Below are 57,214 nucleotides of genomic sequence, written 5' to 3' on the forward strand. Positions count from 1 at the left end.
TGTTCCACACGAACGGCGCTTTTTCGCGCAGCATCTCCTTGGCGAAATCGACCGCCCGGTGCGCCACCGCGCCTTCGTTGGCGCCATGGCGCAGCCCCAGTTCTTCGCGCGCGTCGTCGATCGACACCACCGGCAGGCGTGCCCGGTTGGCCGCCACCCAGTGGTTCTTGCCCGACGCCGGCAAGCCCGACATGACCGTCACGCGCGAGCCGGCGTTCTGGTGATGCACGAAGCCGGGCGCAATGCCGGCCCCGCGCATGTACGACAGGCGCGTGTGGGCATCGGCGAAGGCCTTGGGCGTGCCGTAGCAGTTTTCGTCGCGCGCCATCTCGCGAAACAGGGCGATGTCGACCAGGCAGTCGTCCTTCTTTTCATACGAGCGCCCTTCCATGTCGGCCTGCGCCATCGCCGACAACAGGCGCAGGTCCAGTTCGTGCGACAGTTTGCGGATCAGGAATTCGGCCGACTGGCCGTTCTTGTTCCCGCCCAGCGCAAAAAACGGCAGCTGGTGCACGGTGATGATGCGGCAAATGTGCTCGCGCAGCGCGAACGGCACGCCCGCGTGCCAGCACAGGATGCGCGCATCGATGGCCCCGCGCCTGGAGTGGCCCGGCTGGCCGATACGCCCGCTGTCCGGGTCGATCACGGTGGTGGCCGGCTTGGCGATATCGTGCAGCAGCGCCGCGTAGAACAGGATGAAGCGCTCCTCGTCGCTGCCGTCGACGTACTCGCCGCCGCGCATCAGCGCGTCGACCACCATGCGCGTGTGGATCCAGACGTCGCCTTCGGCGTGGTAGTACGGGTCCTGCGGCGTCGATGCCAGCAGCACCAGTTCGGGAATCGCATGCAGGAACCAGGCCCAGTCGGGCGCCTGGCCGGGCGCGGGCACGTGCGCGGCCATGGCTTTGTAAGTGAGTTTGTCCATCATGCGGCTCCTTCGGTGACCAGGCCCAGGTCTTCCCATGCGGTTTCCCATGTGGTGCTCAGGCGCGGTGCGTAAATATCGACCCCGGGCGCCAGCTGGTTCGGCACGTAGGGCTGCTGCGAGTGGTGCATGTTCGAGTCCAGGATGGCCTGCACGAAGTCGCTGCGCACCCATTTGTAGCGCGCCGCGACCACGCCGTCTTCCTCGACCTTGATGTACAGGCCTTCGGCCAGGTCGGACTTGTCGGCCTGGGTCCAGCATTTGGCCAGGTCCAGCCCTTCGCGTGCGACCGTCGCTTCGAAGTCCTCGCGCCAGCGCGCGGTCTTGGCCAGCGAAAAGCGGATCAGCGCTTTCAGGTCGGCCAGCCGAGGCGGCGCGACGCCGGCGTACAGCACCGGCACCGGCAGCACCGGCGCCTGGCCCAGCAAGGCGGCGCGCGCGGCCGTCGACAGGAATACCTGCTTGTCGCGGTCGTAGATATCGAACTCGCAGAACAGGTGAGGCAGGTGGTTGTAAAAGACGCTGTGCTTCTTGCCCATCCACTCGCCGTACATGACGTAGCGGTCGCCCAGGCGCTCGACCAGCGCGCTCTCGTGGGCGGCGGCCCAGCGCTTGAAGATGCTGAACTGGCGCTCGCGCCCACCGCCGGCCAGGTAATGGCCGCGGCTTTGCAGCAGCAGTTCGCCGCCTTCGGAAAAACTCAGGCCCGCATTGGCGCCGTCGAGTTTTTCTTCGACCACGATGGTGCGGCCGGCCAGCGAGGCGTACGCCGCGCGCGGGTCGTTGCGTTTGCTTGTTTTTGCGTAACCGTCGTCGCCCTGCTGCAGTTGCGAACCCTCCAGATGGCGGGTGGACGGGTATTTTTGTAATTCCAGGTTGTGGACGAAATTCGTCATGATGCGCTCCATGTTGTAGATGGGAGCCGACGACAAAGGGAGAACTACGCCACCACCGCAAGGGTCGTGGGAAAGCGGCATGCACAGCCTGCCGGGTGCTGGTTTTAGCTATTTTTAGCTACAGCGCGGGCAGGTCAATCCGATATCGTCAGCAGACAGGTTGGCTGTGGTCAGGCACGTCAGGTTCTCGATTCAGTAGTGAGTTTTCTTGCGAAGGCACGCAGTCTAACCCGCCTTTTGCAAAAATGTAAAGAATAATCTGAACACGCGGCGCCGGCCGTCGCGCAGGCGCGCAGCACCGGCGCCGCGCGTGCTCAGTGCTGGTAGGCGCCGATGTCAAAGCCGGTGAACACGTTGCGTGGACGGCCATTGAAGTCGGTGCTGGCGGCATGCTGCGGCGTGGCGCGACCGACCGCCGGCGAGCTGGCGCTCAGGCTAAAGTCCGGCAAGGCCACGCTGGTCTCGCCCACGAACAGCGGCGCCGAACTGACCGTGCCGCTGTGCGTCAGGCCGTTCTTCAGGCGAAAGTCGTAGCTGCTGTTCTTGTAGACCAGGTTGTTCCGGTAGCTGTTGTTGCGGCCCGTGCGGCCCTGCTCCGAAATGCCCATCTTGTTATCGTAGACGATGTTGTTGTACACCGCCGTGCGGTCGTTCGGGCCGGACGTGTGATAAAAGTCGCCGCCGCCGACGACGATGCCGGTGTTCGAACCGGTCACGGTGTTGTTGGCAATGACGACGTCGCGCGCGTCGTGCCACAGGTGAATGCCCGCTTCCGCCACCCGGTACACCACGTTGTTCTTCACGCTGCCGGTGGTGCTCACGTAAATGCCCTGCACGAAGCGGCAACCGGCCGGGCCGATGTCGTGCACCAGGTTGGCGATGACGTGCGAGTCCACGCCGCGGTAGTAGCCGTCCACGCCGATGGCGGCGCCGCCGGCGCTGGTGCAGGCGGCTTGCTGCGCGATGTGGTGCACGTGGTTGCTGCGGATGGTGTCGTGCGAGCCGCCGCTGTAGATGCCGCTGGTCCAGCGCGTGCCTTCCCGATGCGTGGCGCCATCGATGTCGAAGCCGACGATGTCGACGTAGTCGCCGCGGTTGTCCCAGGCGCTCTTGCCGGCCGAGCGGGCCGGCGGCACGATGCGGGCGCCCCAGCGCTCGGTGGAGACGAAGGCGATGCGGGCATCGGCACGGCCGCTGGCGCTGGTCCTGATGCCGCCGCTGTAGGTGCCCGGCGCGACGTACACGGTCACGCCCGGCGCCACCGCGCGCGCGGCCCGTGCCAGGCTGCGGAAAGGCCGCGTGGCGCTGCCGGGATTGTCGTCGTGTCCTTGTGGCGAGACATACAGCGCGGCGCCGGGGCTGGCGGCGGCGCGCGCCTGGTCCTCGGCGCCAGGCGCCGCCGTGTAGCCGGCCATGGCGAACGATTGGGGCGCCACGTCGGGCAGCTGCGCGGGCGCCGGCGCGGCGTCGGCACTGTCGGCGTCATCCGGCCCGCCGGCGCCGCTGGTGACGACGGTGCCGGGATCGGGCGGCCTGGCCTGCTGCGGGACCGTTGCGCCGGCGGCGGTCTGGGCCTGGGCCGGCGCGCGCTGCTCGTCGCCGCCGCCGCCGCAGGCACTTAATAACAAGGCGAAACTGCTGCTGGCAAGTGTCACGGCGCGATGCTCCAAGGTGATCAAGGTAATCTTACTCATTAGAAGTTCCTCTTCCAAAATCGTGAATGGCTAGGTTTGAGGCTGCTCAATAAGCAAGGTTCGGCATTGTTACGAATTTTTTTTCAGCAATAACAAGAGGCAATTTCGCCGGCCAGGCCGCGTGCCGCTTGCCGTTCCGGCATCCTTTTGGATTATCGCAACAACTTGGGGGCCAAACGCGCGTGCAACATTGCCAAAGGAATACTGCACGAGTGCACTGAATAGACAGTGTCCGGACAAGTGCGTATGCTTTCAGGAAAGGCGAGCCCGTCCACGGGGACGCCGCAGCATCCGATTTCACCGACAGGAGCGCGTCCCGACTTGAACGTCCACGACACATCAGGCCGTCTCTATACCCGCGCCTTGCGGCACCGCTGGCTGGCGCCGTTGTTGGCCGCGCTGACCCTGTTCGCCGGGGCCGCACTGGCCGCTGGCACGCCGGACCGCTGGGAAAAGCTGGCCACCCCCTTGTTCGAGCATATTGGCCTGGACCAGGGCTTGCCGCATCCAGTGGCGATGGCGCTGGCGCAGGACGGCGACGGCTTTATCTGGATCGGCACCCAGCGCGGCCTGGCGCGCTGGGACGGCTACCGCATGCTCTCGTTCGTGCACAACGCCGCCGACCCGTATTCGGTTCCCGCCGATTTCATCCAGGCGCTGCACGTGGACCGGCGCGGACGCCTGTGGATCGGCACCGCCACCGGCGGGCTGGCCATGTACGACAAGATGCACGAGCGCTTCATCCGTTTTGCCGCCGGCGCGGCCGGGGCGGCCGGCCTGGCCGATGCCGCCATCAATGCGATCGCCAGCGACGGCGTGGGCGGGGTCTGGGTCGGCACGCCCTCGGGCCTCGATTACGTCGACCCGGCGCGCGCCGCCGTGCGCCACTACCGTCCCGATCCCGGCGTGCCGGGCTCCCTGCCGGACGCGCGCGTGCGCGCACTGCACCTGGACCGCAAGGGCAATCTGTGGATCGGCACCAGCAGCGGCCTGGCGCGGCGCGACGCCGTCAGCGGCCGCTTCGAAGCGGTCGCGCTGGACGAGAATGGCCCTGACGGCGCCTTGCGCGACGCGGTACTCGCGTTCGGCGAAAACAGCCGCGGCCAGATCGCTTTCGGCACCCTGAAAAGCGGGATCGGCGTGGTCGACCCCGGCGCCACGCGGGCGCGCCTGATGACGCTCGACGGCATCAAGGACGCCCACGCCAACATGGTGCTGGCGATTACCGAGATCATGCCGGGCCGCTGGTGGGCCAGCACCTACGGCGGCGGCATCATCGACATCGACGCCGCCAGCGGACGCGCGCGCCGCATCGTGCACCAGGCGGCGGTGCCGGCCAGCCTGGCCAACGACCGCGCCGCCGCCCTGCTGCGCGATCGCAGTGGCCTGATCTGGGTCAGCAACGAACGCAGCGTCGATTTTCACGACCCCAACAACCGCGCGGTGGCCGCCGTGTTCGGCGCCGAGGGCTTGCCGGAAGCGGCCATCAGCGCCCTGATGACCGACTCCGGAGGGCGCGTCTGGCTTGGCCTGGCCGACCAGGGCGTGGATCTGGTCGACGCCGACGGCACCCGCAGCGCCGCCCTGCGCCCCGACCCGGCGCGCCTGGACAGCGCCCTGCCCAACCGCATGCTGCTGGCGCTGGCCGAAGCCAGTCCGCAGGAAGCCTGGATCGGCACCCAGCTCGGCTTGTACCGCACCTCGGACCACGGCCGCAGCGTGGCGCGCGTGGCGCTGCCGCAGGCAAACGCCTATCCGCGCATCGGCAACATCGTTGCGCAGGCCGGCCAGCTGTGGCTCGGCACCTTCGAGGGTTTATTGCGCTACGACCCGGCCGCCCATACGCTCACCACCTACGCCAGCGGGCCGGGCGGCCTGACCGATAACCGCATCCAGGCCCTGATGGCGGACCCCGGCGGCGCGCTCTGGATCGGCACCCGCAACGGCTTGAACCGGCTCGACCCGGTCAGCGGCAAGATCGAACAGATCCTGGCCAACCCGAGCAACGAGAGCGCCCTGTCCGACCCGGTGATCAGCGCCCTGGCCATGGACGGACGCGGGCGCCTGTGGGTGGCCACCCACGGTGGCGGCATCAACGTGCTGGAAATGCGCACGCCGCTCGGCGCGCCCGTGTTCCGGCGCCTGGGCCTGGCCGACGGCCTGCCCAGCAGCGCGGTGTCGGCCCTGCGCCTGGACCGCAGCGCGCGCATGTGGGCCAGCACCGGCAACGGCATCGCCGTCATCGACAGCGGCAGCCTGAAAGCGCGTGCGCTGGCGCGCGCCGAGGGCCTGGGCTTTCCCACCTACTTCATCGGCGCGGCCGCCGCCACGCCCGAAAGCGACCTGCTGTTCGGCGCCACCGGCGGGCTGACCGTGGTGCATCCGGAGCGCCTGGCCAACTGGGAATACCGCCCGCCGCTGGCGATCAGTTCCCTGCGCACCGATGGCCATCCGGTGGCGGGCGCGCAGGTGCTGGCGCAGCGCGACAGCCGCCTGATCCTGCCGCCCGGGATCAAGGGCTTCGAGATCGAAGTGGCGGCCCTCGATTTTTCGGACGCCAAGCGCAACCGCTACGCGTTCCTGCTGGAAGGCTACGACCAGGCCTGGGTCGAGAACGACGCCAACCGCCGCGTGGCGGCCTACAGCAACCTGGCGCCGGGCGACTACCGCCTGCGCGTGCGCGGCGCCAACCGCGACGGCGTGTGGGCCGACGAGGAGCTGTCGATCCGGGTGCGCGTGCTGCCGGCCTGGCACCAGACCTGGTGGGCAAAGCTGGCGTATGTGCTGGCGGCGCTGGCGGCCATGTATGGGCTGTACCGCTGGCGCATCCGACAGCTCGAACGCAGCCGCGCGGCGCTGCAGGCGCTGGTGTATTCGCGCACCCAGCACCTGGAAAAACTCAACGCCATCGTCAAGTCGATCAACGAGCAACTCGACTTCGACGCGCTGCTGCACACCATCCTGCGCGAATCGATGTTCATCAAGGGCATCGACGCCGCCTGGGCACTGGTGCGCGAGAGCGAGACCGACACCCTGGCCATGCGCGCGTACTGGGACCGCGACGGCGCCGTGCCGGTGGAAGACGGGATGGCGTTGCGCGAGGCCGAAGCGCGCTACGTCGACACGGCCGAGATGCTCACCACCGACATTTACCTGACCCGCGCCGGCGCCACCCCACTCCACGCCGGCCACGCGCAGCTGGCGGTGCGCATCTGCATCGAGCACCGCATCGAAGGTTTTCTGGTGTTCGAAAACCGCGCGCCGCAGGTGCCCCTGCAGGATGGCGACCTGGAACTGCTCAAGGCCCTCAAGGAACCGTTCGTATCGGCCTTCCAGAAGGCCAATGCGCTGCGCCTGATCGAACAGGCGCGCGCCCGCGCCGAAGCGGCCACGCGCGCCAAGAGCGAATTCCTGGCCAATATCAGCCACGAAATCCGCACGCCGATGAACGCCATTCTCGGCTTCGCCGGCCTGGGCAGCCACCTGGAGCTGGCGCCCAAGCCGCGCGACTACTTCCGCAAGATCGCCCGCGCCGGCAACAACCTGCTCGACATCATCAACGACATTCTCGATTTTTCAAAGATCGAAGCGGGCAAGCTGGAACTCGAAGTGGTGCCCTTCGACCTGCCCGACACGCTCACCAATATCGTCGACCTGTTCGCCTGGCGCGCCGCCGAAAAGGAACTCGAACTGGTGATCTGGGCCGCGCCCGACGTGCCGCAGATCCTGATGGGCGACCCGCTGCGGCTGGGCCAGGTGCTGATCAACCTGGTCGGCAATGCGCTCAAGTTCACCGCGCACGGCCATATCCAGCTGCGGGTGGAGCGCGATAAAGACTGGGACCGGGAATGGGACCTGGACCGGCAAGGCGCCGCCAGCCAGGTGCGCCTGTGCTTTTCGGTGGAAGACTCCGGGGTCGGCATCAGCCCCGAGCAGCAGGCACGCCTGTTCCAGGCTTTTGCCCAGGCCGACGCCAGCACCACCCGCATCTACGGCGGCACCGGGCTGGGACTGGCGATTTCGCAGCAGCTGGTGCGCAAGATGGGTGGCGAGATCGGCGTCGACAGCGAACTGGGCGCCGGTAGCCGCTTCCATTTCACGCTGACGCTCAACGTGGCCCCGGCGCAGGGCGCGGTGCGCTTGCAGGCCGGCGCCGGCGCGCGCGGCAAGAAGGTGCTGGTGGTGGACGACAGCGCGCCGACCCGCGAGATGCTCGAACTGCAGCTGCGCAGTTTCGGCTTTGACGCCAGCGCGGTCGGCTCGGGCGCGGCCGCCCTGTTCGCGCTGCAGCTCGAGGCCTACGACCTGGTGCTGATGGACTGGAACATGCCCGACATGGACGGCCTGGAAACGGCGCGCCGCATCAAGGACGACCCGACCCTGGCCGCGATCCCGTCGATCATCATGGTCACCGCCTTTGCGCGCGACCATATCAAGGCGGCCGCCGAAGAAGCCGGGATCGGCGCCTTCCTGGTCAAGCCGGTGACCGCCTCGCAACTGCTCGACAGCGTGCTGGCGACCATGGGCTTCGACGCCGCCGTGCCGGCGTGTGACGCGGCGCCGTTTCCGTCGCAGGCGGCCGAACGCATCCTGGGCGCGCGCGTGCTGGTGGTGGACGACAACCTGGTCAACCAGCAGGTGGCCAGCGAAATCCTGCGCCGCGCCGGCGTGCACGTGGACCTGGCCGGCAACGGGGTGGACGCAGTGCGCCTGGTCGACCAGAACGCGTACGACGCGGTGCTGATGGATATCCAGATGCCGGAAATGGACGGCTACCAGGCCAGCGCGCGCATCCGCGCCAACCCGCGCCACGCCGAGCTGCCGATCATCGCCATGACCGCGCACGCGGTGGCCGGCTACCGCGACAGCTGCCTGGCGATGGGCATGAACGACTACCTGTCCAAGCCGATCGAGCCGGCCATCCTGTACACCGTGCTGGCCGAATGGATCCGCCCCGACCCGACCCGGGTGGCGCCGCCGCCGGTGCCCGAGCCGGCCGCAAGCGGCGAGGCGCCATTGCACCTGCCCGGCATCGACGTCGAGGCCGCCATGGCGCGCCTGGGCCACAACGGCCCGCTGCTCACGCGCCTGCTGGCCATGTTCGCCAAGGACTTCGCTGGCAGCCGCATCGCCATCGAACAGGCGATGGGTGGCGGCGAACTGGAACAGGCCGGACTGCTGGTCCACAAGATCAAGGGCGCGGCAGGCAACCTGTCGGCGCAAGGCCTGTACCGCGCCGCCGGCGAGCTGGAAGAACGCCTGATGGCGCGCGATGGCGCCGTCGCCGCCCAATTGTTACCGGGGTTCTTAGACCTGTTTAACGAAGTGATGGATGGCGCCAACAATGACCAAGAAAACACATAGCTATACTCACTAAAGCTTGATACCGGTCAATAATTATCCTACGATGGTTAGGTGCTTCTCTTACGTGACTCGTCATTCTCCTACACGAAAAGGTCCCCCATCATGACTACCCACCTGCATAGCGATCTGGACTCCCTGCTGCAAAAATTGTCCAGCGATGATGTATTCCGCGCGCGCCTGCTGGGAGATCCGGTGGCAGCCCTGGGCAGCCTTGGCATTGCGCTCGCGCCCGGGCAAATTCCATCGCAACGTTGCCTTCCGGGCAAGGATGCGATCGCGCTCGACCGCATGACCTTCATGTCCAAGCTCGACAGCGCAGCCGGCGCGATTCCCTTCTTTTTATCGGGTAGCGCGCCCGGTAACGCGTAAGCGGCGCCGTCCATCTTGCCTCCCCGCCCTTCACTCTTCATAACGTAATTCCAGCGTGGCCTGCCCGGCGGCTGCGACACCGCAGCCGCACACGGCGAGTACCGCATCGGATAAGGGATCGAGCCCGAACACGCGTTCGATCACCTTCTCGTTCACCGCCGCCGTCACAAAGGCCGGCATACCCGCTTCGGTGGCCAGCAGATAAAACGTTTGCGACAGATGGCCGGCGTCGAGCATCAGGGCGCGGTAGGCCTTGGCATGGTTGCGGTACTTCCAGAAATTGCGCGCCACCCGGGCCGCCATCACCACCATCACGGGCGCGTCGACGAACCAGTGCTGGTCGGCCACGAACTGGCGCGCCAGCTCGCCCGCGTCGGCGGGGTCGAGCTGCGCCATCGGTTCGAGCGCGTGCCTGAGCGCGTGGTAGTGGTACAGCCCGGGCGCGATGCCCGGCACGCGCCGCACCAGCACATACGCCTCGGTCGGATGCAGGCCGCCGGCCGAAGGACTGGTTTTCTTGAACACCAGCGCTTCCTGCGCCACCATGCTCTGGAGCTGGGCGCCGAAGGTGCGCTGCAGCAGGCGCGCGAGCACCTCGGGCGGCAGCGGCGCGTCGGGGTCGTAATTGCGGCCGGTATAGCGCCGCAGCAGCTGCGCGTCCAGCGGGCCGGGCTGCGCGGCCGGCAGTGCGATGGCATGCGCGCTGTCGCCGCGTTCGATGGCCGGCTCCGGTGGCGCGCCATAGGACTGGACCAGTTCCTCGAAACTGGGGAAGTGCATGCCCTTGTCGACCAGCATGCCGTCCCAGCGGCTGAACATGTGGGCGGCGGCCGAGAGCGGGCGCCAGTGCTGGGCGCGCAGTACGGCGTCGCGTTCGCGCGCGGGGTTAGCGCTGGCGGCAGCGTCGCTGCCGTCGTCGAGCAGCAGGCCAAGCGCGAGCAGGCTGTCGACCATGGCGGCGCCGAGCTGGCGGTCGGCGTCAAGGCGCTCGGTCCAGGCGGTCTGGCCGATGGCGCCGAGCGCGGCCACCTGGGCGCCGTCAATGGTCGTTTCGCGGTCCAGGTGCGGCGCCAGCGCCACCCAGCGCAGCTGTGCGCTGAGCGCGCCCGCGCCCGAGAATAACGCGGCCCAGTCGATGCCAAGGTCTTCGCGCGGTTCGATGAACAGCACTGCACAACGCCGTATCTTCATAAGGGGTCCGCCCTGGTCTGGGCCGGGGCGCTGCCCGGCTGGATGAGTGCTGGAATGCAGACTGATCATAGCCTGTGGCCAGCATCGACGCACCTCATTTGCGAGCGGAGGTGTTCGCAAACAACGTTGGGAGCACAGTGTCAGGTTGAAGGGCCACAAAGTCCGGGTCGGCTGGCGACCGATCATGGCTGGTCATCAGCTTGTCATTTCCACTATTTAGAATTCCGCGTTTAATTCACGGAGGCTCGGCAATGGCAATCAAACGGAATCTGGCAGTGGTCTGCGCGGCAACAGTCGCGCTCGGCGCATGCAACAGCAACGATCCAGTGGTCCTCAACACCCTCGACGGCAAGGCGCCGCTGGTGGTGGCACACCGCGGCGCCGGCGGCTATCTGCCGGAAGCCACCGTCGAAGCCTACGCCATGGCGATCGAGCAAGGCGCCGATGCGATCGAGCCGGACGTGGTCTCGACCAAGGATGGCGTACTGATCGCGCGCCACGATCCCAACCTGGTCTACAGCACCGATGTCGCCTCGCATCCCGAGTTTGCCAGCCGCAAGCGCAAGATGAGCGTGGATGGACTGCTCGAAGAAGGCTGGTTCGCCGGCGACTTTACCCTGGCCGAAATCAAGACCCTGGGCGGCATTTCCACCGACGCCGAGCGGCCGCAGCAATTCAACGGGCGCTACAAGATCGCGACGATCCAGGAAATCGTCGACATGATCAAGAAGAGCGGCCGCAACATCATTCTCTACCCCGAGACCAAAAACCCGACCTTCCACCGCGACGCCGGCCTGCCGCTCGAAGACAAGCTGCTGACCCTGCTCACAGCGGCCGGCTGGAACAGCCGCACGGCGCCGGTGTTCGTGCAATCGTTCGAGCCGGGCAGCCTGAAATACATGCGCAGCAAGGGCTCGACCTTGCGCATGGTGCAACTGATCGACGCCGACGATGTCGACCTGAAAACCGGCGCCCTCACCTACGCCGCGCCGTTCGACCGCCCGTACGACTGGGCCGTGGCGGGCGACAAGCGCCTGTTCAGCGCCATGGTCACGCCGGCCGGCCTGGCCGAGATCAAGACCTACGCCGACGGCATCGGCCCATGGAAGCGCTATATCGTCAGCTCCAAGGGCACCGTCGGCGCCGACGGCAAGCTGGTCGACGCCAACGGCGACGGCAAGGTCAACGAGGCCGACAGCACCACGACCGCGCCGACCAGCCTGGTGGCGGACGCGCACAAGGCCGGGCTGCTGATCCATCCTTACACCTTCCGCAACGAAAAGCGCCGCCTGCCGCTCGACTACAAGGGCGATCCCAAGCTCGAATACAAGCAGTTCTACGCGCTTGGCGTCGATGGCGTGTTTTCGGACTTCGCCGATACGGCCCTGGCCGCGCGCGCGGATTACCTGAAAGAAATCGGGTACTAGGCCGCCAGGCTGATTCCATGGTCTAACTGGCAATGGGAGCGAGCGGCATGTCCGCCGCCGCTATCCGCATCTGTCAAGAAGCCGATGTACCCTTTTCCAACCGTGCCGGCACCGCTCCGGCCGGAAGCTGTATCCGTCGTCCGAGCGAACCTGATCCCGAGGACCGGACGCCGCCCGCCTTCATCGCCCCGGTCGGCCGTGCGGTCTGCATTGGCGACTTCGTCTACACCCGCGAGAACACATCGCACTGCGGCGCGGCCTGGCGGCGTTCGAGCACGCCCGCAAACAGGCTCTCCCCGACCTCAAAGGCGAGGTCTTGCTGGCCGAGACGCGCGTTGTTGAGCGACCGCTTTTTTTCCTGTGCGGTCCCTGAGAGGCCGTCAGCATCCCGTCCCAGAAGAGGTCTGAACGACAACTAAATGCCGTTGCGATAATATTTTACGCGCAATCACGATGCCTTCACCGTCGCACCGCCAGCCCATACGGCGGCCGTGGCAAAATGGACGGTGGCCCGCTATTTCAGGCGATACACGCCGTCGCGTCAGCGCCGAATACCGTCCGACGCTGGCGATCAACGACAGTTTGTTGCGCTGACGCTACCATTTTTATAACTTTTTTGACAACCGTCATGTTATTACCCACCGCTTCGTTTAAGATGGTCGGATTTTTACTGTCTGGAAACTTAAATGATCGTCGGCAAACGAAGCTTCCGCCTTAGCGCCATTGCGCTGGCGCTTGTGGTCTGGCTTCCCCACGGTGCGGCCAGCGCGGCCGCGCCAGCACTCGCAACGCCCGCGCTAAGCGCTGCCGCCCCGACGCCGACCGGCATCGCGGCCGAGCTGCGCACGCTGGCGATCAGTGCGGCGGCGGTCGGTACGCGCGGTTCGCGCCCGTACGACGAACGCGACTGGCTGGCCCGCTTCTACGCCGCGCGCGCCTATGCGCCGGCATGGCAGGACCGCGGCTACAAGCAAGCCAGCGCCGCCCTCTCGCTGCTGCAAAACGCCGGCGTGCATGGCCTCTCGCCGGCCGAGTACAACGTCGATGGCCTGGCGCGCCAGCTGGCCGATCCGGCCCAGCGCACCGGCGCCCGCTTCGAGGCCGGCATGACGCAAGCCATGCTGCACTACCTGGCCGACCTGCGCGTGGGCCGGGTCAAGTCCGAGTACCACACTACCCTGCCCGATCCGCGCCTGACCAAGACCGACCCGGTCGAGCAGCTGCGCACAGCGCTCTTGAGCCAGCGGCTGGACCAGGCGGTGGCCGCGTCGGAGCCGCGCATTCCGCTGTACCGGCGCGTGATGGCGACCCTGGCGACCTACCGCAAGCTGGCCGAACAGCCCTTCACGGCGCTGCCGGCGCTGCCCGCCGGCGTCAAGAAGCTCGAACCTGGCACGGCATACAGCGGCGTGGCCGTGCTGCGCGCGCGCCTGGTCCAGCTGGGCGACCTGAGCGCCACCGCAGCGGCCGAGCCGCCCGCCCAGGCTGGCATCTATACCGACGCCCTGGCTGAAGGCGTCAAGCGCTTCCAGTTGCGCCACGCGCTCAATGACGATGGCGTGATCGGGGCCGGCACCCTGGCGGCGCTGAACGTGCCATTGACGCGCCGCGTGCGCCAGCTCGAACTGGGCCTGGAGCGCCTGCGCTGGCTGCCCGACTTTCCGGACGGACGCCTGATCGCCGTCAACCTGCCCTCGTTTCGCCTGTGGGCGCTGGAACTCGGTCCGGGCGCGAAGAATCCGCTGATCGAAATGCGCGTGATCGTCGGGGCGTCGGCCAAGACGCCGACGCCGCTGTTCGTCGGCTCGATGCGCTATGTGGAGTTCAATCCATACTGGAACGTGCCGCGCAGTATAGAAAAAGGCGAGATCATTCCCAAGCTGGCGCGCGATCCGGGCTACCTGGGCAAGAACGAGATGGAATTGGTGCCGCTCGGCGGCGGCGCGCCGGTGTCGATGGTCGATGCGGCCACCCTGGACGGCTTGCGCGCCGGCCAGTACCGCGTGCGCCAGCGTCCGGGTCCGCGCAATGCGCTCGGCGCGGTGAAATTCGCCATGCCCAATACCGATAATATCTACCTGCACTCGACCTCGGCGCAGGGCTTGTTCAAGCGCGGCCGGCGCGATCTGAGCCACGGTTGCATCCGGGTCGAAAACCCGCTGGGCCTGGCCAAGTTCGTGTTCGGCGACCAGCCGCAGATGACCCCGGCCGCCATCGACACGCTGATGAAGCCGGCGCCGATGAAAACGGTCGGCATCAAAAAGCCGATTCCGGTGGTGCTGTTCTATTCGACGGCCGTGACCGACCGCGAAGGGCTGGCCTTGTTTCCGGAAGACGTGTACAAACGCGATCCGGGGCTGGAAAAATTGTTAAAGGTGCGCAGCGACGCTATTGCGCTGGCGCACTGACCACGCGTTTGAGGCGCTGCCCGTGGATGCCCCACTGGCAGTCGTCGCCGTCGACGCGGCCGGTGATGACCCAGCCGGTGCCGACTTTTTGCACACCGACCTCGCCGCCAATCTCGGCAGCGAGTTTTTCGGCCCACATGCTGGCCGAACCTTTTCCCTTGAACAGTTCATTTCCTTCAAAGATGACCGTGGCATCGAACACGGGCATCGCAAATACGGTTGTCATTTTTTCTTGATCACTTCAGTTGGTTAAGAGGAACTTGCCGGGCAAGGCCGCTATCCTACCATCTCGCCTCAACCCTCGCGTCCATCGATGCGGGCACGCCACAGGTACGGCGTGTAGACCAGCAGGAACAGCAGGAACGACAGGCTCCAGCACACGCCCGAGGCCAGCAGCGCGCCGTTGCGCCAATCAACGGGCGCGAACTGGGCCAGCACGCGCAGCACGGCGCCGGCCTGGATCAGCAGATACATGAACGGCTCGTAGCGGCCGGTTTTCAGCATGCGTCCGGTGTGGCCGAGCGTGGTGCGGGTCATCATGCCGATGATGAGGCCCGCCATCGACCCGACCGCCAGCGCGTGGAAGCCGGCGCTGGCGGCACCGAAGCCAAGCGCGGCCAGCGACAGCAGCGCAAAGCCGAGCGCAATCCAGGCGTAGCCCACGTGCAAAATCCACAGCAGCGGCACATGCAGGGTGCGTTGCGGTTGCCAGCCGGTCAGGCGCACCAGCATGGCGCAGGCGGCGGCCATCATCAGCGCGGCGGCGATCGCGCCGGGCAGCGGCAGCACGTAAGCGATGCTGGCGGCCACGGTCAGGCCCAGCGCCACCTTGTCGTAGCGCGGCCGCACCACGGGTTTACTGCCCGGCGCGCCGTTGTTGGTGAACATGGGAATCACGCGCCCGCCGATCACCGCTTCAATGATGACGATGACCAGGATCGCGCCATGCACCGGCGCCAGCGGCGATATGGCGACCCAGCCCAGGGTGGCGCCATGGAACAGCGCGTTGGCCAGGGTCAGCAAACCGAGCAGGAACACCAGGAACAGGTTGCGCTTGTTGCCCGACTGCTTGAGCACGCGGTACAGGGGCCAGGCCGCCAGCGGCAGGAACAGCAGGTCGACCACGGCGGCCGCCAGCGGCGGCGCGGCCAGCATGGCGCCGCGCCCGGCCAGCCACACGCCGGCGAGAAACGCCAGATGAGCGCCGCGCGGGGTCGGCAGATTGGTCCAGGCGCGCCCGGCCGTGAACAGGAAGCCGACGATGACGGCGATCGCCATGCCGTACACCATCTCGTGCGCATGCCAGCCCAGGCCGCCGTGCGGCCAGCTCAGCCAGCCGAAGTATTGCGCCAGCCACAGCGGCACGGCGAGCGCGGCGAAGGCAGCCGTGAGGATGTAAAACGGGCGAAAGCCCAGCGCCCACACAGGGTGCTGCGCGCTCCACGGCGCATGGTGGAGCGGCGCGGCCGGTTCGTCGATTGTGAGCAGGCTCATGGCATTCATCCTTTAAAGATATATTCAATATACTACTTAAATGCGCCGCCTGCGGCAATGGTTAACGCGCCCGTTTTGATGAGGCAGCGGCGGCAGCGCGGTTTAAGTCGGGCATTCTTGATGCAGATCGTGTTTTCCGAACAAATCGCACACGCTTCTGGACGATGGGCGAACGGCGCTTTAGGCTGTTCGCATCAACCCACGCCAACCATTGGAGAACGTATGCAAACCGCTTTACTGACCATTCCCGCCATGCAGAACCAGACCGTGGCGCTGGCCGTCGCCCAGGCGCTGGAAGCCGTTACCGGGGTCGAGACCGTGCACCTGACCCTGGCCACCGGGCGCGCCCGGGTCGGCTTCGACGAGGGGCGCGCCTCGGCCGAGCAGTTGCGCGATGCCTTGTTCGCGGCCGGCTTTACGGTGGCGCCGCCGGCCAGCGGTGGCTGCTGCGGCGGCTGCGGCGGCTGAGCGCCCGCCGGCAAGCGCGCCGGCGCAACCTCCACTCATGGACAGCGAAGCCTATTTCATGCGCTGTTCGACGGCGAACACGGCCGCCTGCACGCGGCTGGCCAGCTTGAGCTTTTTCAAGACGTTCTGGACGTGGATCTTGACCGTGCTTTCGGCCAGGTCGAGGTTGCGGGCGATGGCTTTGTTGCTCTCGCCGCGCGCCAGACAGTCGAGGATTTCGCGTTCGCGCGGGGTCAGCTTGTCGAGCTCGGACGCGGGCGCTTCCCCGGCCGTGCCGGCCTGCAGCTGCGCCACCAGCTTGCCGGTCATGGCCTCGGCCACCACGGTCTCGCCGGCGGCGGCGCGGCGGATCGCGCGCAGCAGGAACTCGGTGTCGATATTCTTGATCAGGTAGCCGCTGGCGCCGGCGCGCAATGCCGTGCCGAGGTCTTGCGACTCTTCCGACACGGTCAGCATGACGATCGCCGCGTCCGGGCAATCCTGCTGCATCAGCTGCAAGGTTTCCACGCCGGACATGCCGGGCATGTTCAGGTCCAGCAGCACCACGTCCGGTTGCAGCTGGCGCGCGCGCTTGATGCCTTCGACGCCATCGGCCGCTTCGCCGACGACGGCAAATTCGGCGTGGCGCTGCAACAGCGAGCGGATGCCGCTGCGAAACAGGCTGTGGTCGTCGACCAGCAGCACGCGGATCGGTTGCTCGGGGGTGTCCATGGGGTTCTCCATTTGGTGGTCAAGCGGCGCGCCGGTGCGCCTGCGGCAGGGTCAGGGCGATGTTGGTGCCGACCCCGGGGGTCGAGCTGACCGCCAGCGTCGCTTCGATGCGCTGGGCCCGCTCGCGCATGATGTGGATGCCGACGTGGCTGTCGCCGCGCCCTTCCAGCAGGGCCGGATCGAAACCGGCGCCGTTGTCTTCGATGCTGAGTAAAAAATCGTGGCTGTCTTGCAGGCGCACCGTGACGCGGCTGGCGCCGGCATGCTTGCGCACGTTCGACAGCGCTTCCTGCACGATGAACAGCAGTTGCAGTTGCTGTTCGCGCGGGAAGGGGGCGCCGTCGACATCGGCCACCAGCTCGGCAGCGATGCCGGTCTGGCGCCGGAATTTGTCGACCGTGGTTTCCAGCGCGGCGATCAGGTTGCCCTCGGCCAGGCGGCTGCGGAAGTTGTGCAGCAGTTCGCGCACGTCTTCGTAGCTTTCCTGCACGCCGGCGCGCAGGGCCGGGACGATCTCGGCCACGTCGTCCAGCTTGCCGTCGCGCACGGACTGGTCCAGCATCTGGACTTGCAGATTGAGGAAGTTGAGACCCTGGGCAATGCTGTCGTGCAAGCCCTGGGCCACCAGGTTGCGCTCTTCCGAGACCGCCATTTCGCGTTCGCGCTCGCCCAGGCGCAGGTTTTCGATGGCGGTGCCGAGCAGCTGGCCGAGCGTTTCGAGCAAGCCCTGCTCGCGCGCGTCGAGTTCGCGCGGCGCGCGGAAATGCAGGTTGAAGAACCCCAGGTGCTGCTGGTGCGCATACATGTGGAATACCGAGACGGTGGAGAAGCCTTCGCGGTGGCATTCGAGCTCGTAGCCTTTGTCGAGCTTGCGCAGATCGTGGATGACGGTGACCTTTTTCTGGACCGCTTCGCCGCACAGGCAGTCGCCGACCTTGATGCAGTGCTCGCGCTCGACCAGGCGCTTCGACAAGCCGTGGTGGACCACCATGTGCAGGTTGTCGCGGCCGGCGTCGAGCACGCGCACCGAGCCGCCGTCGGCCTGGAAGTAGTCGCTGATGCGCTGCAAGAAGCCCTCGCACAGCGGTTCGACCGGCTGCGGACGCTGCAGGAAGGCGGCGCTGTCGTACAGCAAGGCCAGTTCGCGGTTGTTGTGTTCCAGGGCGGCGGTCTTGGTGTGCACCAGGCTCTCCAGATTGCCGTACAGCGCCTGCAGGCGGTCGGCCATCTGGTTGAAGCCTTGCGCCAGCTGGCCGAATTCGTCGCCGCTGTCGACCGCCAGGCGCACTTCGAAATCCTTGTCCTTCATGCGGTGCAAGCCGTCGTGCAGGCGCGTGACCGGTTCGATGATCAGGCTGAACATGAGGTAGATCAGGCTGACGGTGCCGACCAGGGCCAGGGCCAGCAGGGCCAGCTGCGAGGCGCGCAGCCAGAAGGTGCGGGTTTCGCTGTCGCGCTCGATCAGCTGGACCAGCGCGTTGACGCGCTCGACAAAGCGGTCGGTGTGCGCCAGGTAATTGCGCAACGCGTCCGCGCCCTGCCCGCCGGCCAGCAGTTTGGCGGCCGGACGCAGTTCGCGCCGCCATTCGGACTCGATGTGATCGAACTCGCCGAGGATGGCGCGGGTCGGTGGCAGGAACAGCGGGCGCTGCGGGTCGCCCTGGTGCAATTGCGCCAGGGTGGCGTCGATCTGCGTCATCTGGCGGCCGGCCGCAGCCTGGCGGATGGCCGGGACCGCATCGGGCTGGGCCAGCAGGATCGCCAGCCGGTAGCTGCTCATGCGCAGGCTGCCGGTATCGTTGATGGCGGCGGCGCTGCCTTCGAGTTGCCAGGACAGGTACAGGGTCACGCCGATGGCGCACAGGGCCAGCGCGAGAAAGCCGAGCAATGCACCGACGATCTTGGCGGAGAGCTTTTGGCGCGAGGGAATCAGGGTGTTGAGGGGCATGCGGTCTCCTTGCTGTCGCCATGATACGCTGCCGCGTTGCTGATCGTAACCGCCGTCACCGCCGCGTTGCCGCTCATCCGCCGGTTTGCGACATGAAGCGGATGATCTTGCCCGGCTGCTCGCGGAATTCGTGCTTTTCGGGTTTGAGTTCGATGGCGGCGCGGATCGCCTGTTCCAGCTCGGCATCGCTGGCGCCGCCGCGCAGCAAGGGGCGCAACTCGACCTTGTCTTCCTGGCCGAGGCACAGGTACAGGGTGCCGTCGACCGCCAGGCGCACCCGGTTGCAGTCGGCGCAGAAATGCTGCGACATCGGGGTGATAAAGCCGACGCTGGTGCGTCCGTCCGGGGTGGCCAGGTAGCGCGCCGGCCCGCCGCCGAGCGTGGCCGGCTGGTGGATCAGGCCGAAATGGCGGCGCAGGTGGCGTTCGACCGGCCCCAGGTCGAGCCAGGTGGCGTCGCGCCCGGTGGCGCCCATGGGCATCGCTTCGATCAGGCGCAGCACGAACTGGTGCTCGATGCAAAAGGCGACCATGGCGTCGATCTGGTGCTCGTTGACGCCGCGCAGGGCCACCATGTTGATCTTGATCGGATCGAAGCCGGCCGCCTTGCCGGCCATGATGCCGTCGAGGATCATGCCGAGGCTGTCGCGCCCGGTGATCTGCTGCATGCAGGCGCGGTCGAGCGAATCGAGACTGACGTTGATGCGCGAAACGCCGGCCGCGCGCAGGTCGGCTGCGTGGTGCGCCAGGCGGGTGGCGTTGGTCGAGAGCGACAGGTCGTCGATGCCGGGCAGGCTGGAGAGGCGCCCGGCCAGCTCCGACAAATTGCGGCGCAGCAGCGGCTCGCCGCCGGTCAGGCGCAGGCGGCGCGTGCCGAGGCGGCCGAAGGCGGCGACCAGGCGTTCGATTTCGTCGAAGCTGAGCCAGTGCTGCGGTTCCTCGAAGCCCTTGAAGCCTTTGGGGATGCAATAGCTGCAGCGCAAGTCGCAACGGTCCGTCACCGACAGGCGCAGGTATTCGATGGATCGCCCATACCGGTCGCGCAACATGGCCCTGCTCCTGAAGATTGATGACAGGCCGATTGTAGCGGGCCGGGCGCGGTTTGAATGTGCCCACGACGGGCTAGCGGGACTAGTCATAAAGGACTAGAGGGGGCGGCTTGCCGCGCCCGCTTGATGGCGGCCGATTACCCGGGCCCGCCGTCCCGGTGCATGGCCTGCCAGGCGATGCGGGCGGTGGACAGCCCCAGGCCAAGATGCAGCACGATAATCCACAGCAGGCTCCCGGACAGATAAAAAGCGCTTCCCAGCACCAGCGCAAGGGAAAAGTTGCCGGGAATGTCGCGCGGCTTGTCGTAGCCGTACGTCATTGCATCGGCCAGCGACGCCAGCAGGATCGCCGCGACCGCGCCGGTCATGGGCGCCAGCGTGTTGATCAGAAAACCCCGATACAGCAGGTCGCTGCCGAGTCCGATCACGATCACAAACAGGACGAACACACGCGCCTCGGCACCTGTGCGCGGCATCAACTGGTTACTGGCGATTTTGTCGAAGGCCTGCGCGCCCCCGGCGTCGGCGCCGAGCATGCGCATGGCGCCATGCATGACCAGGTGCCAGAGCGCGACGATGACGATGGCGGCCGCGAGCTGGTAGCGCTGGGTGGACGGCAGGTCGAAGCGCAGGCCGAGCATCTCGATGCCCTGCCCCCGCTGCCACGCATGGGCCAGCAGGAGCAGCAACAACATTGCCATGGTCCCGATCATCGACCAGTAGCGCGTGATGCGGCCCGGCGGCGCCGCCCTCTGTCGCAGTGCGCTCCACAAGTGATATGCGGGAACAACCAGGAACAGGCACAGACCGAAGAGCCAATCGAGTCGCATGGGGTTTTCTCCGAAGAAGGTGAACGGGATTCTACATTGCAAAAGCGGCAACGGGGTCGCCGCTAGGTTAGGTATGCCACATACGTTAGGGCGCTTGTTCCGTACCATCGGGTCTGGCTGCTCCGCACTGCGGGCACGGACAAATGACACCACCACGGAGAACGACATGGACTCGATTAACAAGAACCAGCCGGAAGATAACTACAAGGACCTGGGCGGCAAGGAAGCGCTCGATAAACTGAAAGACCTGGTCGACAGCGCCGAAACCTGTTTCTTCTGCACTCAGCACGAAGGCAGCGCCAGGCCGATGAGCGTGCGCCAGGTGGATGAACAAGGCAACCTGTGGTTTCTGAGCGCCGACGACAGCCACAAGAATCAGGAAATCGTGGCCAATCCGGCGGTCAAACTGTATTTCCAGGGTTCGACCAATTCCGAATTTCTGGTACTCGATGGCATGGCCACCATCACGCGCGACAAAGCCAAGATCAAGGAACTGTGGAACTTCATCCTGAAAACCTGGTTCACCGAAGGCGAGGACGATCCGCGCATTACCGCGATCAAGATCACGCCAGGTCAGGGCTACTACTGGGATAACAAGCACGGTAAAGCCGTGGCCGGCGTGAAAATGCTGGTCGGCGCGGTGATCGGCAAAACGCTGGATGATTCGATCGAAGGCAAAATCGCGATGTAAGGCAGTGTGGCAGCGCTATCGGCCCGGCGGTGCGGGCGATTTCAACGCCGGGCGGCGCGTTTCGGCTCCATCTGCCCGCATTCGCGCTCATAGTTTTTTCGTGACATAGTCAGGTGAAAGGTCAGCGAGTTCCAATCTTCGCTGATCGCCGGTTCAGTGATCAGCGTTTGTAGCGGCATGACTCTGCCACACACCCGGACCGCGTAACTGGGAATCCATTGACCGATAAACGCCACGTTTGGACGCCCGGTGGCATAGCCGTTCATCGCGGTTGCACCGGGCGCCAACGGTTTACACCGGGTGCCATCGGCATCGCAGACACTCAACATTTCCCCAGTCGCGTTGTCCAGGTGGACGTACACATCGGACGACGGCTGCAGGGCGAACGCAGACGTCATTGTGACAAAGCCGGCAATAACCGCGACCGCATACGCCGCGAGTGTGGCCGGATAGTTGCGCTCGGCCGCTGCGGGCAGCGCCTTGCCACACTGTCTTTCATCTTCAACCCGCATCCGCTTCCCCTGATAAGGATTTGTTGATAAGAATTGCCCAGGCATTAAGCCCATTTGCAGTGCAAGGGTTTTCCGGGCTGCCCGGCAGCAGGCGCTTTGCTGCGCGGAGGCGTTCTGCATGCCACGTTTTCGGCACATTTTGCATCTTCCCCGCGCCGGCATCGCGCGACTACATTTCATGGATCAGTTCGACAAAACTTTCGGACGGCATCACCCACACCCGCACATTGGGAGGGTCACAAACCGCTACCGCTGGATCGATTGACGCTCGAATGTCGAATATGGCTTCCATGCGATTTCCCTCTTTGCGACCGATTCTCCCAGAAGGCAAATATCCAATACCACGAGAACGCAAAAATTGCTCTGCCAGCAGCAAGCACTGTGATTCAGTCATATCCATCCTCATTTGCCAAGCCAGATCGGCCGCGTCGTCAATCAACTCGCTGGCCGGCCCACCAGATCCTGTGCAAACAACTGACCAGCATCCGTCAAAGCCCAGGTTCAGTATCTTCTCTCTTAACTGCAAGAGCAAAACTGGCTCGGGTGCCTCAGCGACGAGCTTACTCAAAAATACGGTCCAGAACGATGATTCGATGCGCTCCTGACTGTGCTCTTGCCCAACTCGGTCATGAAACTTGGTCGTCCAGACCGACACCTCAGCCGTATATTTTTCTTCGGCAACCATCATTGCATCCGTCAACGCGACAGTCGGTTGAAAAACATAGAACAGGTTTGTAACCATATTAAACTTTCCTATTAATCAAATCGACCCGATGTTCACCATAATGAAACTAAATAAACGATTTTTTAAGAAAGATCCGACGGATTTTCATTATGAACTGCGTGGCCAGGTGCAAAGACATTCTATATTTTGTTGCCGACTAAGAAATCGCAAGAATTTATGCGCACTTACTTAGATTAACAGCGGCGCAACTGATCATCATCTGCATCCAGAAGATCCTCGTCCACACGCGCGTACGCATACGTCATTAGATTTGACCCTCATTGTTTCGCAAATGCGAATACGTTCAGCGAACAGGCGTGAGGCAATGATTTACCCATTCCAGTGACGAGGCTCTCCGCGAAATGAGCGGGATATCAACATGCACAAACACACGTCACCTCAACAAGGCCAGTCGGCCTCAGTCCGTTGGGCTTGAGCATGGTTCATCTTAGTGACGAATTTTGATATACGCAATCAGTAATCCTAAGCTCAGCACAGAACTCAGGAAATACAAAATGAATTTCCCTCTGGCCAACATCCATACCTCGCGCCGATCATCGGGTCTATGAAAATACTCCAGGACATCGCCTGACCAAAAATCGCGCCAATCCTTTTGCTCCTGCAGGAATATGAAATTATAATATACCAGGCCAGGCATGGATTGAAAAAATATCGAGATGGCCGAGGCGAAAATACCGATATCAAAGGCCGAAACTTCGGCAGACACATCCCACGCCGGAAGGAATCGGATGGACCACACGAAACCGAGCAGGAAGATCGCCATCGCAATACCCGCCATTCGAACTAACGTTGATTTCATAGTCTTTCCGTAGCAAATACCTGGTTCTGCATTTCCATTTACCATGCCATTTCCTGCGATCGGAAAGAATCGTCACATACCAGAATCAGAGATAAAACAACTTGAATGGCGATACCTATTCTTCTACCGGCAGCAGGTTATATTTTTTACATAAATTATCGAGGATGGCGGTTTGCGAATCCGTCACTTTAGTTGATCCAACCTTACGAATTCTGGACGACTCCACCTTATACCTTGTGAGTGTCAGTTTTCCACGATCCTCGTCGACGGATTCCAACAAACCGTTCTTGCCTGGACGTTGAAATATGCAGGCGGAATTAGTGCCAATTGATCCGATTTCCCTGACTTCATTAGTATTAAGAGAGAAATACATCAACGTACGCTGGTGGCCGCCCTGGATGAATTGTATGCCGACGAGCGTCGGTGGTATTTGGAATTTTCCAGCCGGCACGACAGAAGCCGCAGCCCCGTCCAGGACGCCTATTTTAATAAGAAACTTATCCCGATATACAGCATAGACGAAATTTGTGACCGATTTGTCATTTGCGTCATACAAACCAAACTCGAACTCATCCCCCCCGATCGCCACTCTCTTTCTCTCGATAAGCGGGAACGCCAAGTCGCTCCCGGCCGACGCAGGAGTCGCGGCAAGCAAGGAAGCCGCCAAGGCAATCATTTTAAGCACCATTACCTCTTTTCAAAGACGTTATCCGATTCGGGGACGTACTGTTCAACAGTGAGTGCGCGCCCAATGTGGTGGCAGGATGCTTTCCCAAGCAACGTCCGAGTTGCGCAAAAATCGATAGGCAGCGCAGGTCTCGCTCCAGGTGTCGCATGCTTCCGACATGCTGGCCGTCGGTTTGGCTGCAAGTCGTTCCATCAATTTTTTCGCTCTCTTGTCAAGACGCACATCGCCAAGGTCGAGTGCCGCAAATTCCTGCTTTGTCCACTGCTGTGCTACTTTCATCACGCGTCCGCTCAAAAGACGAGACTCAACGCGATTTTCCCGACGTTTACAAGCCGTGCTGGCAAGGCATTGAAAGTAAACAGTTTCTTCCGACGTTTGCGCAGTTGTGTATAACGATATGCCCGAAGTCCATCGCTGCCTGCCCGGCCAGCGGGTGCCCGGTGATCGACCTATTCATTTTACCAGCCATCTGAGACTTTCATCGGACCTGCCCCCGCGCCGGCGCTCTTACCTTCCAATATCGAAAGTCTCAGAAAGCGTCGGAGATTTTCCTACTGTCATCTGGTAACCGCTGGCGGTGAACGTAAAAGTCGCGTTGTCGCATTCGATTTCAAAATCCCACATCTCGACCTCGCCGTTTGGTGATTTTTCAGGACATGAGCGGCGAATTTCACTAATAAAAATCAACATATCCATTGCAAAATCCGCATCGATCTTAAGGCTGTGAACATTAGCAAACTGCAGATGACATGGCGCCACCAGGAACCCAGCTTCTGATGACTCAAATATGTAGTCGATATCAAAGCCTAGCTGCCATTCCTCATCCGGAAACGACATGGAATAGAGACGGCTATTGTTCCATCCCATGTTTGAAAAATCCTGATTGGTAAAATTGCTGTTCAATTCCATTTCAACGCCTGTTAAAACCGTTCCAGATGCCTGATTATAAAGTCGAGGTTTTCCTGCGCAATCGGATCAACTGCCGTTCGATCCTTGTTCCGGAAAATTTGCCATCGGGGACGTGTGCGGGTAACTGTACTTAGTATGTGGTGTGTCAACATTCTTATGAGCTGGCCTCCTGAGATCATCATGAGTTCTCCACCTTCCATTTCAATCGCGACTGGGTTCTTATCCTTGTTTAGCTCACGCTTAATGCGTTTCACTTGCTCGGCCAGCTGTCAAGATCCTCTTCGCTCAGGGATAAACACGTAGTTGTCCGAGTCCAATCTGGAAAATCCGACAACTTGCCGCCTGAGGCCGACGGGATTGGTAATCAAACCAACCCCACCTCCAGGAGTAAATATTATCCGTGTCGTGAGTTTCTTCCCTGCCATTATCACTGGCGCGGCTAGCCGTCTTTTGCGCTCAACCACTTCACCTGTATTTGAATTTTGAAGATGGAAAGTTTTCGGCACAATAATATATTGAATATCCTGTTGCGTAAGAATTTTCTCGGTCTCGCCAACGTTTCGGAAGAGTAAGGGATCAATTTCACTCACATCGAAGTGCCATCCAACTTGATCCAAGTTTTCAAAGCAACAGGAAATTCCATCTAAGATGTTTCCCTCGTAAAATGTGGTCCAGACACCATGACTCCAAATATCTGCATTCATGCAATCTTGAATTTCTGCAGAGTCGGATGTACTAGCCCAGCCCATAGGATCTCCCCACTTTTTTCGAATCGTATCTTTTTGATCTCCAGGAACTATTCCCGCCAATTCGCCAGTATTAATCCATCCAAATATGTCAATTTTCATTGTTTGTATATTTTATCTATCCGCCATCATCTGTGCGACCATCCTGATCGTTATAAATTGCAATTTGATAAGAAAACTCTAGCGATTACTTAGATTATCACCAAAAATAAATCAACGGCATTAGTGCTGACAGCTCCACCACAAATAAAGGTGTCGGGACGCGTGGGATCTTGTACCTCTTCGTCAATTTCCTCCGAAACTCCACACCGATCATTCTGTTTTCGTCGAGATGCCGCCAATTACTCCGGCATACCAAATGCGCGATGAAGTTGCAATACTAAATTCTCCCCATTCTCGAAAGCTTCAATAAAAATCGTGGAAAATTCGTCAATGGCTTGGATCACGCTGCTTTTGATGGAGCAATTAATTCCATATTCATCATCAGCATGCTCAACACAAAACAGAAAAAGTAGGGTCAGTGCGTCAAGCTCACTACTTGGCTCAATAGAAATCTCATTTAAACCCAAAATGTTCTTTCGGTACACATAAATGTCATTTTGTGTATCTTTCACTTCGTCTACTGTAGCAGATCCGTCTACGCACGCGGCGGCAACACCAATCCATTCGTACGCTTCTGGAGGGAATTTACTCTCAACAAGCCGCAACGCACTATTTAAGTAAATATGATATTCCTTAAAAAAGTTATTTTTGCGATTTGAAAAAATATCTAGGTTAGCTGTAAGCTCAATGAAATAATTCTTCTCTTTACTAAGATCTTGAATGCTCATCAATTATCTTTCACCTGGAGGAGCCACTTTTCCCTTTACAGTTAATACGTCCAATACCCAACTTACCACTCACGCATGAACAACTTGGGCAGGCCGGAACTGAAGTAACCGAACTCACACCCATTCGAACACCTACGTGACCAGCGCCGGTATATCTACCAGTTGGCGCTTTACCAACACTATTTGTAAACTGAGTATAACTCTGCATTTCAGCACAAGTGCCAAAATATTTTACTCCTGCGTCCTTGTTCAGCGTATTTATATAGCTGTCCCGTGGGACGTACTCGGTATGGCATGCTTGACGGTTCTTTCATGTTGGGCTTGATCGTGACTTGCCATGCCGCGCGCACGAGAGCGCTCGCGGCGGTGACATGTCAGGGAATGGTGGCGGCGCGCACAGCACCGCCCAACCAGCCCGCGCCACCTGCGCCGGGCTGGCTAAAGGCATCGATCAGCTGTTCAGATCGATCCTGGCGCTACCGATCACGTTCACATTCACACCACTGATGGTGATCGTGCCGTCCGCTTTCATCTCGATCTTGCTGCTGCCAACCTGCAAGGTGATATCGGTTTTCGCGGTCAGATGAATGTGCTCGGTCTCGGCCGTCAGCTCCACATTGGTGTGGCCCGTCACATGCACGTGCTCGGTCTGCGCTGTGGCCTCGATATTGGTCTTGGCCGTATCGTGAATGTGCGCCGTTTCCGCCGTCGTCTCGATATGCTTCTTGACCTTGGTGACGTGGAAACCCTTGCTCACCGTATCGGCCTGGTGCGGACCGTGAACAAGGGTGTCCTGGTTGTTCAGTACGGTCGTGACCATATCCTTCTGCGAATGGATATTGATCAGCTCCTTGCCCTTCTGGTCGTGGAACACCATCCCGCAGTGCCCACCCCCACCCGGCGTGGAACGGCTCTTGAAGCCCATCATGTGCGCGCCGGCCGGCAGGTCGTACGGCACCGGCTGGTCGTCGTTGTACACGCGGCCGGTGCAGATCGGACGGTCCGGATCGCCTTCGAGGTAATCGATGATCACTTCCTGCCCGATGCGCGGAATCGAAATCGTGCCCCAGTTCTTGCCGGCCCACGGTTGCGACACGCGGATCCAGCACGAGCTCAGTTCGTCGCGGCGGCCGTAGCGGTCCCAGTGGAACTGCACCTTGATGCGCCCGAACTTGTCGGTGTGGATCTCGGTCCCTTTCGGGCCGACCACGGTGGCCGTCTGCGGACCCGGCATGTTGGGACGCAGGTGCGACTGGCGCGGACGATACGGAATCTTGCGGCGGATCGCGCTGAAGCTGTTGCGGTACACGTCGCTGGCGCCGCGTTCAAAATAGTTGTTGCGCGCGCTGTACTGCACCGACAGCACCAGGAAGTCATTGTCGCCGCCCTGCTCGAACCAATGGTGGTCCAGCAGCTTGAAGGTGTGGCCCGAGGCGAAGCCGCGGCAGTCGGAGGTGCCGGTGAAAATCTTCGCCTGCCATTCCAGCACTTCCAGGCGCTGCTTGGCTTCCGCCTTGCCTTCGCCCTTGTTCTTGAAGAAGAACGCGGGGTTGCCGTCGTACACTTCCATCTTCGGCACGTCGCCCTGCACGGCCACGGTCGGCTGCTCGACCAGCTGGATCGTGTTCGGTTCCTTGAAGTTAAACGTGTTCAAGGCCATCTTGGTCGACTGCACCATGCGCTCGGCCGTGAACGCGGTGACCGCATCTTCCTTTTGAACCCGGTTGCCGCCGTTGAACTTGACTGTGGCGTGCCCTTTCTGCGGCGGGCAGAAGCCCGCGTTGCAGGAGTCGTCGCTGATGACCATGATGTGGCTGCCGGCGCTGTGCTCGAAGTAATAGAACAGGCCGTACTTTTCCATCAGGCGGCACGTGAAGTGCTCGTCGGTCTCGTCGTACTGCACGATGTAGTTCTGCGGCGGATAGCTCTTGCTGGTGCGAAACTCGTAGGTGGCCAGGCCACCGTGGTCGCCCCCTCGTAGATCTTGTCGAGCACGCCCAGCACGTTCAGATCCTGGAAAATGCGCGAGTTGACGCGGCGCTTCACGTACGTCAGCCACGGCACGATTTCGGCGTGATAGAACGCGAAGCTGCTATCCGAATGGCTGAAGCCGAACGGTATCATGCACTATAAAATACCTTTTTGAGAACATGTTGCCCGCATACCGGCACTTGGGCAATTATCGTGCTTCTTTTTGGAAGACGAGTATAACGGGCTTGCTATGGGAAACCGGTTGATCTTCTTGGAAATACGCAATGATTGTGGCATCAAATTGGTTGTTCGCCCTTGATATACGGAAGTACTCCGCTTTAGGCACATCGACTGACCGACGATTTCTTCCGAAATTAGCATTTAAGTCGCTCAATTGCAAATTTGCATCTTCACGGAGTTGAAACTCCAACGATGCATCGTCAGCCGTGGCAAACGGCACAAAATACAAGACATTAACAAAAAATTCAGGACATGGATTTATGTTTTTAAAATCGCGCCCATTTTGCTGATACTGCCGCCCGCCTTTGCCCTGCCATCGGCGCGTAAACTCATCAACTGACGTTCCGGAAGTCAGAAAGCCGTCAGTCATTTTTTGCATACAAGCGAGCGGAGTGTTCATATTTTCTCTGTTAGTCGTCTTCGCGGATGCTGCGGGCACCGGTTGCGCACTGCTGCTGCTACCGGCGTAGCAGACGGCCATCAAGCTAAGCGAGACAACTAGGGCGGTTCGCACGTTCTCTGGAATACTCATCAATTTGATTCCTTCCACATCAATCCGACTTTGGTACCTGCCTTAAAAGCATCCGCTTCTTCCGGAAGTTCACGGTAAGCGTCATACCAAGGGGAATGCTCAAACCACGCAGCTTCGGCTTGTGGCGACTCGACACCGTGGCTCGGTACAGCCTGGTTGGAGGCACTACCGGTTTGATCCATCATAGCCATCACTTGAGCGCGCCGTGCCCGTCCAGTTCCATATACAGACTCATTCATCATCTTGGCTTGGATTCTAGCTGCGGAATCAGAGTTCGGCGGACTCGTTCGTGCTAAATCCACTGCGTGCTTAGGCGCATTAACTCCCGGAAAACGCCAACCGTTCGGCTCTACGTAGCGTAGCACATTAAATCTCTGCTCGGAATGACGAGTCTCGTGAAATAGCGTACCGGGAAACGCCATCGCGTTCTCTTTGGATACGGAGTTTCCTTCGGATAGATCGGCGCGAATTACCATACGCCATCGGTCAGGTTCGAATTGACCGTTCGCATTAGTCAGCTTCCGACTGGGAATTAATCGCTGTCAGCGACGACTGTGAGGCGAGGTAGTTTGCCCGCCTTCGTCCATTCGGCGATCACCAACTGCATATTTTCCACTCGCTTTGAAACGCTGTCGGTTTACCAAGTCCTAAATATGGTGTCCTTCATCGCCTTGATATAATTTTCGACAATATCGTCGCGCATGAGTCCGTGAGAAGGGATATATGCCTTCCACGCCAGACTTCTCGGACATTTGCCAAATATCAGCGTAGGGCACAGTGCGCTGTTGCAAGATCACTCCTTCCCGACCAGGAATAGCAGCTCCGCAGTTGTTGAAGTTGAGTCCAACCCTTCGGTGCGAGGCAACGCAGGTCTTGCCATGCCGAATTGTCTAAGTGCTTGAGTTGTGCTATTTGCCCCGTTTGACGTCAAAAAACTGGCGTCAAACGAGATCCATAAATGCCGTTTCGAACATTTTACGGGGCAGTCAGCAACTTTCCAACGTCTAGAATACTTTTTATTCTATCTTCTTCGTACTTCTTTATGCACGAAAAATTCAGATTTCTCGCCAATAACGCCGAACAAATCCCATCACTCATAGGATAGCCACCATCAATCCATCTCATGGCGTCGTTCAGAAATTGGGCACCATCTTGAATAGCGGATAATATCATCGAATCAAAAGGGAATGTTTTAATTAACACATTTTGAACACCAACCCGATCAAATGAACGCTGCAACTCAACAATAAACTCCTTTCGCTCATAAACCAACGCCGGTAAAATGAAAAAACAATTATCAACAGAATCTAACCTCCTAATTCCTTTACTGGTTCCATAAACCCAGGACCCATCATCTGCCAGCCCAAGCGAATTTCCAGAAAATCCCGCCAGCGTCAGAAGGGGAACCCACTTAAACGTAGCGCCGTCCTTGGCATAGTGATCCCACACTATTTTTGAATTTACTCTCAACATCTCGCTGATGCTTTTTTTACTAATTAGCATAAAAACTCCTAGTCCTACAAAAATCACATGCCAGGATTGTAATTGATGCTCACCCCTTTAGATGACATAAATTCCAAAAACTGCGCTCGGATGGGATCTGACCAATTTTGGAAGTAATAGTGCCCCAGTTCTTGCCGGCCCACGGTTGCGACACGCGGATCCAGCACGAGCTCAGTTCGTCGCGGCGGCCGTAGCGGTCCCAGTGGAACTGCACCTTGATGCGACCGAACTTGTCGGTGTGGATCTCGGTCCCTTTCGGGCCGACCACGGTGGCCGTCTGCGGACCCGGCATGTTGGGGCGCAGGTGCGCCTGGCGCGGACGATACGGAATCTTGCGGCGGATCGCGCTGAAGCTGTTGCGGTACACATCGCTGGCGCCGCGTTCAAAATAGTTGTTGCGTGCGCTGTACTGCACCGATATCGCCAGGAAGTCGTTGTCGCCGCCCTGCTCGAACCAATGGTGGTCCGTCAGCTTGAAGGTATGGCCCGACGCCAGGCCGTGGCAGTCGGAGGTGCCGGTGAAAATCTTGGCCTGCCATTCCAGCACTTCCAGGCGCTGCTTGGCTTCCGCCTTGCCTTCGCCCTTGTTCTTGAAGAAGAACGCGGGGTTGCCGTCGTACACTTCCATCTTCGGCACGTCGCCCTGCACGGCCACGGTCGGCTGCTCGACCAGCTGGATCGTGTTCGGTTCCTTGAAGTTAAACGTGTTCAAGGCCATCTTGGTCGACTGCACCATGCGCTCGGCCGTGAACGCGGTGACCGCATCTTCCTTTTGAACCCGGTTGCCGCCGTTGAACTTGACTGTGGCGTGCCCTTTCTGCGGCGGGCAGAAGCCCGCGTTGCAGGAGTCGTCGCTGATGACCATGATGTGGCTGCCGGCGCTGTGCTCGAAGTAATAGAACAGGCCGTACTTTTCCATCAGGCGGCACGTGAAGTGCTCGTCGGTCTCGTCGTACTGGACGATGTAGTTTTGCGGCGGATAGCTCTTACTGGTGCGGAACTCGTACGTCGCCAGGCCGTCGTGGTCGCCCTTGTAGATCTTGTCACACCGACGGTGTTTTCTCTGAGCTATGCAATCACGTCGATTTTAATATTTGTCGCTATGTTGTTGGAGATATCCAAAATACCGCACCCAAAAAAAATTCGAGTCAGTCAAATAGAGGCTTCAAAAATGCTCCACCTATCAAGGTAACCATTATGAATACTGCGCACCAGTAGACACGTTTTTCATTGCGACTCATTTTTTTCCAGGTTTCATCATCCGGACCACCTTGACCTGCCATTTTCTACTCCTTATCTTTAGGTTTAATTAGCGGCGCAGAGTACGTGAAGGGCGACGCGCCATACGCCAGCTTGCCTGGGCTGCCCACGCCCAACTCGAGCGCATACGCCCCACCATATGCATGGGATACAGCCACTATCGCATTTACTCTCCAAGGTGTCGGAACTGACAAAAATACTTGATTTCCACTACCAGCTAAAAAACTGTTTGTAGAATCCGCGTCGTTCGCTCCAAAAATCCACCCAGCGGTAGCAGAAAGTGACGGCTTGACAGATGTGTTCGATTCGGTACTCAGAACCACCCCGGCTGCTTTATACACAGTTCCATCATAGGTGTTTACCGTTACAGACGCGGCGCCACTCAAAGAACCAACCCCACCTGTATAGTAATTCGGACGGATCGGGCTAGGATGATCAAACCCGGCAGATTTCGCCCCCATATAGTTCCACCCAGGGCCAAAGGGGTTGGAGCGTGCTGCCTGGGCGATGCGCTCAGCGTCGTCACTCATTTTCGCAGCGCTGCGGAAATAGATCTCACTCGCGGCGGATGCATTGCTAGCCGCTTCGCGGTACGCTGCACCGGATGCTTTATGACCACTCGCATAGGCCAGCTCCGATGCACGGTTCAACTGGTATGCCTGGGCAAACAGCTTCGCGCCGGCGTCGCTGAGGCTGGCAATAGTCGGTCGTGTGTCATTCCCAAGCAGCCCCGACGCGTCCTTCTGCGCAGCGCTACTTTGCAAGGCGTCCGCTCCCGCCTCAGCCATCAACAAGGCCTGTTGTAGCGCCGGCGAAGTTTGATTTTTCGCCATCTCCGCTTCAGCTTTGGCACCATTGCTACCAATGAAAACATTAGGCGAGCCTTCGGTAATGTATGCGCCGCAAGCGATTTTGTCGCTTACCCTGGCTGCCGGCAAACCGTTGATAAATACAGTGGGGCTGCCAGTCGCAATCGGCGGTGGAGCGCTGTCGTGCTTCGAGCACACCGTCTCGTCCACGCTCGCCCGCGCCGCCTTGATGCCGTTGGTGAACACATTCCCGGAACAAGGGCCGATAATCTTGCCAGTCTTGTCCCCACCTCCACCGCCTTTCGGACCATCACCAGGCTTGGTGTGGCCGATCGGATCGCCCAATCGCGCTGCTTGAGGCATGTTTAACCCTCCACCGGCTGATCGAGCATGGCCTGCACCTCGGCAATGCTGGAAAGCCGCACCGCCGCCGACCCCGCCACGAACATCGAAGCCTGGTGCAGGCGCGCGCGCAGCGACACCCCACCGCGTTCCGGTCTCAGCTCGAGCACATAGCTGCCAGCCTTGCGCCACACCGTTCCGCTATTGGGCACCACAAAACTCGGGTGCAGCGGCGTGCCGGCGGCGTCAAAAAACGCCCAGGCGTCATGCTCGACTTCGCGCGCATCGGTCTTGCGGCAGGCTTCATTATGGTTGGCGAACGCGTGCAGGGTGCGGCGCCGCTCGGACAACGCAAACACGGTCGACGCAATCGCCGGCGCCGAACTGGCGACCTCGGTCGCCGCCGGCGCTGTCTTGTGGCGCAACTTGACGCTGGCCAGCATTCCATCGAAGGCCGCATTCCACTCGTCGGTGAACTGGCTAAGGCAGGTCGCGGCGATCAGCATCGCCTTCACCTCGCCCGCTTCAGTGCGCGGCAGCATGGTGATCACCTGGCGCTGGTGCATCATGTGCCCTGCGCTGCGCCAGCGGTACGCCAGTTCGACGGCCGGCGTCTCGTCCACCGTCCGTTCCACCCTGTTCAGCAAGCGGAAATCCGGTAACGAATTGCCCAGTTCGGCGACCAGGCGGTCGGCGAAGTTGACCAGCGAATCGTCACCCTGCGCATCCGCATGCGACATCACCACGCTGAATTCGCTCGGTCCCTCGTCGGCCAGCGTGAACATGTGCATTGTCTTGTCCTTGAGCTGCGCCGGCAGCTCAAAGGTCGCGTGATTGGTATGGTAAGGCATGCTTGACGGTTCTTTCATCTTGGTTCTCTTTGGGGCAATATCCACCAGCCCTGATCGGCTTGATCGTGACGTGCCAGGCCGCGCGCACGAGAGCGCTCGCAGCGGTGATGTCTCAGGGGATGGCGGCGGCGCGCACAGCGCGCCCGAACCAGCCCGCGCCACCGGCGCCGGGCTGGCGAAAAGGCGTCGATCAGCTGTTCAGATCGATCCTGGCGCTGCCGATGACATTGACATTCACACCACTGATGGTGATCGTGCCGTCCGCTTTCATCTCGATCTTGCTGCTGCCAACCTGCAAGGTGATATCGGTTTTCGCGGTCAAGTGAATATGCTCGGTCTCGGCCGTCAGCTCCACATTGGTGTGGCCTGTCACATGCACGTGCTCGGTCTGCGCTGTGGCCTCGATATTGGTCTTGGCCGTATCGTGAATGTGCGCCGTTTCCGCCGTGGTCTCGATGTGCTTCTTGACCTTGGTGACGTGGAAACCCTTGCTCACCGTATTGGTCTGGTGCGGACCGTGAACGAGGGTGTCCTGGTTGTTCAGGACGGTCGTGACCATATCCTTCTGCGAATGGATATTGATCAGCTCCTTGCCCTTCTGATCGTGGATCACCATCTCGCAGTGTCCACCGCCACCCGGCGTGGAACGGCTCTTGAACCCCATCATGTGCGCGCCGGCCGGCAGGTCGTACGGCACCGGCTGGTCGTCGTTGTACACGCGTCCGGTACAGATCGGACGGTCCGGATCGCCTTCGAGGTAATCGATGATCACTTCCTGCCCGATGCGCGGAATCGAAATGGTGCCCCAGTTCTTGCCGGCCCACGGTTGCGACACGCGGATCCAGCACGAGCTCAGTTCGTCGCGGCGGCCGTAGCGGTCCCAGTGGAACTGCACCTTGATGCGCCCGAACTTGTCGGTGTGGATCTCGGTCCCTTTCGGGCCGACCACGGTGGCCGTCTGCGGGCCCGGCATGTTGGGACGCAGGTGCGACTGGCGCGGACGATACGGAATCTTGCGGCGGATTGCGCTGAAGCTGTTGCGGTACACGTCGCTAGCGCCGCGTTCAAAATAGTTGTTGCGCGCGCTGTACTGCACCGACAGCACCAGGAAGTCGTTGTCGCCGCCCTGCTCGAACCAATGGTGGTCCAGCAGCTTGAAGGTATGGCCCGACGCGAAACCGCGGCAGTCGGAGGTGCCGGTGAAAATCTTGGCCTGCCATTCCAGCACTTCCAGGCGCTGCTTGGCCTCCGCCTTGCCTTCGCCCTTGTTCTTGAAGAAGAACGCCGGATTGCCGTCGTACACTTCCATCTTCGGCACGTCGCCCTGCACGGCCACGGTCGGCTGCTCGACCAGCTGGATCGTGTTCGGTTCCTTGAAGTTAAACGTGTTCAAGGCCATCTTGGTCGACTGCACCATGCGCTCGGCCGTGAACGCGGTGACCGCATCTTCCTTTTGAACCCGGTTGCCGCCGTTGAACTTGACTGTGGCGTGCCCTTTCTGCGGCGGGCAGAAGCCCGCGTTGCAGGAGTCGTCGCTGATGACCATGATGTGGCTGCCGGCGCTGTGCTCGAAGTAATAGAACAGGCCGTACTTTTCCATCAGGCGGCACGTGAAGTGCTCGTCGGTCTCGTCGTACTGGACGATGTAGTTTTCCGGCGGGTAGCTCTTGCTGGTGCGGAATTCGTAGGTGGCCAGGCCGCCATGATCGCCCTTGTAGATCTTGTCGAGCACGCCGAGCACGTTCAGGTCCTGGAAGATGCGCGAGTTCACGCGGCGCTTCAGGTACGTCAGCCACGGCACGATTTCGGCGTGGTAAAAGGCGAAGCCGCCATCTGAATGGCTGAAGCCGAACGAGTTGACGTAGCCGTTGATATAGCTTTCGCTGCCATCGGCCATCAGCACGCCGACGCTGACGTTCTTGCCCATCAGGGTCTTGAGCTCGATGGCGCCGTCTTTCGAGATCAGGCTCAGGTTAAAAATGTACTGGTCCGAAATCGTCGTCGTGCCGCTCATCGACTCGATCAGCAAGCCTTTGATGGGCGAGTAAAAGCGCAGCAGGCGCGAGGTGTCGACATAGTCGGCGGCGCCGCCTCCTCCGCCTCCTCCGCCACCGCCACCACCACCAGCACCAGCGCCGGGAGCGGACAGCGCGACCGGATCGATCGCCGCCGGCATGAAGCTCTCAACCGGCACGCTGAAGTCCATCGCCGCCTGACCGGCCAGCGGGTGTTCGGCGATCGACAGGTTCAGATATTGCGACATGTCCTCGCCCATTCCGGCTGCGCCGGGCACGAAGGGCATGTTCGGAATCTTGCCGGAAATCGTGTCTCCCAAGGCACGCGCATCGGGTACAAACGGCATGTGCGGGAGCTGGCCGCCGATGGCGTCACCGAGGCCGCGCGCGTCCGGCACGAAGGGCATGTGCGGAATCTTGCCGGCGATATCGTTCGCCTGGCCCAGCAGCGCCTGCGCCTGGCCGGCGACCTTCATCGCTTGCGCCACTTTCGGATTGGCCTGGGCCGCCAGGGCGGCACCGGCACTGGCCACGCCGCCCAGTCCGGCGCCGCTTTGCAGGGCCGACGCCGCCTCGATCGCGGCGCCCGCGACAGCGAGCTTCGAGCCATCGACGCCGGCCACGCCGGCCACGCCGGCAGCACCGAGCGCCAGGCCGGCGACCGAGGCCGCCGACGCCGGAGGCGTGGTGGCAACGGTGGTGTGGGGTTTGAGGCCGTCAAGTGCGTCAGGATTGGCGGACTTGTTATCTAAGGGTTGAAAAGACATCGCTCGTACTCCCGCAATTACAAAGTTGAATCGATTCCCCGGCGCGGCCAGGCATGCGCCCCGTAGCGCCGCCCTCGCCCGCCCTCGTCGCTCGCCTGCCCGCCGGGCGTGTCGCGCCTGCCAGTGCAAGAAAATGAAGGTTATCGTTTTGGAAAGTGTGTATACTATCACAAAGAAATTAATCATTAGATATTAGACTTTTTTACGGGTCACCTACTTCCACGCGTCGAAATCTCGCCCGCATGACAACAAATCCCGATCCAAACAGCTGTCCAAACTTCAACGATCTGTTGCTCAGGGAGCGCAGCCGCGCCACGCCAAACATGGAAGGCGACGCCATAACTTCTTCTCCGCTGTGTTTACTGATCGCCAATCCGGTCAATCCTATTTCTGGCAGCAAGATCCTGGCCGGCGCCAGCGAGCTCGATTTCGTCCTGCCGGCCGCCCTGCCCCTGCGCTGGCAGCGCATCTACAGTTCGGGACAGCGCAAGACCGGCCTGCTCGGCCAGGGCTGGAGCACGCCCTTGTCGGACACCTTGCACATCAGCGATGGCCAGGTGACCATTCTCGACCCGTTCCAGCGCGACATCACGTTCGCGCTGCCGCGCGCCGGCGAAGCCCTGTATTCGCTGACTGAAAAGATCGCCCTGGAGCGCACGGGCGAACGCAGCTTCGAACTGATCGACCAGGATGGACTGCGCAAGCTGTTCGCCATGCTGCCGCGCGCCTACGACAGCGCGGTGCTGGTGGGCATGATCGACGCCAACGACAACCAGATCCGCATCGACTGGAACGCGCGCCAGTTGCCCGAAACGGTGCAAGACAGCGCCGGGCGCGTCTTCGTGCTCGACTATATAACGCATCGCGGCCAGATGCGGCTGGGCGGCATCAGCGTGCAGCGCGACGCGGTCGACTACGAAGAGCCGACCACCGAGGTGGTGATGAAGTACCGCTACGACGAGCTGGGCAACCTGTTCCAGGTCGTCAACCGCGCCGGCGAAGTGACGCGCCAGTTCGCCTACATGAACCACATCATGGTCGAACACGCGCAGCCGGGCGGGCTGGTATCGCACTACGAGTACGACGAATACGAGTGGACCGGCAAGGTCACGCGCAACTGGACCAACAATGGCATGTCATGGAATTTCCGCTACCTGAGCGGCGAAACCCTGGTCTACGACCACCTCGGCCGCGAAGAGCTGTTCCGCTTCGATAAACAATGCCGCTTCACCAGCATGATCGACGCGCTCGGCGGCGAAACCGTGCGCCAGCTCGACAGGCACGGCAACGTGACCGGGATCGTGGCGCCGGGCGAACGCACCACCCACTACCGCTACGACCGCCGCAGCCGCGTGGTGCGGGTGGAAAGCAAGGGCAAGGGCACCGGCATCGTGTACGACGCCAGGGTCGACAAACCCGCGCTGCTGACCGATGCGCTCGGCGCCGTCACGGCGCTGCGCTACGACGAGCGCGGCAACCTGCTCAGCGTGACCGACGCGCTCGGCCACCGTACCACCTACGAGTACGACGCGCACGGCATGCCGCTGACGGTAACAAACGCCATCGGCGCCATCGACACGCTCACTTACAACCGCGCGGCCCAGTTGCTCAGCCACACCGATTGCTCGGGCAACACCAGCCACTTCAGCTACGACGCCGATGGCAAGCTGCTGCGCATGACCGATGCGCACGGCAACACCACCGCCTTCACCTACGATGCGGCCGGACGCTTGACCACGGCGGCGCAAGCGGACGGCGCCACCGATCGCTACGAGTACGACGCACTGGGCCGCCTGCTGGCGCACACCGATGCCGCCGGCCAGCGCAGCAGCCGCGTGCTCGATGTGGACGGCAAGCCGCTCAAGCGCATCGACGCGCATGGCGGCGTGCTCGAGTACCGTTACGACGGCGCGCGCCGCGTGGCCGAGCTGATCGACGAGCATGGCGCCACCCAGCGCTTCGTGTACGACGCGCTCGACCGCGTGATTGAAGAAACCGGCTTCGACGCCCGCCAGACCCGCTACCGCTACGACGCCAGCGGTCTGCTGGCAGCAAAAGAAGAACGCGACAAGGGCGTCTGCACCGACACCACCTACACGCGCGACAGCGCCGGGCGGGTGGTCGACATGTTCATGACGCGCACCGCCGGCGACGCCAGCGCGGAACACACGCGCCTGCGCTTCACCTATGACGATCTGGGCCGGCTGACGCAAGCCATCAGCGCCGATGCGATCGTGGACCTGGAATACGACGCCATGGGCCGGCTGGTATCCGAGCAGGCCGACAGTGGCGGTGCAACGACCATCCTGCGCCACGCCTATGACGCGCTGGGCAAACGCATCCAGACCACCGTGCCGGAGCGGTGCGTGCTCGACAAGGTGGTCGCGGGCTGTGCGCAGCCGCACCGGAGCGATCACGTCGGCCAGGCCATCGCCGGGATGGAACGCGACCAGTTGTACCGCCCGGCAGGCCGCACCCAGGGCGTGCTGAGCAGCCGCTTCCGCCACGATCCCATCCTGCGCATGCTGCCGCACGTGGCCGGCCAGTTGCTGGTGGGCGAAGGCGTCGTGCCGGTCGTCGCGGGCAAGTGCGAGTACGACGAGAACGGCAATCTGCTGTCGCTGGACGCCAGGAGCGGCGCACACGCGACCTGCGACTACGATGTGCTCGCCCGTATTCTCGCGACGGTGCAGCTGCGGCCGGACAGCGCGTCGATTTGATATGCCCATGAAAAGTAGTCAGCCTGTGGAGTCGCAGGCGATGTGCGACGAGTTGCTGAACAAGATCGCCGGCGACGCCAGCTTGTCCGAGATCCGCGATTTGTTGCTGACGTTTAAGGCAAAGGGTGTGCGCGCACCGCAGATCGGGCATTTCCTGATGGCGGTGGTGCGCCAACATCAGGACGGCCCTGCCGATCTGGCCTTGCCCGAGGCGGTGGAAGACAAGCTCTTTGATGTGTTGGACGTCGTATGCGGACTGGTGGCCGATCATCTTGCGGTATGGGCACGCGCGTGCAAATGGGGGCCGGCGCGGCCCATAGCGTATCTGGAGTCCCTGTGCCCGGTGTGCGCCGCCGGCATTCTGGGCATTCGCCGGCTGGATGACGCCGGCACCATGGTGATCGCCTGCCATGAATGTGAAGCTGTCTGGACGAACCCAGGTGAAATCACGACGGCGAATGCCCTTTACCTGACCGAGCCCGACTTCGGCGCAGCTGAATTGGGCGCAGCGATTTTTGGCGATCAGGCAGCATGGGCCAGCCCCGATGATATCCACCGGTATGGGTGGGGCAAATACATATTTGGAGAAGAAACTCATGTTTACTAAGGTCAGCAGCGGGAATGTATGGGTTTAGGCAGCCATGCCAATGTCTATAACACGTGCTTGCGCATTCTGCGCAAGCGGGGTTTTGCCCTGCGCGTCGAGGGCGAACTGGGCGACGACGGCTGCTGGCCTACAGAGGCGCGGTGGATTGCCGAGAAAGACGGATTTCGCTTCTTGGCGGACAATCCGATCGAACTGTTTGGCCTTGTCGCTCTTCAGGATCATTTTCAGCCGGCGGAAGACATACCATATTGGTGGCGCCAGGACGGTGACGACGTATGGGAAGAATTAATGAGCGCAGCTTTTCCCGACTGACAATGAGGTGGATGAAGACATTCGACACCGTGCACAATCGAGAAAAATTTCGCGATGAACGATACAACCCCGAACAACATCAGACTGTTTAAGGATTATCACAACTTCGATGACGGATTGCTGGTGTCATTCACGTATTTTTACGTGCCCGATGAGCCATTAGCCGCGCGAATTGTTCTTTATGCGCGAAACGAACGCATCGGCGGAGATACATGGCGCCATGTCGAGATCGTCGTGCGCGATGTGCAGGAACTCTGCGCGAAAGTAAAAGGAAACCAGTTCAATTCGATCTCGTCCAGCGTCAAACTCCTGCGCTTCGGCGAATTATGGTGCGTCGATGTGGATGGCACCTACCTGTACGGCAAGGACCCCGCCTCGCTGGATGAAGTCCGCAAAGATGGTGAATGCTACGTCATCGGCCGCTTTGTGGAAGTCAACGAGGTTCCTGACTGAACCTCGATCCATATACAAGCCCACCCGCAACACCGTCCGGATGCTCAGGCAGGCCGGATTGTCGGAGACAAGATGAAAGACGATGCAGACTGCGCCCTTCATTTCGATATGAACGATGAGTCGATCAACGCGATCGACGCGTATGAGAAAAAAATTGCCGACAAGACGGCACAATTGGCCGACTACATCAATTTAATGGCGGTCTATTTTGTCATACAGGATTATGGTTACAATGTCGACTTGGATATACCGGAGCACTATTTTGACGTTGGGCTCACCCGGATCCGCGAAATCCCTGCCCAGATAAAAGAAAGACTGGGTGAATCCGACGAAGCGAATTTCTGGCGCGACTATGCACTCTTTATCGTCCTGGACTCTCCGGTGGATGAAGCCGTGTGGATTCGCTACATTCAAAGCGGATCGACCCTGGTTCCGCTGATCGCCATCGGACTGCATCGCAGTGAAGGCGAATTCGCGGCAAAGACAGCCGAGCTGGCGCGCTCGATCGCCAATGAGGACACCTGTCGCACGCGCTATATCGAGAGTATCTTGTCCTCAGGGCGCGCCATGCTTGATTGAAGCTGGGTCCGCGCGAAGGATCACGAACGCGGCGCATGCGGCGACTTCGGTTTTTAAGGCTGATTGACAAATGAACGAATTGTTCGAGTTCGCATTCGATGGCATCCCGGCCGATAGTCTGGGAAACCTCATCATCGGCTTGATCCGCACGGCGGACCAGGTTGTCGATGCAATGGAAGACGGCGTTGACCTGCTGCCGGCGTCTGTTCTCGACCCGGTCTATTGGCGCGGCATCGCTGCCCGGAGCGGCGATGCCGCGTGCATTATTAACTTCAGGATGCTGGATATCGGCGGCAAGCAGGTCGCCCGGCCAACCCTGATCATGATGCATTACGATGATATGTCCGACTTCTCCATCGTCCTCTTCGGAGGCGACTGCAAGAATGCCGGCCTCAATGCAGCCGATGACTTCTATCAATGGGCCAGGAAAATCAGCGAAAGATATTGCGTAACAGATTTTTATGGAGGCCTGGACGCGGCGTGGGATGCGAACACGCGCCTGTTCTCGAAAGACGGGCTTGGCCCTTTTCTTTCAATGTCCGACCTGGATGGCATATGGGAGGACGACGCTGGTGAACCCGTACGTCACGCCTGAAACAACGCCTGACGGAAAAAAGCTGCTTGCATGGCAGCTTGAAGGCCTTGGCCGGCTTACCTTGTCGGACCATCTGACATCGCGCACGGTGCTCGGGTATCGGATGCATGACGGCCACACGTTTGGCGCGGCTTGGGGTTGGACACTCCTCTTCGATGCTCAGCTCGGCGTTGAGTTTTCTTCCGCCTGCACAATGACTGCCGGATGGCAAGAGATGGGATCGCTGAATATCGCGGTGAGCTACGTCCCCGGCCGCGTTTCCGCTGGCGTCTTGCTGGCGAGCCGGGAGATCCCCTTGCCCGCCCTGTCGGCCTGCCGGATCGACAAGATCACGTACGAGGAAGACGGTTTCATCACCGAATGCGGCCTGGCGATCATTGGCGCCGACGGAACGGAAATCATCATCATGACCGCTGAATCGCCCGGATCGGTCACGGTCAGTACTCCTTTTCTCCAGGATCAATTCGATCCTGAGTTTGCGCTGTCGCTATGTCGGCGGGAAAGCCTGGCAGGCAAATGAATTGGAACCCTTCATGGATAATAATCTCATCAAAATGAGTGCGGACATCGCTCACGCCCGGGACATACTCGACAAATACCATGATTTCGACGACGGCGTCATGCAGTCCTTTTCCTATATGGATAACGGGCATAGCCGCTCGGCCAGCATGGTGATGTACGCGCGCGACCATCGCGATCCCGGCAATTCCTGGCGCCATGTCGAATTGACCGTGGATGACGTGAGCGAACTGTGTACGGTGGTGCAATACGGGCAGTTCTACCCCATTTTACTGGGCGTGCGCATCCTCGACTACGGCGACGTCATTTGTCTTGATATCGATGGCAACTACGCCTCCACCAGCGGCCCGACGTCGCTTCAGGAAGTGCGGCAAATTGGCGACTTTTACGCTATCGGCAAGCGTGTCCGCATGCGGGAACTCAGCCCATGCTGAACATCGATCTCAACGCCCCATGCTCCCACCAGCTGGTGCGCGAGAACTGGAAGTCGTTCCGGCTGCCTCACTTCTGCGGCGTTCTCACTGGCGATGGCACGGTCCTGGTCTTGGAAGAACGTTCGCACTATGTCGAAGGCAACTATCGATGCCGCGTCTGGCCGGTGTGCGAAACGACGATCGACAGCCTGTGCGAATACGGCATGGAATTCATCGAAATGAGCGAGTATGTCCGGCAGCCGCCCATTCCCGGCACCAGCGCGCGCGCAGTCTGTGGCGAAGGTCCCATGGGAAATGAAGGCTTCGTCGCCGTCGTCAACGATCATGGATTGGTCTGGGCGATCTATTTCAGCCTTTCCAATCCATTTTACGAGGTCAATATCGTCGGCGACCATGTGGAAGCCATGAGCACCCATGAGGTTTTGTGGCGCTTCCCGATCCACAGGCCGTGGGAAATCGATTTCACCTCCACCGTCGATTGGCGACAGGCAGGCCCGGCGGGTCCGCCGCCCTCGCCAGAAGGAAGCACTTGAAACTGTACAATTATGTGGGGCCGCAAGAGATTGCCGACGCCGTAGCGGCAATCGCGCCCGGCTTCGCGGTCCTCTCGCCCGCCGCACTGATGCAATGGTTGAAAGACGACCGGCAGCACGCCGATGGCGACGGTCACGTCATCGCCACATTCGTCGTCGACCGCCATGGCACCCTGCGCGTTGCCGACCGCTGCAGCGAACACCTTGCCTGCGCCGGGGGCCAGCCGGTGCTGTCGGCCGGCGAAATCACGTTTCAGGTCGGCCGACACGAGGTGCAAGTCCAGGCGGTGACCAATCAATCGACCGGATATTGCCCCGAGCCAGCGTCCTGGCCGCAGGTCGCGGCCGCCATCGGCAAAGCCGGTTTGCCGGCGCCTGCCGGTTTCCATGTCAATTTCCTGTTCCGCAAATGCAGCCAATGCCACGCACTGAACGTGATCAAGGAAAATGTGTTCGTTTGCGCGATGTGCGATGCCGATCTGCCTGCCGAATGGAACCTGGCCTGACAACCGGCATCTGCCTGGCTGGCCGGCATCGACGTTTGCGCGCCCGCGTTGTATAGTCCGCTTATCTTCATTTTCTCTTCATTTCCAGGAAAACGATCCATGGCCGAGAAATCAGACATCCTGTATGGCATTGCCGAAGCCAATGACGACACCCTTCCCGCCATGCGCCTGCGCGCCATGGCCAGCGAACTGGGCGAACCCGATCACATGGATCTGGACGACGATACCGCCCTGCGCATCAATATCTATGCATTCGGCCGTAACTTTGTCGAAGAATGCGACGTCGACGCCGAGGACCAAGAGGGCTATGTGCTGGTCACCTCGGGCATGAGCGACCGCCTGATGACCGGCCCGGCGGACGCCGACGTGGACGACACCCTGGCAGCGGAACTGGTGTGGAACGTACCGGACCTCAATCCGGCCTATTTCGCCACCTTGCGCTGGCTCGCCAAGCTGCCCGACATCGACCGTACCTGGTTCGGCCAGGGCCACACGGTGCCGATGCCGATGCCGCCGCTGGAAGGCTGCCCGTTCAAGACCTTCCTGTTCCTGCCGCCGATCATCCGCACCGACCGCGAACTGTTCGAGCACATCGAACACGACGGGCATGCGATCGGCACCCTGTGCGTGCACCTGATTTCGGACAGCGAATATGCGCTGGTCCGCAACAGCGAAGAAGGCCTGGGCGAGTTTCTCGACCTGCTCGATGATAACGACCATCCGCACGTCTTCAATCCGGCGCGCAAACCGTACGTGTAAGCGCGCATCCAGGTCCGACCGATGCGCAAGCTGATGAAACTCCAGTGGCACGATCTGCGCGATCAGTTGCTGCTGCTCGACGATCACGCCGAGCCGGAAGCCATTTTCCGCACGCTGGTGGCGTACATCAGGCAATACCGGCCGCAGTTCACCACCCAGCCATTTTCGCACTTGCGCTTCGCGCGCTTTTTTAACATGCAGGCGGCCGACTACCCGGTCGCGCAATCAACGATGCGCGATGACGAATGGCGCGAGGTCAAGCAGGACATGCTGGGCTATGAAGTGCGGGAAAATCTGCACTCCATCATGGCGCTGCTGTCAGACACCCTTGAACGCCTGATCACGCTGCGCATCGACGCGTGTTGCCCCGAATGCGGTTACGACGATGTCGCCACCTACAAGGGGCTCGCCTCCGGCGAATTCGTGATGCAGTGCGCGTTGTGCCGTCACCGGCAAGGCCGCAATGGTGCAGCTGACGTGACTGGCCCGTTCACCTTTGCCAGCGCCGCCGACATGCGCCTGCCTGGCCGCCCGCCAGCGCCCTGCCTGCCCCTGCCGGCGCAGCTGTCGCCGCGCATCCGCGTCGATGCCGGCGAGATGGTCGATTACAACCTCGTCGTGCTGTCGCATGGCGACGCCGAAACCGACTCCGCCGGCACGCTGCACGACTTTTATCGTGGCATGCCGGTCGCCATCTTCGATCACGATACCGGCCAGTTGGGGCAACCGGGCCATGTCATCGCCGACGGTCATGCGCAGCCGGCAAGCCCTGCGCCACGCTGGGCTCCTACCGCCAGATGGCTGTGCCGCATCGACAACAACGGCTTGCGCCGCGCCCCCGCCGCCGCTTACGCCGTTGGCGCCCCGGCGACGCCGTCGGCGTCTTCGACATAGATGCTGATCCACGCGTCGAGGTAAGCCCGGAATCGACCACGTCGGGCACCTCCGGCTCTTCGTGACACCAGAGCACGCGGGTCGGCGACCCGCAACCGTACCTGCGCTACTGCACCAGCGGGCTATCCGCCCCTTCCATGCTCATGCCTTCGATGTTCGCCTGCCCCACCAGAATATGCAGGTACTGGTGGGTCGCGCGCTGGCTCGACTGGCGGTCGAGATAGGCCGCGATCTCGCTTTTCACCGCCTCGAACGGCAACAAGCGCCCCGCCACCCGCCGCAGCACCTGCACGATGTGCAGGCCGAAGCGGGTTTCCAGCAAGCGCCCGGCCAGTTCGCCTTCACCCAGGCGGAACACCAGTTCCTCGAACTCCGGCACGCTCTGCCCGCGCGACAATTGCCCCAGGCTACCGCCCACCTTGCCCGAACTGCAATTCGAATACTGCGCCGCCAGTTCGCCGAAGCGCTCCGGATGCGCCTGCAACTCTTCCAGCACCGCTTCGCCGGTGGCGCGCAGCAACTCCAGCGGCGCTCCCGGCGTCACCTGGAACAGGATGTGGCGCGCTTCGACCATGTCGCCGCTGGTGTAGCGCTGCGCATTGTTGCGGTACCACGTCATGCAGGCAGGCTCGTCGGCCTTGGGCACCTTGACCTGCAGCGCCAGCAGTGCCTCGATACGGGCGTCGTCGTCCCCCCCGGTCATGCCCAGTTCATCGGCCTGCTGCAACAGCAAGGTGCGCAGCACCAGTTCGTGCACCGCTTCCTTGAGCGGATTGCCCGCCTCCTGGTGGTGCGGCAGTTCGCGTTCGATCGCCACGTCGTCGATGTCCACGCCATTCACAGAAATACCCATGATGATTCTCCTGATTAACGGCTACGCACGAGCTGGTAAGCGCGGCCAAGGTAGGTCAGCGCGCCGAAGCCGCTCCACACGTGCACCAGACGGGTGAACGGAAAGATGACGAACAGCGACATGCCCATGAACAGATGCAGCTTGAACAGCAGCGGCGCATCCAGGATGAAGGCGGCCGCATCGGCGCGGAAGGTCACGATATGCTGCGCCCAGTTCATCAGCAGCACCATCGTGTGGCCGTCCATGTGGCCGGCCGACACGTAGATCGACGACAGTCCCAGCAGCAAGGTGGCGAGAATCCACAGCAGCACGATCTTGTCCTTGAAGGTGGTTGCCTTGCGCAGGCGGTCGTTGCCGAAGCGCCGTGCCAGCAGCATCACGATGCCGGCCAGGCACAGCAGTCCCATCACGCCGCCGGCCACCATCGCCACCAGTTGCTTGAGGCCGTGGCTCACGCCCAGCGTATCCCACACCCACACCGGCGTGAGCAGGCCGGCCATGTGCCCGAAGAACAGGCCGATGATGCCGATATGGAACAGGATGCTTCCATAGCGCAGGCTGCCCTGGTGCAGCACCTGGGTCGATTCCGACTTCCACGTGTATTGCTCGCGGTCGAAACGGATCAAGCTGCCGAGCAAAAAGATCGCCAGCGCGATATAGGGATAAATCCCGAACAGAAATTGATGCAGGTAGTCCATGATGCCTCCTTTACGCGCCGGCTGCGGCGCGCGCCGTGCGGGGATAGAAATTGATCGTATGCGTGCCGGGCGCCCCCGGTTTGAGCAAGGGTTCGACCCCATCCATGCCCGGACCGAAGGTTTCCAGCGCCTCGTCCATGTCGCGCACCGGCGGCTCGGTCAGTTCCTCGGCCGCGACCGGGCTCAAATGTTCCAGCACCGCGAACACGCCCGCGTACGGGCTGCCGTTGGCGGCCAGCTTGCGCCCGATATGCGCCAGCACGTGCACCGCGTCCGACAGCAGGCGCGCGGCCTCCTCCGTGGTCTGCTGCGACAGGAACTCGAGGAACAGCGGCACGAAGTCGGGCAAGTCGTCGCCCGTCATGAACAGGCCGTGCTGCTTGTATTCCTCCATCAGGTCGACCATGGCCTGGCCGCGGTCGCGCGACTCGCCGTGAATGTGCTCGAACAGGTGCAAGGAATGCGACGGGTTGCGGTCGAACGTCATTACGTAGTTTTGCTGCAGGTCGATCAGGACGCCGTCGCTCAGGTAGGCGAACAGCGGCAGCAGCGGCGCATGCAGGGCCGGCGAATGGGCGATCGCATTGGCCAGGGCCGGCAATTCGGCGATCAGCTCCGCTTCCGGATACAGCAGCAGGCTGGACAACACTTGATAATGTCGATTGGTATTCATCATGCCTCCTGGACGTCTTTCTTTTTACGCGACTTGGGCATGGCCATGAAGATGGCCGAACCCTGCTTTTTCTTGCCGAACAAGCTGGTGTCGGTCACGCCGTCCGAGCATCCATTGCCGAAGCTGAAGCCGCACGAACCTTTTTCGTTGAAGCTGTCTTCCGCCATTTCCTTGTGGCTGCTCGGAATCACGAAACGGTCTTCGTAGTTAGCGATCGCCATGATGTGGTACATGTCTTCGACCATGTCCTTGCTCAATCCCACCTGTTCCAGCACGGCCAGGTTCTCGACCTTGTCCACCGTCTTGCTGCGCATGTAGGCGCGCATGGCCAGCATGCGGTCGAGCGCGCGGATTACCGGGGGCTGGTCGCCGGCGGTCAGCAGATTGGCCAGGTACTGCACCGGAATCCGCAGGCTGTTGGTGTCGGGCAAAATGCCATTCATTCCCAGCTTGCCGGACTCGGCCGCAGCCTGGATCGGCGACAGCGGCGGGATGTACCACACCATCGGCAGGGTCCGGTATTCCGGATGCAGCGGGAAAGCCACTTTCCAGTCGACCGCCATCTTGTAGACCGGCGACTTCTTGGCCGACTCCAGCCACGAGTCGGGAATGCCCTGGCGCCGCGCTTCCTCGATGATGGCCGGGTCGTGCGGGTCGAGGAACAGGCCCAGCTGCGCCTGGTACAGGTCGCGCTCGTCCGGCACCGATGCCGCCGCTTCGATCTTGTCGGCGTCGTACAGCAGCACGCCCAGGTAGCGGATGCGGCCGACGCAGGTTTCCGAGCACACGGTCGGCTGGCCCGCTTCGATGCGCGGATAGCAGAAGGTGCATTTCTCAGCCTTGCCGGACGACCAGTTGTAGTAAATCTTCTTGTACGGGCAGCCGGAGATGCACATGCGCCAGCCGCGGCACTTATCCTGGTCGATCAGCACGATGCCATCATCCTCGCGCTTGTACACCGAGCCCGACGGGCAGGACGCCACGCAGGTCGGGTTCAGGCAGTGTTCGCACAGGCGCGGCAGGTACATCATGAAGGTGTTCTCGAAGGTGCCGTACATCTCCTTCTGCATGTTGTCGAACAGCTTGTCCTTGCTGCGGGCGGCGAACTCCCCGCCCAGGTCGTCTTCCCAGTTCGGACCCCATTCGATCTTGTCCATCTTCTTGCCGGTCAAGACCGAGATCGGGCGCGCCGTGGGCGGCGTTTCCGACAAGGGCGCGTTTTGCAGGCGCTCGTAGTCGTAGGTGAACGGCTCGTAATACTCGTCGATGGCCGGCAGGTTCGGATTGGCGAAGATGTTGGCGAGAATTTTCAGGCGCCCGCCCTGGCGCGGTTCGATCTTGCCGGCCGCGTTGCGTTTCCAGCCGCCATTCCATTTATCCTGGTTTTCCCATTCTTTCGGGTAACCGATGCCGGGCTTGGTTTCAACGTTGTTGAACCAGGCGTATTCGACGCCGTCGCGGCTGGTCCAGACGTTCTTGCAGGTGACCGAACAAGTGTGGCAGCCGATGCACTTGTCCAGGTTCAACACCATGCCGATTTGCGCTCTGATCTTCATACGTGTGCTCCCTTGTTTGCTCCACTCGTTTCTTCCACCAGGGGGCCTTCCAGCCACTCCACTTTGTCCATCTTGCGTACCAGCACGAACTCATCGCGGTTCGAGCCCACCGTGCCGTAGTAATTGAAGCCCCACGCCAGCTGGGCGTAGCCGCCGATCATGTGGGTCGGCTTGGTGACGGTGCGCGTGACCGAGTTGTGGATGCCGCCCCGCTTGCCCGACAATTCCGCGCCCGGCGTATTGATGATCTTTTCCTGGGCGTGGTACATCAAGGTCATGCCTTCCGGAATGCGCTGGCTGACCACCGCCCGCGCCGTCAGGGTGCCATTCACGTTGAACACTTCGATCCAGTCGTTGTCGACAATCCCGGCGTCCTTGGCGTCGATCTCCGAAATCCACACGTGCGGCCCGCCGCGCGACAAGGTCAGCATGCGCAGGTTGTCCGAATACGTGGAGTGGATGCCCCATTTCTGGTGCGGCGTCAGGAAGTTCAGCGCGATCTCCTTGTTGCCGTTGGGCGCCGCGCCCAGCATCGCCGCCGTGGTCTTGGTGTCGATGGCCGGCTTGTACACGCACAATCCCTCGCCAAAATCGCGCATCCAGCGGTGATCCTGGTAGAACTGCTGGCGCCCGGTCAGGGTGCGCCATGGGATCAGTTCGTGCACATTCGTATAGCCAGCGGTGTAGCTCACTTCTTCCGACTCCAGCCCCGACCAGGTCGGCGACGAGATGATCTTGCGCGGCTGCGCCTGTACATCGCGGAAGCGGATCGTGTCGTGTTCGCGCGGCAGCGCCAGGTGCGTGTGGTCGCGTCCGGTCATGGTCGACAATGCCGCCCAGGCCTTGACCGCCACGTGGCCGTTGGTTTCCGGCGCCAGCGACAGGATCATTTCGGCCGCGTCGATGGCGGTGTCCAGCCGTGGCTGCCCTTGCGAGACGCCCTCTTCCAGCACCGTGCGGTTGATACCGCGCAACACATCGACTTCGTGCCCGGTCTTCCAGCCGATGCCCTTGCCGCCATTACCCAGTTTTTCCAGCAAAGGGCCGATCGAGGTGAATTTCTTGAATACATCCTTGTAATCGCGTGTCACCACCGTCAGGTTCGGCATGGTCTTGCCCGGAATCGGCTCGCACTCACCGGCGCGCCAGTCTTTCGGATCAAACGGCTGGCCCAGTTCGCCCGGGGTATCGTGCATGAGCGGGGTCAGCACCAGATCTTGCTGCGTGCCCAGGTACGCGCCGCCGATTTCCGAAAATTTCTCGGCGATACCCTTGTAGATTTCCCAGTCCGACTTCGACTGCCACAGCGGCTGCACGGCTTCCGACAGCGGGTGAATGAAGGGGTGCATGTCGGACGTGTTCAGGTCGTCCTTTTCGTACCAGGTGGCGGTCGGCAGCACGATGTCGCCATACAGGCAGGTGGTGGACATGCGGAAGTCCAGCACCACCACCAGGTCCAGCTTGCCTTCGGCGGCGGGCCGGATTTTTACATCGCGCGGCTTGACGCAGTGGGTTTCATCGCTCATCAGCGCGTTCTGGGTGCCCAGCAAGTACTTGAGGAAGTACTCATGGCCCTTGCCCGAGCTGCCCAGGATATTCGAGCGCCACACAAACATATTGCGCGGGAAGTTGGCCGGATTATCCGGGTCGTCGCACGAAAAATTCAGCTTGCCAGCCTTGATCTGCTCGACCGCGTAGGCGGCCGGGTCCATGCCGGCGGCCGCGGCGGCGCGGGTCACTTCCAGCGGATTGGTTTCCAGCTGCGGGGCGGACGGCAGCCAGCCCATGCGCTCGGCCTTGGCGTTGTAGTCGATCAGCGCCATCGGCGCCACATCGTCTCCGGCCGAGGGCGACGAAATCTCGCTCGTGTGCAGCTTTTCATGGCGCCACTGGCTGGTGTGGGCGTAGAAGAACGAGGTGCCGTTCATCTGGCGCATCGGCCGGTTCCAGTCCTGCGCGAAGGCCAGCGGAGTCCAGCCGGTTTGCGGACGCAGCTTTTCCTGGCCCACATAGTGCGCCCAGCCGCCGCCCGACTTGCCGATGCAGCCGCACATCATCAACAGGTTGATGATGCCGCGATACGTCATGTCCATGTGGTACCAGTGATTCAGCGCGGCGCCGACGATGACCATGCTCTTGCCCTGGGTCTTGTCGGCGTTGTCGGCGAACTGGCGCGCCACGGTGATCACGTCCGCCGCTTTCACGCCGGTGTGCTTGACCTGCCAGGCCGGGGTGTACGGCACGTCGTCGTCATAGCTGGTGGCCACGTTGGCGCCGCCCAGGCCACGGTCGATGCCGTAGTTGGCCAGGGTCAGGTCGAACACGGTGGTGACCAATGCCGTGGAGCCGTCCGCCAGCAACACTTTCTTGACCGGCACGCGGCGCATCAGCATGTCGCTCGCATCCTTGCCGCCAAAGTAAGCAAAGCCGACTTCCTCGACCGCATCGCTGCACTTGATCAGGGACAGCAGCGGGTCGATGGCCTTGCCGCTGGTGCCCTCTTTCTGTTCCAGGTTCCAGCGGCCCGACTCGCCCCAGCGGAAACCGATCGAACCGGCCGGCGCGCAGATGTTGCCGGTGGCTTCGTCGATGACCAGGGTCTTCCAGTCGGGATTGTTGGTTTCGTCCAGGTTATCGGCCAGGTGCGATGCGCGCAGAAAATAATCGGGCACCAGGGTGCCGTTTGTTTCCTTGAGCATGACCAGCATCGGGAAGTCGGTGTACTGCTTGGCGTAGCCACGGAAATAGTCCGAACCGCCCTCGGCGTGGAATTCTTTGAGGACCACGTGGCCCATGGCCAGCGCCAGCGCGGCGTCGGTGCCTTGCTTCGGGGCAAGCCAGATATCGCCGAACTTGGCCATTTCGCCGAAATCGGAAGAAACAGCCACCGTTTTCGTGCCTTTGTAGCGCACTTCCGTGTAGAAGTGGGCATCCGGCGTGCGCGTCATCGGCACGTTTGAGCCCCACACCATCAGGAAAGTGGAGTTATACCAGTCGGCCGATTCCGGCACGTCGGTCTGTTCGCCCCACACTTGCGGGCTCGCTGGCGGCAAGTCGCAATACCAGTCATAGAAACTCAGGGCCACGCCGCCGATCAGCGACAGATAGCGGGTACCGGCCGCGTAGCTGACCATCGACATGGCGGGAATCGGCGAAAAGCCGACGATGCGGTCCGGGCCGTATTTCTTGATGGTGAAGGCGTTGGCGGCGGCGATGATTTCGTTCACGTCATCCCACTTGGCGCGGACAAAACCGCCCAGGCCGCGGATCGACTTGTACGACTTGGCCCGCTCCGGGTCCTGGCTGATGTAGGCCCAGGCAGCGACCGGGTCCATGGTCAGGCGCGCTTCGCGCCACATCTGCATCAGGCGGCCGCGCACCATCGGGTACTTGACGCGCTGGGCCGAATACACGTACCAGGAATAGCTGGCGCCGCGCGGGCAGCCGCGCGGCTCGTGATTGGGCAGGTCGGGCCGGGTGCGCGGGTAGTCGGTCTGCTGGGTTTCCCAGGTGATCAGGCCATTCTTGACATACACCTTCCAGCTGCACGAACCGGTGCAATTGACGCCGTGCGTCGAACGCACGATCTTATCGTGCTGCCAGCGCTGGCGATAGGCGTTTTCCCAGGTACGGTCCTCGTGGACCACGGCGCCGTGGCCGTCGGAAAACGTCTCCTTGGGGCGATTGAAGAACTTCAGACGATCCAGAAAATGACTCATGCTGCCTCCGCTTGGATGAGAGGGGCGCCGTTAAACAGGCGCTACCCGATTGAACCCAGTCTACGCAGCGGCACTCATGGTGCATATTGGCAAGAAGTCGGTCCGGGGCGGCGACAAGGAGTAGGCCGCCTAGTCCTTTGTGGCTATGGAGGGTGCCAGATGGATACGGTATACATGCGCTATCCGAATCTGACTTTGAAGGAATGAGCAATGAATATCACCAGTTACGACGACCTGATCCAGGCCGCGCGGGCCCAGCCGCAACCGCAGCGCCTGTTGTTCGCCTTTGCCAAGGCGGAGCTGCCGGATAACGCTGGCGACGCCGAGCGGGCGGGATTTGCCGAACAGCGCGGCGGCGCCCTGGCCCCCGTCATGTGCGTCGACAAAACCATCGACGAACTGGGCAGCTTCGCCGACCTGGTGGCCGAATCGAAGCATACCGGCAAGGAATGGGACATGGTATTCGTCACCACCATGTCCGGCCGCAACGGCAAGCCGCCGGCCTCGAGCGAGGCGGAAGCGCCGCTGAACATGATGGTCACCTACATTCATACCGGCCAGATCGGGCAATTCCTGGCATTCGGGCGGGATGGAGAGTTAAGGCAGCTGGCCCAGTAACCCACCAGCCGGTGTCGGACCTGACACCATTGGGGTAGACACCATTGAGGTGGGCGGCCTTGCCGACAGCCCCGCTGGCGGCCCGCAAGAGGGCGCCGCCGCAGCGCTGGAAAGTCGCGCGGTTCGACAAGCCCTATCACGCGCTTGGGCGTGGCGCGGCCAGCCGGACGCGCAGGGGCTGGCAGCGCTCGCCCGCCAGTGCTTCGATGTCCTTCACCCTGGCGCGCGCAACGGCCAACGGAAAAACGCCGCACTCGGCTTCTCCCTCGTCGTGAATCTGCATCATCAGGGCATTCGCCCGGTCCGCCGGCAAGGCCAGCAGCGTTTCGAATACCTCGACCACGAAGACCATCTCCGTGACATCGTCGTTGAGCACCAGCAAGCGCGCCGTCTCGCTGCCGGCCAACAACGCATCGACGCTGCCAGTGTCCGCCGCACCATACGCAAGGCGACAGGCAAGCCGATAGCGGTCAAGCCCATGCTCTTCCAAGGCAACGGCGGCCAGCCCGATGCGATTGCGCACGATCGCCAGCAAGAGGATGCCGGTGTCGACCGGCCTTTCCATGGCGACGCCACGCACCGTCGCCTTCCACAGTGCGTGCTCGAGTTGCTCGCCATGCGCGATGGTTCGGCCAAGATACGCGTCGAGCCTGGCATTTCCGAACGGCAGGCAATGCGCGAGCAGCGCCAGCAGGCGCGCATGGGCGCCGGTCGGCCAGCGCCGCGCCTTGGCCTCGGCCGCAAGCTGGTCGGCCACCATGGCGCGCACATGCGCGTGCAGCTGCGCCACCTTCCCGGCCGGCATGCAGTCGGCCAGGATGTGGGCGGCGGCATCATCCTCGATCAGATGCAGCAGCACGCGTTCCAGCGTCAGACGGCGGTCGTGCTCGCGCCGGCAGGCGGCAAACGCGGATTCCAGTACCCGTTCCAGGTTGGGTGCGGGGTCGCCATCGGCAATGCTCATCGCGCATCCACCGTGGCGGCCAGCAGCTTGTCGAGCAGCGGCTGGTACAACGCGCTTCCCCTGAGCTGGGTGCGCCAGCGCTCGGGAATGCCCTCAATCCCGAAGCGCAGGCCGGCAATGCCGCCGGCGATGCAGGCCGTGGTATCGGTGTCGTTGCCCAGCCCGATGGCGGCGCGCACGACCTCGTCGTAGGTGCCGGCTTCCTGCACCATGCGCGCCGAACGCAGCGCATCGACCACGTAACCGGAGCCCTTGCCCACAGGCGCATCGTCCGGCCGTAGCGACCATTCGAGTTCTTCCAGCGCATCCGGCATGCTGGCGTAGATGGCGCGCAGACTGTTCACCGCCTCGCCCCAGGCGTCGCCTGAGGCCGCCAACACCCGGCGCGCCCACAGGCAGTACAACGCGCAGCATACCTGCGAGCGCAGGTGGCCGTGGGTGGGCAGGGATTGCCGGTGGGCGTCATGCACCAGGCTCTGGTCCGAGCCGCGGTGCCACAGCGCCAGCGGCAAGGCGCGCATCAGCGAGCCGTTGCCGTTGTCGTACTGGCCGGCGGGTCCGGCCTCGGCCGCAGCTGCGCCGGCACGCATGGCGCGCATCGCGGCGCCACAGGTCAGGCCTACATCGAACACCATGCTGTCGACCGCCATGTAGCCGTGCTCGTACCAGGCCAGCAGGCGCGCGCCGAGGTCATCCAGGTCAAGGCGGCCGCACTCGAGCAGCGAGGCCAGCAGACAGAGCGCGTGGGCGCCGTCGTCCGACCAGGTTCCCGGCGGCACGCTGGCATGCGCTCGGTCGAATTGCGGCGGTGGGACGAAATCGATCAGGCCGGCGGGCGGAATGTCGCACGCTTTGCGAAATTCGTAGGGAACGCCGAGCGCGTCGCCCACCAGCAGGCCGACCAGACCGCCAGCAAGCCGTTCCTGGTAGCCAGGCTGGGACACGGTCATCGGGCGGCGCCTCGGTGCGGCATGGTCATCTTGGGTCTCTCTGGATGGTATCAGGATTGCATTGTCATCAATGTGCGTCCAAACGGCAAGGAAATCGCGTGCCGGCGAAGCAATACTGTCTTCACTACAAGACGGACATTGCGTGCAATTCTTTCCAAAATGAAATTACTCAAACCTTTTTCCAGCATCACTCTTGTGCTGGCAAGCTGCTGCGCTGCCGCCTGCACACCCATTCCCGACGCTCACTGGGCGCACACGCCACAGCGCGTCAAGGAACGCTTTGACAGTGTCGACTCGGTCGAACTGGTCACCGTGATCAAAGCGCGCCAGGTGAAGAAACGCAATCCTCCGGGCCGTGCGTACAATGTCGAGCAGGCGACGTTCAGGGTCGAGCGTGTCTTCAAAGGCCGCTCCCGGCCGGGCGACACGCTGGTGCTAACGGCCTACAGCATGTGTGCGGTCAGCGTGGTCAACAAGCCGGCGTGGATGATTGACGGCCGCACCCTCAAGCCTGCCGTGCTGCCGAAGCAATGGCTGATTTACCGGGATTCGAATGCCGACACCGAAATCACCGAGTCGGATTACACCATGCCAATCGATCGTGCCTCGTATGATCTCCCTATTCTCGCTAATCTTGCCCTGGCCCATCAGCGTGAGGACGGAGCACGCCCCGCGACGCCGCCGCGTGCTTCCCGCTGACTGGCGCAAGGCCGGTACGCGGGGCGTGGCGAAAGGACTGCCGCGACTCAATAGTGGGCCAGCAGAGGCATGAGGTACACGCACACGGCCACCAGCCACGAACCCATCATCAGAAGTGTCAGGGCGATCAAGCCGCGCTGCACCTGCGGAAAGGCGCGCTGCGCGACGATCTCGAGGCACTGGTAGCCGGCCGAAAAGCCCGTCGGCAGCAGATTGAACGCTGCCATTTTCGCCGCCGTCAGCCCGAGCACGAAGCCGAACGACTGCTGGGCCAGTGCGGTGTGATAGGCGGCCAGTAGCGACTGTGCCTCCGACAGCGGCGACAGCGCGCCGCGCACGCACTGCGCGACAGCGCTGCGGAACAAGTCCAGCCCCTCGCCGCCGAGCAGTGCCCAAGCCATCTCGAGCAGGCAGGCGGGAACGCTGGCCGCTATCAGCAATTGCACCCACACCGGCCGGGCGTCGAGCGAGCCCGCTCTGTCGTGCGGACCGGGCGCCGGGATGGCGCCGCAATGCTTGAATTGGACCGAGGCATTGATTGGCAGCAGGCGCATGACCAGCGGTTTGCGGCGCATCAGCACGGGTCCCGT

At 61.7% G+C, this 57,214-nt stretch carries 52 protein-coding genes and 2 pseudogenes (2 of these 54 only partly in view); 20 read left to right on the top strand and 34 right to left on the bottom strand.

What is annotated here, in order from left to right; genetic code table 11:
- The 3 genes from F1609_RS21590 to F1609_RS21600 all read right to left on the bottom strand — a co-directional run.
- Positions 1–928: the 5' portion of an AAA family ATPase gene (locus tag F1609_RS21590; RefSeq protein ID WP_370661654.1), read on the bottom strand. It extends 218 nt beyond the left edge of the window; 928 of the gene's 1,146 nt are visible here — the first part of the coding sequence; its start codon is at positions 926–928; its stop codon lies off the left edge, out of view.
- On the bottom strand, positions 925–1,821 hold the full coding sequence (locus F1609_RS21595; protein ID WP_167078722.1) for an RNA ligase family protein: 897 nt from the start codon (positions 1,819–1,821) through the stop codon (positions 925–927). The genes F1609_RS21590 and F1609_RS21595 overlap by 4 nt, the downstream gene beginning before the upstream one ends.
- A 314-nt stretch (positions 1,822–2,135) precedes the next feature.
- The gene (locus F1609_RS21600; protein WP_167078723.1) at positions 2,136–3,515 is read right to left on the bottom strand and encodes a right-handed parallel beta-helix repeat-containing protein; all 1,380 of its coding nucleotides are present in this window, start codon (positions 3,513–3,515) and stop codon (positions 2,136–2,138) included.
- Between the two features lie 321 nt (positions 3,516–3,836).
- Between F1609_RS21600 and F1609_RS21605 the strand changes: the two genes are divergently transcribed.
- Together F1609_RS21605 and F1609_RS21610 are read left to right on the top strand one after the other, a co-directional pair.
- The gene (locus F1609_RS21605; RefSeq protein ID WP_229421990.1) at positions 3,837–8,879 is read left to right on the top strand and encodes a response regulator; all 5,043 of its coding nucleotides are present in this window, start codon (positions 3,837–3,839) and stop codon (positions 8,877–8,879) included.
- 102 nt (positions 8,880–8,981) lie between these two features.
- On the top strand, positions 8,982–9,248 hold the full coding sequence (locus F1609_RS21610) for an NHLP-related RiPP peptide (protein ID WP_167078724.1): 267 nt from the start codon (positions 8,982–8,984) through the stop codon (positions 9,246–9,248).
- Positions 9,249–9,278: 30 nt separating this feature from the next.
- Here F1609_RS21610 and F1609_RS21615 read toward each other — a convergent pair whose 3' ends face one another.
- Positions 9,279–10,439 carry a putative peptide maturation dehydrogenase gene (locus F1609_RS21615; RefSeq protein ID WP_167078725.1) on the bottom strand — a complete coding sequence of 387 codons (1,161 nt, stop codon included), beginning with the start codon at positions 10,437–10,439 and terminating at the stop codon, positions 9,279–9,281.
- Positions 10,440–10,690: 251 nt separating this feature from the next.
- On the opposite strand from F1609_RS21615, the gene F1609_RS21620 reads away from it, so the two are divergent.
- Entirely contained in the window at positions 10,691–11,866 is a 1,176-nt protein-coding gene (locus tag F1609_RS21620; RefSeq protein WP_167078726.1) for a glycerophosphodiester phosphodiesterase, read from the top strand.
- A 686-nt stretch (positions 11,867–12,552) separates the two neighbouring features.
- Positions 12,553–14,274, top strand: coding sequence for a L,D-transpeptidase family protein (locus F1609_RS21625; protein ID WP_167078727.1), 1,722 nt, complete (start codon positions 12,553–12,555; stop codon positions 14,272–14,274).
- Here F1609_RS21625 and F1609_RS21630 read toward each other — a convergent pair.
- Positions 14,255–14,500 (bottom strand): hypothetical protein, encoded by a 246-nt coding sequence (locus F1609_RS21630; protein ID WP_229421991.1) that lies wholly within the window; start codon positions 14,498–14,500, stop codon positions 14,255–14,257. The genes F1609_RS21625 and F1609_RS21630 overlap by 20 nt on opposite strands.
- A 68-nt stretch (positions 14,501–14,568) precedes the next feature.
- Complete coding sequence (locus tag F1609_RS21635; protein ID WP_167078728.1) at positions 14,569–15,768, bottom strand: NnrS family protein; 1,200 nt, start codon at positions 15,766–15,768, stop codon at positions 14,569–14,571.
- A gap of 222 nt (positions 15,769–15,990) precedes the next feature.
- Here F1609_RS21635 and F1609_RS21640 point away from each other — a divergent pair, with 222 nt between their 5' ends.
- Complete coding sequence (locus F1609_RS21640) at positions 15,991–16,236, top strand: heavy-metal-associated domain-containing protein (protein ID WP_187363095.1); 246 nt, start codon at positions 15,991–15,993, stop codon at positions 16,234–16,236.
- A gap of 51 nt (positions 16,237–16,287) precedes the next feature.
- Here F1609_RS21640 and F1609_RS21645 read toward each other — a convergent pair whose 3' ends face one another.
- From F1609_RS21645 to F1609_RS21660, 4 genes are all read right to left on the bottom strand, one after another.
- Positions 16,288–16,947, bottom strand: a complete 660-nt coding sequence (locus F1609_RS21645) for a response regulator (RefSeq protein ID WP_167078729.1) — start codon at positions 16,945–16,947, stop codon at positions 16,288–16,290.
- A 19-nt stretch (positions 16,948–16,966) separates the two neighbouring features.
- Positions 16,967–18,895 carry a type IV pili methyl-accepting chemotaxis transducer N-terminal domain-containing protein gene (locus tag F1609_RS21650; protein ID WP_167078730.1) on the bottom strand — a complete coding sequence of 643 codons (1,929 nt, stop codon included), beginning with the start codon at positions 18,893–18,895 and terminating at the stop codon, positions 16,967–16,969.
- A 73-nt stretch (positions 18,896–18,968) separates the two neighbouring features.
- Positions 18,969–19,943: a GTP 3',8-cyclase MoaA gene (gene moaA, locus F1609_RS21655; protein WP_167078731.1), complete on the bottom strand. Its 975-nt coding sequence runs from the start codon at positions 19,941–19,943 to the stop codon at positions 18,969–18,971.
- Positions 19,944–20,080: 137 nt separating this feature from the next.
- Positions 20,081–20,773 carry a CPBP family intramembrane glutamic endopeptidase gene (locus F1609_RS21660; RefSeq protein WP_167078732.1) on the bottom strand — a complete coding sequence of 231 codons (693 nt, stop codon included), beginning with the start codon at positions 20,771–20,773 and terminating at the stop codon, positions 20,081–20,083.
- 166 nt (positions 20,774–20,939) lie between these two features.
- Between F1609_RS21660 and F1609_RS21665 the strand changes: the two genes are divergently transcribed.
- Positions 20,940–21,464, top strand: a complete 525-nt coding sequence (locus F1609_RS21665; RefSeq protein ID WP_167078733.1) for a pyridoxamine 5'-phosphate oxidase family protein — start codon at positions 20,940–20,942, stop codon at positions 21,462–21,464.
- Between the two features lie 41 nt (positions 21,465–21,505).
- Here F1609_RS21665 and F1609_RS21670 read toward each other — a convergent pair whose 3' ends face one another.
- From F1609_RS21670 to F1609_RS21745, 16 genes and pseudogenes are all read right to left on the bottom strand, one after another.
- Positions 21,506–22,096, bottom strand: coding sequence for a hypothetical protein (locus F1609_RS21670; protein ID WP_167078734.1), 591 nt, complete (start codon positions 22,094–22,096; stop codon positions 21,506–21,508).
- 49 nt (positions 22,097–22,145) lie between these two features.
- Positions 22,146–22,718, bottom strand: coding sequence for a hypothetical protein (locus F1609_RS21675; RefSeq protein WP_167078735.1), 573 nt, complete (start codon positions 22,716–22,718; stop codon positions 22,146–22,148).
- A gap of 430 nt (positions 22,719–23,148) precedes the next feature.
- Positions 23,149–23,520, bottom strand: coding sequence for a hypothetical protein (locus tag F1609_RS21680; protein WP_167078736.1), 372 nt, complete (start codon positions 23,518–23,520; stop codon positions 23,149–23,151).
- A 115-nt stretch (positions 23,521–23,635) separates the two neighbouring features.
- Positions 23,636–24,208, bottom strand: a complete 573-nt coding sequence (locus F1609_RS21685) for a hypothetical protein (protein ID WP_206752969.1) — start codon at positions 24,206–24,208, stop codon at positions 23,636–23,638.
- A 51-nt stretch (positions 24,209–24,259) separates the two neighbouring features.
- Positions 24,260–24,487: pseudogene (locus F1609_RS21690) on the bottom strand (IS4/Tn5 family transposase DNA-binding protein); the annotation flags it as partial.
- 228 nt (positions 24,488–24,715) lie between these two features.
- Positions 24,716–25,117 (bottom strand): hypothetical protein, encoded by a 402-nt coding sequence (locus F1609_RS21695; protein WP_167078738.1) that lies wholly within the window; start codon positions 25,115–25,117, stop codon positions 24,716–24,718.
- A gap of 269 nt (positions 25,118–25,386) precedes the next feature.
- Positions 25,387–25,965 carry a hypothetical protein gene (locus tag F1609_RS21700; RefSeq protein WP_167078739.1) on the bottom strand — a complete coding sequence of 193 codons (579 nt, stop codon included), beginning with the start codon at positions 25,963–25,965 and terminating at the stop codon, positions 25,387–25,389.
- A 239-nt stretch (positions 25,966–26,204) separates the two neighbouring features.
- Positions 26,205–26,693 (bottom strand): hypothetical protein, encoded by a 489-nt coding sequence (locus F1609_RS21705; RefSeq protein WP_167078740.1) that lies wholly within the window; start codon positions 26,691–26,693, stop codon positions 26,205–26,207.
- A gap of 451 nt (positions 26,694–27,144) precedes the next feature.
- Positions 27,145–28,817: pseudogene (locus F1609_RS21710) on the bottom strand (type VI secretion system Vgr family protein).
- 55 nt (positions 28,818–28,872) lie between these two features.
- Positions 28,873–29,436 (bottom strand): hypothetical protein, encoded by a 564-nt coding sequence (locus tag F1609_RS21715; RefSeq protein WP_167078742.1) that lies wholly within the window; start codon positions 29,434–29,436, stop codon positions 28,873–28,875.
- Complete coding sequence (locus tag F1609_RS21720; RefSeq protein WP_167078743.1) at positions 29,436–29,912, bottom strand: hypothetical protein; 477 nt, start codon at positions 29,910–29,912, stop codon at positions 29,436–29,438. Before F1609_RS21720 ends, F1609_RS21715 begins: the two co-directional genes overlap by 1 nt.
- A 499-nt stretch (positions 29,913–30,411) precedes the next feature.
- Positions 30,412–30,939 (bottom strand): hypothetical protein, encoded by a 528-nt coding sequence (locus F1609_RS21725; protein ID WP_167078744.1) that lies wholly within the window; start codon positions 30,937–30,939, stop codon positions 30,412–30,414.
- Positions 30,940–30,988: 49 nt separating this feature from the next.
- Complete coding sequence (locus F1609_RS21730; RefSeq protein ID WP_167078789.1) at positions 30,989–32,011, bottom strand: type VI secretion system tip protein TssI/VgrG; 1,023 nt, start codon at positions 32,009–32,011, stop codon at positions 30,989–30,991.
- Between the two features lie 214 nt (positions 32,012–32,225).
- Entirely contained in the window at positions 32,226–33,353 is a 1,128-nt protein-coding gene (locus F1609_RS35085; protein WP_187363096.1) for a polymorphic toxin type 22 domain-containing protein, read from the bottom strand.
- 20 nt (positions 33,354–33,373) lie between these two features.
- On the bottom strand, positions 33,374–34,219 hold the full coding sequence (locus F1609_RS21740) for a DcrB-related protein (RefSeq protein ID WP_167078746.1): 846 nt from the start codon (positions 34,217–34,219) through the stop codon (positions 33,374–33,376).
- A 172-nt stretch (positions 34,220–34,391) separates the two neighbouring features.
- Positions 34,392–36,983, bottom strand: a complete 2,592-nt coding sequence (locus tag F1609_RS21745) for a type VI secretion system Vgr family protein (RefSeq protein ID WP_167078747.1) — start codon at positions 36,981–36,983, stop codon at positions 34,392–34,394.
- Between the two features lie 242 nt (positions 36,984–37,225).
- On the opposite strand from F1609_RS21745, the gene F1609_RS21750 reads away from it, so the two are divergent.
- The 12 genes from F1609_RS21750 to F1609_RS21805 all read left to right on the top strand — a co-directional run bounded on the left by F1609_RS21750 (position 37,226) and on the right by F1609_RS21805 (position 45,894).
- A complete protein-coding gene (locus tag F1609_RS21750; protein WP_167078748.1) occupies positions 37,226–39,703 on the top strand; it encodes a DUF6531 domain-containing protein in 2,478 nt (825 codons plus the stop codon).
- Between the two features lie 7 nt (positions 39,704–39,710).
- Positions 39,711–40,310, top strand: coding sequence for a hypothetical protein (locus F1609_RS21755; protein ID WP_167078749.1), 600 nt, complete (start codon positions 39,711–39,713; stop codon positions 40,308–40,310).
- A gap of 18 nt (positions 40,311–40,328) precedes the next feature.
- Positions 40,329–40,622, top strand: a complete 294-nt coding sequence (locus F1609_RS21760; RefSeq protein WP_167078750.1) for a hypothetical protein — start codon at positions 40,329–40,331, stop codon at positions 40,620–40,622.
- Positions 40,623–40,676: 54 nt separating this feature from the next.
- Positions 40,677–41,075 (top strand): hypothetical protein, encoded by a 399-nt coding sequence (locus tag F1609_RS21765; RefSeq protein ID WP_167078751.1) that lies wholly within the window; start codon positions 40,677–40,679, stop codon positions 41,073–41,075.
- Between the two features lie 72 nt (positions 41,076–41,147).
- Positions 41,148–41,654 carry a hypothetical protein gene (locus F1609_RS21770; protein WP_167078752.1) on the top strand — a complete coding sequence of 169 codons (507 nt, stop codon included), beginning with the start codon at positions 41,148–41,150 and terminating at the stop codon, positions 41,652–41,654.
- A gap of 70 nt (positions 41,655–41,724) precedes the next feature.
- Positions 41,725–42,249 carry a Cdi1I family immunity protein gene (locus F1609_RS21775; protein WP_167078753.1) on the top strand — a complete coding sequence of 175 codons (525 nt, stop codon included), beginning with the start codon at positions 41,725–41,727 and terminating at the stop codon, positions 42,247–42,249.
- Positions 42,227–42,769 carry a hypothetical protein gene (locus tag F1609_RS21780; RefSeq protein WP_167078754.1) on the top strand — a complete coding sequence of 181 codons (543 nt, stop codon included), beginning with the start codon at positions 42,227–42,229 and terminating at the stop codon, positions 42,767–42,769. The genes F1609_RS21775 and F1609_RS21780 overlap by 23 nt, the downstream gene beginning before the upstream one ends.
- Positions 42,770–42,782: 13 nt before the next feature.
- Positions 42,783–43,202 (top strand): hypothetical protein, encoded by a 420-nt coding sequence (locus F1609_RS21785; protein WP_167078755.1) that lies wholly within the window; start codon positions 42,783–42,785, stop codon positions 43,200–43,202.
- Positions 43,196–43,735, top strand: coding sequence for a hypothetical protein (locus F1609_RS21790; protein WP_167078756.1), 540 nt, complete (start codon positions 43,196–43,198; stop codon positions 43,733–43,735). The genes F1609_RS21785 and F1609_RS21790 overlap by 7 nt, the downstream gene beginning before the upstream one ends.
- Entirely contained in the window at positions 43,732–44,241 is a 510-nt protein-coding gene (locus F1609_RS21795; RefSeq protein WP_167078757.1) for a hypothetical protein, read from the top strand. Before F1609_RS21790 ends, F1609_RS21795 begins: the two co-directional genes overlap by 4 nt.
- Positions 44,242–44,340: 99 nt before the next feature.
- Positions 44,341–45,000 carry a suppressor of fused domain protein gene (locus F1609_RS21800; protein ID WP_167078758.1) on the top strand — a complete coding sequence of 220 codons (660 nt, stop codon included), beginning with the start codon at positions 44,341–44,343 and terminating at the stop codon, positions 44,998–45,000.
- Positions 45,001–45,021: 21 nt separating this feature from the next.
- On the top strand, positions 45,022–45,894 hold the full coding sequence (locus tag F1609_RS21805; protein WP_167078759.1) for a hypothetical protein: 873 nt from the start codon (positions 45,022–45,024) through the stop codon (positions 45,892–45,894).
- 106 nt (positions 45,895–46,000) lie between these two features.
- On the opposite strand, the gene F1609_RS21810 is transcribed toward F1609_RS21805, so the two are convergent.
- Genes F1609_RS21810 through F1609_RS21830 form a run of 5 tightly spaced genes read right to left on the bottom strand, consistent with a single transcriptional unit; the run spans position 46,001 to position 53,393 of the window.
- Positions 46,001–46,747 carry a peptidylprolyl isomerase gene (locus F1609_RS21810; protein WP_167078760.1) on the bottom strand — a complete coding sequence of 249 codons (747 nt, stop codon included), beginning with the start codon at positions 46,745–46,747 and terminating at the stop codon, positions 46,001–46,003.
- Between the two features lie 14 nt (positions 46,748–46,761).
- The gene (gene narI / locus F1609_RS21815) at positions 46,762–47,445 is read right to left on the bottom strand and encodes a respiratory nitrate reductase subunit gamma (RefSeq protein ID WP_167078761.1); all 684 of its coding nucleotides are present in this window, start codon (positions 47,443–47,445) and stop codon (positions 46,762–46,764) included.
- Positions 47,446–47,455: 10 nt separating this feature from the next.
- The gene (narJ, locus tag F1609_RS21820; RefSeq protein ID WP_370661656.1) at positions 47,456–48,118 is read right to left on the bottom strand and encodes a nitrate reductase molybdenum cofactor assembly chaperone; all 663 of its coding nucleotides are present in this window, start codon (positions 48,116–48,118) and stop codon (positions 47,456–47,458) included.
- Complete coding sequence (gene narH / locus F1609_RS21825; RefSeq protein WP_167078763.1) at positions 48,118–49,674, bottom strand: nitrate reductase subunit beta; 1,557 nt, start codon at positions 49,672–49,674, stop codon at positions 48,118–48,120. Before narH ends, narJ begins: the two co-directional genes overlap by 1 nt.
- Complete coding sequence (locus F1609_RS21830; protein WP_167078764.1) at positions 49,671–53,393, bottom strand: nitrate reductase subunit alpha; 3,723 nt, start codon at positions 53,391–53,393, stop codon at positions 49,671–49,673. Before F1609_RS21830 ends, narH begins: the two co-directional genes overlap by 4 nt.
- A 210-nt stretch (positions 53,394–53,603) precedes the next feature.
- On the opposite strand from F1609_RS21830, the gene F1609_RS21835 reads away from it, so the two are divergent.
- Positions 53,604–54,011 carry a ribonucleotide reductase subunit alpha gene (locus F1609_RS21835; protein ID WP_167078765.1) on the top strand — a complete coding sequence of 136 codons (408 nt, stop codon included), beginning with the start codon at positions 53,604–53,606 and terminating at the stop codon, positions 54,009–54,011.
- Between the two features lie 136 nt (positions 54,012–54,147).
- On the opposite strand, the gene F1609_RS21840 is transcribed toward F1609_RS21835, so the two are convergent.
- Both F1609_RS21840 and F1609_RS21845 read right to left on the bottom strand, forming a co-directional pair.
- Positions 54,148–54,975 carry an ATP-dependent Clp protease adaptor ClpS gene (locus F1609_RS21840; protein ID WP_167078766.1) on the bottom strand — a complete coding sequence of 276 codons (828 nt, stop codon included), beginning with the start codon at positions 54,973–54,975 and terminating at the stop codon, positions 54,148–54,150.
- The gene (locus F1609_RS21845) at positions 54,972–55,925 is read right to left on the bottom strand and encodes an ADP-ribosylglycohydrolase family protein (RefSeq protein WP_167078767.1); all 954 of its coding nucleotides are present in this window, start codon (positions 55,923–55,925) and stop codon (positions 54,972–54,974) included. The genes F1609_RS21840 and F1609_RS21845 overlap by 4 nt, the downstream gene beginning before the upstream one ends.
- 21 nt (positions 55,926–55,946) lie before the next feature.
- Between F1609_RS21845 and F1609_RS21850 the strand changes: the two genes are divergently transcribed.
- On the top strand, positions 55,947–56,624 hold the full coding sequence (locus F1609_RS21850; RefSeq protein ID WP_167078768.1) for a hypothetical protein: 678 nt from the start codon (positions 55,947–55,949) through the stop codon (positions 56,622–56,624).
- 47 nt (positions 56,625–56,671) lie between these two features.
- Here the strand turns inward: F1609_RS21850 and F1609_RS21855 are convergent, their stop codons facing one another.
- A protein-coding gene (locus tag F1609_RS21855) for a hypothetical protein (protein ID WP_167078769.1) crosses the window boundary here: on the bottom strand, positions 56,672–57,214 show its 3' portion. The gene runs 117 nt beyond the window's last position; the window shows 543 of its 660 coding nt (coding positions 118–660); its start codon lies off the right edge, out of view — the gene reads right to left on this strand; its stop codon occupies positions 56,672–56,674.

Source organism: Massilia aquatica, from assembly GCF_011682045.1.
In the GTDB taxonomy this organism is placed as follows: Bacteria; Pseudomonadota; Gammaproteobacteria; order Burkholderiales; family Burkholderiaceae_D; genus Telluria_A; species Telluria_A aquatica.

What these genes read in the sequence shown, in the direction of transcription:
- narI (WP_167078761.1), bottom strand. Translation starts at nt 47,445, where the DNA reads ATGGACTACCTGCATCAATTTCTGTTCGGGATTTATCCCTATATCGCG.
- F1609_RS21620 (WP_167078726.1), top strand. Translation starts at nt 10,691, where the DNA reads ATGGCAATCAAACGGAATCTGGCAGTGGTCTGCGCGGCAACAGTCGCG.
- F1609_RS21615 (WP_167078725.1), bottom strand. Translation starts at nt 10,439, where the DNA reads ATGAAGATACGGCGTTGTGCAGTGCTGTTCATCGAACCGCGCGAAGAC.
- F1609_RS21805 (WP_167078759.1), top strand. Translation starts at nt 45,022, where the DNA reads ATGCGCAAGCTGATGAAACTCCAGTGGCACGATCTGCGCGATCAGTTG.
- F1609_RS21775 (WP_167078753.1), top strand. Translation starts at nt 41,725, where the DNA reads ATGAACGAATTGTTCGAGTTCGCATTCGATGGCATCCCGGCCGATAGT.
- F1609_RS21600 (WP_167078723.1), bottom strand. Translation starts at nt 3,515, where the DNA reads ATGAGTAAGATTACCTTGATCACCTTGGAGCATCGCGCCGTGACACTT.
- F1609_RS21720 (WP_167078743.1), bottom strand. Translation starts at nt 29,912, where the DNA reads ATGGTAATTCGCGCCGATCTATCCGAAGGAAACTCCGTATCCAAAGAG.
- F1609_RS21650 (WP_167078730.1), bottom strand. Translation starts at nt 18,895, where the DNA reads ATGCCCCTCAACACCCTGATTCCCTCGCGCCAAAAGCTCTCCGCCAAG.
- F1609_RS21790 (WP_167078756.1), top strand. Translation starts at nt 43,196, where the DNA reads ATGCTGAACATCGATCTCAACGCCCCATGCTCCCACCAGCTGGTGCGC.
- F1609_RS21640 (WP_187363095.1), top strand. Translation starts at nt 15,991, where the DNA reads ATGCAAACCGCTTTACTGACCATTCCCGCCATGCAGAACCAGACCGTG.
- F1609_RS21705 (WP_167078740.1), bottom strand. Translation starts at nt 26,693, where the DNA reads ATGAGCATTCAAGATCTTAGTAAAGAGAAGAATTATTTCATTGAGCTT.
- F1609_RS21635 (WP_167078728.1), bottom strand. Translation starts at nt 15,768, where the DNA reads ATGAGCCTGCTCACAATCGACGAACCGGCCGCGCCGCTCCACCATGCG.
- F1609_RS21670 (WP_167078734.1), bottom strand. Translation starts at nt 22,096, where the DNA reads ATGCAGAACGCCTCCGCGCAGCAAAGCGCCTGCTGCCGGGCAGCCCGG.
- F1609_RS21610 (WP_167078724.1), top strand. Translation starts at nt 8,982, where the DNA reads ATGACTACCCACCTGCATAGCGATCTGGACTCCCTGCTGCAAAAATTG.
- F1609_RS21765 (WP_167078751.1), top strand. Translation starts at nt 40,677, where the DNA reads ATGAACGATACAACCCCGAACAACATCAGACTGTTTAAGGATTATCAC.
- F1609_RS21675 (WP_167078735.1), bottom strand. Translation starts at nt 22,718, where the DNA reads ATGGTTACAAACCTGTTCTATGTTTTTCAACCGACTGTCGCGTTGACG.
- F1609_RS21840 (WP_167078766.1), bottom strand. Translation starts at nt 54,975, where the DNA reads ATGAGCATTGCCGATGGCGACCCCGCACCCAACCTGGAACGGGTACTG.
- F1609_RS21660 (WP_167078732.1), bottom strand. Translation starts at nt 20,773, where the DNA reads ATGCGACTCGATTGGCTCTTCGGTCTGTGCCTGTTCCTGGTTGTTCCC.
- narJ (WP_370661656.1), bottom strand. Translation starts at nt 48,118, where the DNA reads ATGAATACCAATCGACATTATCAAGTGTTGTCCAGCCTGCTGCTGTAT.
- F1609_RS21645 (WP_167078729.1), bottom strand. Translation starts at nt 16,947, where the DNA reads ATGGACACCCCCGAGCAACCGATCCGCGTGCTGCTGGTCGACGACCAC.
- F1609_RS21760 (WP_167078750.1), top strand. Translation starts at nt 40,329, where the DNA reads ATGGGTTTAGGCAGCCATGCCAATGTCTATAACACGTGCTTGCGCATT.
- F1609_RS21665 (WP_167078733.1), top strand. Translation starts at nt 20,940, where the DNA reads ATGGACTCGATTAACAAGAACCAGCCGGAAGATAACTACAAGGACCTG.
- narH (WP_167078763.1), bottom strand. Translation starts at nt 49,674, where the DNA reads ATGAAGATCAGAGCGCAAATCGGCATGGTGTTGAACCTGGACAAGTGC.
- F1609_RS21625 (WP_167078727.1), top strand. Translation starts at nt 12,553, where the DNA reads ATGATCGTCGGCAAACGAAGCTTCCGCCTTAGCGCCATTGCGCTGGCG.
- F1609_RS21835 (WP_167078765.1), top strand. Translation starts at nt 53,604, where the DNA reads ATGAATATCACCAGTTACGACGACCTGATCCAGGCCGCGCGGGCCCAG.
- moaA (WP_167078731.1), bottom strand. Translation starts at nt 19,943, where the DNA reads ATGTTGCGCGACCGGTATGGGCGATCCATCGAATACCTGCGCCTGTCG.
- F1609_RS21750 (WP_167078748.1), top strand. Translation starts at nt 37,226, where the DNA reads ATGACAACAAATCCCGATCCAAACAGCTGTCCAAACTTCAACGATCTG.
- F1609_RS21685 (WP_206752969.1), bottom strand. Translation starts at nt 24,208, where the DNA reads ATGGTGCTTAAAATGATTGCCTTGGCGGCTTCCTTGCTTGCCGCGACT.
- F1609_RS21630 (WP_229421991.1), bottom strand. Translation starts at nt 14,500, where the DNA reads ATGACAACCGTATTTGCGATGCCCGTGTTCGATGCCACGGTCATCTTT.
- F1609_RS21850 (WP_167078768.1), top strand. Translation starts at nt 55,947, where the DNA reads ATGGTCATCTTGGGTCTCTCTGGATGGTATCAGGATTGCATTGTCATC.
- F1609_RS21725 (WP_167078744.1), bottom strand. Translation starts at nt 30,939, where the DNA reads ATGCTAATTAGTAAAAAAAGCATCAGCGAGATGTTGAGAGTAAATTCA.
- F1609_RS21700 (WP_167078739.1), bottom strand. Translation starts at nt 25,965, where the DNA reads ATGAAAATTGACATATTTGGATGGATTAATACTGGCGAATTGGCGGGA.
- F1609_RS21595 (WP_167078722.1), bottom strand. Translation starts at nt 1,821, where the DNA reads ATGACGAATTTCGTCCACAACCTGGAATTACAAAAATACCCGTCCACC.
- F1609_RS21715 (WP_167078742.1), bottom strand. Translation starts at nt 29,436, where the DNA reads ATGAGTATTCCAGAGAACGTGCGAACCGCCCTAGTTGTCTCGCTTAGC.
- F1609_RS21810 (WP_167078760.1), bottom strand. Translation starts at nt 46,747, where the DNA reads ATGGGTATTTCTGTGAATGGCGTGGACATCGACGACGTGGCGATCGAA.
- F1609_RS21745 (WP_167078747.1), bottom strand. Translation starts at nt 36,983, where the DNA reads ATGTCTTTTCAACCCTTAGATAACAAGTCCGCCAATCCTGACGCACTT.
- F1609_RS21830 (WP_167078764.1), bottom strand. Translation starts at nt 53,393, where the DNA reads ATGAGTCATTTTCTGGATCGTCTGAAGTTCTTCAATCGCCCCAAGGAG.
- F1609_RS21680 (WP_167078736.1), bottom strand. Translation starts at nt 23,520, where the DNA reads ATGAAATCAACGTTAGTTCGAATGGCGGGTATTGCGATGGCGATCTTC.
- F1609_RS21695 (WP_167078738.1), bottom strand. Translation starts at nt 25,117, where the DNA reads ATGGAATTGAACAGCAATTTTACCAATCAGGATTTTTCAAACATGGGA.
- F1609_RS21755 (WP_167078749.1), top strand. Translation starts at nt 39,711, where the DNA reads ATGAAAAGTAGTCAGCCTGTGGAGTCGCAGGCGATGTGCGACGAGTTG.
- F1609_RS21845 (WP_167078767.1), bottom strand. Translation starts at nt 55,925, where the DNA reads ATGACCGTGTCCCAGCCTGGCTACCAGGAACGGCTTGCTGGCGGTCTG.
- F1609_RS21800 (WP_167078758.1), top strand. Translation starts at nt 44,341, where the DNA reads ATGGCCGAGAAATCAGACATCCTGTATGGCATTGCCGAAGCCAATGAC.
- F1609_RS21770 (WP_167078752.1), top strand. Translation starts at nt 41,148, where the DNA reads ATGAAAGACGATGCAGACTGCGCCCTTCATTTCGATATGAACGATGAG.
- F1609_RS21740 (WP_167078746.1), bottom strand. Translation starts at nt 34,219, where the DNA reads ATGAAAGAACCGTCAAGCATGCCTTACCATACCAATCACGCGACCTTT.
- F1609_RS21785 (WP_167078755.1), top strand. Translation starts at nt 42,783, where the DNA reads ATGGATAATAATCTCATCAAAATGAGTGCGGACATCGCTCACGCCCGG.